At 69.3% G+C, this 55,964-nt stretch carries 49 protein-coding genes and 1 riboswitch (1 of these 50 cut by a window edge); of the genes, 29 read left to right on the forward strand and 20 right to left on the reverse strand.

What is annotated here, in order from left to right:
* Nucleotides 1-274: 274 nt before the first annotated feature.
* The 5 genes from H610_RS0104840 to leuS all read right to left on the reverse strand — a co-directional run bounded on the left by H610_RS0104840 (nucleotide 275) and on the right by leuS (nucleotide 6,305).
* The gene (locus H610_RS0104840; RefSeq protein WP_028238635.1) at nucleotides 275-1,570 is read right to left on the reverse strand and encodes a lytic murein transglycosylase; all 1,296 of its coding nucleotides are present in this window, start codon (nucleotides 1,568-1,570) and stop codon (nucleotides 275-277) included.
* 64 nt (nucleotides 1,571-1,634) lie between these two features.
* Complete coding sequence (arfA, locus tag H610_RS23265; protein ID WP_043237661.1) at nucleotides 1,635-1,793, reverse strand: alternative ribosome rescue factor ArfA; 159 nt, start codon at nucleotides 1,791-1,793, stop codon at nucleotides 1,635-1,637.
* Between the two features lie 216 nt (nucleotides 1,794-2,009).
* Nucleotides 2,010-3,038, reverse strand: coding sequence for a DNA polymerase III subunit delta (holA, locus tag H610_RS0104850; protein ID WP_028238636.1), 1,029 nt, complete (start codon nucleotides 3,036-3,038; stop codon nucleotides 2,010-2,012).
* Nucleotides 3,039-3,059: 21 nt separating this feature from the next.
* Entirely contained in the window at nucleotides 3,060-3,662 is a 603-nt protein-coding gene (locus H610_RS0104855) for an LPS-assembly lipoprotein LptE (RefSeq protein ID WP_028238637.1), read from the reverse strand.
* A gap of 36 nt (nucleotides 3,663-3,698) precedes the next feature.
* The gene (gene leuS / locus H610_RS0104860; RefSeq protein ID WP_028238638.1) at nucleotides 3,699-6,305 is read right to left on the reverse strand and encodes a leucine--tRNA ligase; all 2,607 of its coding nucleotides are present in this window, start codon (nucleotides 6,303-6,305) and stop codon (nucleotides 3,699-3,701) included.
* Between the two features lie 254 nt (nucleotides 6,306-6,559).
* Here leuS and H610_RS0104865 point away from each other — a divergent pair, with 254 nt between their 5' ends.
* The gene (locus H610_RS0104865; protein ID WP_028238639.1) at nucleotides 6,560-7,000 is read left to right on the forward strand and encodes a hypothetical protein; all 441 of its coding nucleotides are present in this window, start codon (nucleotides 6,560-6,562) and stop codon (nucleotides 6,998-7,000) included.
* Nucleotides 7,001-7,074: 74 nt separating this feature from the next.
* Complete coding sequence (locus tag H610_RS0104870) at nucleotides 7,075-7,836, forward strand: YdcF family protein (RefSeq protein WP_028238640.1); 762 nt, start codon at nucleotides 7,075-7,077, stop codon at nucleotides 7,834-7,836.
* Between the two features lie 6 nt (nucleotides 7,837-7,842).
* Here the strand turns inward: H610_RS0104870 and H610_RS0104875 are convergent, their stop codons facing one another.
* From H610_RS0104875 to H610_RS0104890, 4 genes are all read right to left on the reverse strand, one after another.
* On the reverse strand, nucleotides 7,843-11,124 hold the full coding sequence (locus H610_RS0104875) for a carboxyl transferase domain-containing protein (protein ID WP_028238641.1): 3,282 nt from the start codon (nucleotides 11,122-11,124) through the stop codon (nucleotides 7,843-7,845).
* A 128-nt stretch (nucleotides 11,125-11,252) separates the two neighbouring features.
* Nucleotides 11,253-12,140 carry a polyprenyl synthetase family protein gene (locus H610_RS0104880; protein WP_028238642.1) on the reverse strand — a complete coding sequence of 296 codons (888 nt, stop codon included), beginning with the start codon at nucleotides 12,138-12,140 and terminating at the stop codon, nucleotides 11,253-11,255.
* On the reverse strand, nucleotides 12,137-12,376 hold the full coding sequence (locus tag H610_RS0104885; RefSeq protein WP_028238643.1) for an exodeoxyribonuclease VII small subunit: 240 nt from the start codon (nucleotides 12,374-12,376) through the stop codon (nucleotides 12,137-12,139). The genes H610_RS0104880 and H610_RS0104885 overlap by 4 nt, the downstream gene beginning before the upstream one ends.
* A gap of 113 nt (nucleotides 12,377-12,489) precedes the next feature.
* Nucleotides 12,490-15,585, reverse strand: a complete 3,096-nt coding sequence (locus H610_RS0104890; RefSeq protein WP_084166375.1) for a transglycosylase domain-containing protein — start codon at nucleotides 15,583-15,585, stop codon at nucleotides 12,490-12,492.
* Nucleotides 15,586-16,236: 651 nt separating this feature from the next.
* Between H610_RS0104890 and H610_RS0104895 the strand changes: the two genes are divergently transcribed.
* From H610_RS0104895 to H610_RS0104910, 4 genes are read left to right on the forward strand one after another with little or no spacing between them, the layout of a single operon-like run.
* Complete coding sequence (locus H610_RS0104895) at nucleotides 16,237-17,775, forward strand: MBOAT family O-acyltransferase (RefSeq protein WP_028238645.1); 1,539 nt, start codon at nucleotides 16,237-16,239, stop codon at nucleotides 17,773-17,775.
* A 21-nt stretch (nucleotides 17,776-17,796) separates the two neighbouring features.
* The gene (locus H610_RS0104900) at nucleotides 17,797-19,722 is read left to right on the forward strand and encodes an HAD-IIIC family phosphatase (RefSeq protein WP_043237666.1); all 1,926 of its coding nucleotides are present in this window, start codon (nucleotides 17,797-17,799) and stop codon (nucleotides 19,720-19,722) included.
* A complete protein-coding gene (locus tag H610_RS0104905; RefSeq protein ID WP_028238647.1) occupies nucleotides 19,719-19,967 on the forward strand; it encodes an acyl carrier protein in 249 nt (82 codons plus the stop codon). Before H610_RS0104900 ends, H610_RS0104905 begins: the two co-directional genes overlap by 4 nt.
* A gap of 4 nt (nucleotides 19,968-19,971) precedes the next feature.
* Nucleotides 19,972-20,997 carry a hypothetical protein gene (locus tag H610_RS0104910; protein ID WP_028238648.1) on the forward strand — a complete coding sequence of 342 codons (1,026 nt, stop codon included), beginning with the start codon at nucleotides 19,972-19,974 and terminating at the stop codon, nucleotides 20,995-20,997.
* 51 nt (nucleotides 20,998-21,048) lie between these two features.
* Here H610_RS0104910 and H610_RS0104915 read toward each other — a convergent pair whose 3' ends face one another.
* Both H610_RS0104915 and rfbD read right to left on the reverse strand, forming a co-directional pair.
* Entirely contained in the window at nucleotides 21,049-22,218 is a 1,170-nt protein-coding gene (locus H610_RS0104915; RefSeq protein ID WP_028238649.1) for an NAD(P)-dependent oxidoreductase, read from the reverse strand.
* Between the two features lie 152 nt (nucleotides 22,219-22,370).
* On the reverse strand, nucleotides 22,371-23,309 hold the full coding sequence (gene rfbD, locus H610_RS23270) for a dTDP-4-dehydrorhamnose reductase (protein ID WP_051231509.1): 939 nt from the start codon (nucleotides 23,307-23,309) through the stop codon (nucleotides 22,371-22,373).
* 651 nt (nucleotides 23,310-23,960) lie between these two features.
* Between rfbD and nirB the strand changes: the two genes are divergently transcribed.
* The 4 genes from nirB to H610_RS0104940 all read left to right on the forward strand — a co-directional run bounded on the left by nirB (nucleotide 23,961) and on the right by H610_RS0104940 (nucleotide 29,570).
* On the forward strand, nucleotides 23,961-26,519 hold the full coding sequence (nirB, locus tag H610_RS0104925; RefSeq protein WP_028238650.1) for a nitrite reductase large subunit NirB: 2,559 nt from the start codon (nucleotides 23,961-23,963) through the stop codon (nucleotides 26,517-26,519).
* Nucleotides 26,519-26,902, forward strand: a complete 384-nt coding sequence (gene nirD, locus H610_RS0104930; RefSeq protein ID WP_028238651.1) for a nitrite reductase small subunit NirD — start codon at nucleotides 26,519-26,521, stop codon at nucleotides 26,900-26,902. The genes nirB and nirD overlap by 1 nt, the downstream gene beginning before the upstream one ends.
* Before the next feature lie 69 nt (nucleotides 26,903-26,971).
* Nucleotides 26,972-27,784 (forward strand): formate/nitrite transporter family protein, encoded by an 813-nt coding sequence (locus tag H610_RS0104935; protein WP_028238652.1) that lies wholly within the window; start codon nucleotides 26,972-26,974, stop codon nucleotides 27,782-27,784.
* A 55-nt stretch (nucleotides 27,785-27,839) separates the two neighbouring features.
* A complete protein-coding gene (locus tag H610_RS0104940; RefSeq protein ID WP_028238653.1) occupies nucleotides 27,840-29,570 on the forward strand; it encodes a bifunctional protein-serine/threonine kinase/phosphatase in 1,731 nt (576 codons plus the stop codon).
* 404 nt (nucleotides 29,571-29,974) lie between these two features.
* Here the strand turns inward: H610_RS0104940 and H610_RS0104945 are convergent, their stop codons facing one another.
* From H610_RS0104945 to ppa, 7 genes are all read right to left on the reverse strand, one after another.
* Nucleotides 29,975-30,463: a copper chaperone PCu(A)C gene (locus H610_RS0104945; RefSeq protein ID WP_028238654.1), complete on the reverse strand. Its 489-nt coding sequence runs from the start codon at nucleotides 30,461-30,463 to the stop codon at nucleotides 29,975-29,977.
* A gap of 114 nt (nucleotides 30,464-30,577) precedes the next feature.
* Complete coding sequence (locus H610_RS24515) at nucleotides 30,578-30,964, reverse strand: hypothetical protein (protein WP_051231511.1); 387 nt, start codon at nucleotides 30,962-30,964, stop codon at nucleotides 30,578-30,580.
* A gap of 90 nt (nucleotides 30,965-31,054) precedes the next feature.
* Entirely contained in the window at nucleotides 31,055-32,518 is a 1,464-nt protein-coding gene (locus tag H610_RS0104955; protein ID WP_028238655.1) for a YncE family protein, read from the reverse strand.
* A 13-nt stretch (nucleotides 32,519-32,531) separates the two neighbouring features.
* The gene (locus tag H610_RS23280; RefSeq protein ID WP_043237670.1) at nucleotides 32,532-32,954 is read right to left on the reverse strand and encodes a DUF305 domain-containing protein; all 423 of its coding nucleotides are present in this window, start codon (nucleotides 32,952-32,954) and stop codon (nucleotides 32,532-32,534) included.
* Between the two features lie 68 nt (nucleotides 32,955-33,022).
* A complete protein-coding gene (locus H610_RS0104965; RefSeq protein WP_028238656.1) occupies nucleotides 33,023-33,775 on the reverse strand; it encodes an anti-sigma factor family protein in 753 nt (250 codons plus the stop codon).
* Entirely contained in the window at nucleotides 33,772-34,284 is a 513-nt protein-coding gene (locus H610_RS0104970) for a sigma-70 family RNA polymerase sigma factor (protein ID WP_028238657.1), read from the reverse strand. Before H610_RS0104970 ends, H610_RS0104965 begins: the two co-directional genes overlap by 4 nt.
* Nucleotides 34,285-34,461: 177 nt before the next feature.
* Complete coding sequence (ppa, locus tag H610_RS0104975; protein ID WP_028238658.1) at nucleotides 34,462-34,989, reverse strand: inorganic diphosphatase; 528 nt, start codon at nucleotides 34,987-34,989, stop codon at nucleotides 34,462-34,464.
* 303 nt (nucleotides 34,990-35,292) lie between these two features.
* On the opposite strand from ppa, the gene H610_RS0104980 reads away from it, so the two are divergent.
* From H610_RS0104980 to H610_RS0104990, 3 genes are read left to right on the forward strand one after another with little or no spacing between them, the layout of a single operon-like run.
* On the forward strand, nucleotides 35,293-35,823 hold the full coding sequence (locus tag H610_RS0104980) for a (2Fe-2S)-binding protein (RefSeq protein WP_051231512.1): 531 nt from the start codon (nucleotides 35,293-35,295) through the stop codon (nucleotides 35,821-35,823).
* A complete protein-coding gene (locus H610_RS0104985) occupies nucleotides 35,820-36,806 on the forward strand; it encodes an FAD binding domain-containing protein (protein ID WP_028238660.1) in 987 nt (328 codons plus the stop codon). Before H610_RS0104980 ends, H610_RS0104985 begins: the two co-directional genes overlap by 4 nt.
* Nucleotides 36,803-39,004: a xanthine dehydrogenase family protein molybdopterin-binding subunit gene (locus H610_RS0104990; RefSeq protein ID WP_028238661.1), complete on the forward strand. Its 2,202-nt coding sequence runs from the start codon at nucleotides 36,803-36,805 to the stop codon at nucleotides 39,002-39,004. The genes H610_RS0104985 and H610_RS0104990 overlap by 4 nt, the downstream gene beginning before the upstream one ends.
* Before the next feature lie 397 nt (nucleotides 39,005-39,401).
* Here H610_RS0104990 and H610_RS0105000 read toward each other — a convergent pair whose 3' ends face one another.
* A complete protein-coding gene (locus tag H610_RS0105000) occupies nucleotides 39,402-40,637 on the reverse strand; it encodes an MFS transporter (protein WP_028238662.1) in 1,236 nt (411 codons plus the stop codon).
* Between the two features lie 123 nt (nucleotides 40,638-40,760).
* Here H610_RS0105000 and H610_RS0105010 point away from each other — a divergent pair, with 123 nt between their 5' ends.
* Nucleotides 40,761-41,243 (forward strand): acyl-CoA thioesterase, encoded by a 483-nt coding sequence (locus H610_RS0105010; RefSeq protein WP_028238663.1) that lies wholly within the window; start codon nucleotides 40,761-40,763, stop codon nucleotides 41,241-41,243.
* 107 nt (nucleotides 41,244-41,350) lie between these two features.
* On the opposite strand, the gene H610_RS0105015 is transcribed toward H610_RS0105010, so the two are convergent.
* Nucleotides 41,351-42,478 (reverse strand): methyltransferase, encoded by a 1,128-nt coding sequence (locus H610_RS0105015; RefSeq protein WP_028238664.1) that lies wholly within the window; start codon nucleotides 42,476-42,478, stop codon nucleotides 41,351-41,353.
* Nucleotides 42,479-42,552: 74 nt separating this feature from the next.
* Here H610_RS0105015 and H610_RS0105020 point away from each other — a divergent pair, with 74 nt between their 5' ends.
* From H610_RS0105020 to H610_RS0105090, 15 genes are all read left to right on the forward strand, one after another.
* Nucleotides 42,553-43,329: a ferredoxin--NADP reductase gene (locus tag H610_RS0105020; protein WP_028238665.1), complete on the forward strand. Its 777-nt coding sequence runs from the start codon at nucleotides 42,553-42,555 to the stop codon at nucleotides 43,327-43,329.
* Nucleotides 43,330-43,370: 41 nt separating this feature from the next.
* Nucleotides 43,371-43,514, forward strand: a riboswitch (FMN riboswitch).
* A gap of 118 nt (nucleotides 43,515-43,632) precedes the next feature.
* On the forward strand, nucleotides 43,633-44,298 hold the full coding sequence (locus H610_RS0105025) for a riboflavin synthase (protein ID WP_028238666.1): 666 nt from the start codon (nucleotides 43,633-43,635) through the stop codon (nucleotides 44,296-44,298).
* An 11-nt stretch (nucleotides 44,299-44,309) separates the two neighbouring features.
* A complete protein-coding gene (ribBA, locus tag H610_RS0105030) occupies nucleotides 44,310-45,401 on the forward strand; it encodes a bifunctional 3,4-dihydroxy-2-butanone-4-phosphate synthase/GTP cyclohydrolase II (RefSeq protein ID WP_028238667.1) in 1,092 nt (363 codons plus the stop codon).
* Nucleotides 45,402-45,847: 446 nt separating this feature from the next.
* Nucleotides 45,848-46,324, forward strand: a complete 477-nt coding sequence (ribH, locus tag H610_RS0105035) for a 6,7-dimethyl-8-ribityllumazine synthase (RefSeq protein WP_028238668.1) — start codon at nucleotides 45,848-45,850, stop codon at nucleotides 46,322-46,324.
* Complete coding sequence (gene nusB / locus H610_RS0105040; RefSeq protein WP_028238669.1) at nucleotides 46,321-46,806, forward strand: transcription antitermination factor NusB; 486 nt, start codon at nucleotides 46,321-46,323, stop codon at nucleotides 46,804-46,806. The genes ribH and nusB overlap by 4 nt, the downstream gene beginning before the upstream one ends.
* A gap of 13 nt (nucleotides 46,807-46,819) precedes the next feature.
* Entirely contained in the window at nucleotides 46,820-47,773 is a 954-nt protein-coding gene (gene thiL / locus H610_RS0105045; RefSeq protein WP_028238670.1) for a thiamine-phosphate kinase, read from the forward strand.
* 56 nt (nucleotides 47,774-47,829) lie between these two features.
* The gene (locus H610_RS0105050) at nucleotides 47,830-48,330 is read left to right on the forward strand and encodes a phosphatidylglycerophosphatase A family protein (RefSeq protein ID WP_028238671.1); all 501 of its coding nucleotides are present in this window, start codon (nucleotides 47,830-47,832) and stop codon (nucleotides 48,328-48,330) included.
* A gap of 78 nt (nucleotides 48,331-48,408) precedes the next feature.
* On the forward strand, nucleotides 48,409-49,050 hold the full coding sequence (locus tag H610_RS0105055) for a retropepsin-like aspartic protease family protein (protein WP_028238672.1): 642 nt from the start codon (nucleotides 48,409-48,411) through the stop codon (nucleotides 49,048-49,050).
* Between the two features lie 72 nt (nucleotides 49,051-49,122).
* Nucleotides 49,123-50,094 (forward strand): tRNA (adenosine(37)-N6)-dimethylallyltransferase MiaA, encoded by a 972-nt coding sequence (miaA, locus tag H610_RS0105060; RefSeq protein WP_028238673.1) that lies wholly within the window; start codon nucleotides 49,123-49,125, stop codon nucleotides 50,092-50,094.
* A gap of 92 nt (nucleotides 50,095-50,186) precedes the next feature.
* Complete coding sequence (gene hfq, locus H610_RS0105065; protein WP_028238674.1) at nucleotides 50,187-50,441, forward strand: RNA chaperone Hfq; 255 nt, start codon at nucleotides 50,187-50,189, stop codon at nucleotides 50,439-50,441.
* A 10-nt stretch (nucleotides 50,442-50,451) separates the two neighbouring features.
* Nucleotides 50,452-51,753, forward strand: a complete 1,302-nt coding sequence (gene hflX, locus H610_RS0105070; protein WP_028238675.1) for a ribosome rescue GTPase HflX — start codon at nucleotides 50,452-50,454, stop codon at nucleotides 51,751-51,753.
* 96 nt (nucleotides 51,754-51,849) lie between these two features.
* Nucleotides 51,850-53,034: an FtsH protease activity modulator HflK gene (hflK, locus tag H610_RS0105075; RefSeq protein ID WP_028238676.1), complete on the forward strand. Its 1,185-nt coding sequence runs from the start codon at nucleotides 51,850-51,852 to the stop codon at nucleotides 53,032-53,034.
* Nucleotides 53,034-53,900 carry a protease modulator HflC gene (gene hflC, locus H610_RS0105080; protein ID WP_028238677.1) on the forward strand — a complete coding sequence of 289 codons (867 nt, stop codon included), beginning with the start codon at nucleotides 53,034-53,036 and terminating at the stop codon, nucleotides 53,898-53,900. Before hflK ends, hflC begins: the two co-directional genes overlap by 1 nt.
* Before the next feature lie 288 nt (nucleotides 53,901-54,188).
* Entirely contained in the window at nucleotides 54,189-55,373 is a 1,185-nt protein-coding gene (locus H610_RS0105085) for an ATP phosphoribosyltransferase regulatory subunit (protein ID WP_028238678.1), read from the forward strand.
* A 92-nt stretch (nucleotides 55,374-55,465) separates the two neighbouring features.
* On the forward strand, nucleotides 55,466-55,964 hold the 5' end (the start) of the coding sequence (locus tag H610_RS0105090; RefSeq protein WP_028238679.1) for an adenylosuccinate synthase. It continues 794 nt past the right edge of the window; 499 of the gene's 1,293 nt are visible here — the first part of the coding sequence; the start codon lies at nucleotides 55,466-55,468; its stop codon lies beyond the right edge, outside the window.

Consider the following 55,964-nt stretch of genomic DNA (forward strand, 5'->3'; position numbering starts at 1 on the left):
GGCTTCAGGCTTCAGGCTTCAGGCTTCAGGCTTCAGGCTTCAGGCTTCAGGCTTCAGGCTTCAGGCTTCAGGCTTGTAGGGTGGGCTTCAGCCCACCAGACAACGGCAAAGGTGGGCTGAAGCCCACCCTACGATGCACCTCGCACCGAAAGACTTGACGACCGCTTCGGTGCCCCGGATTCTCTCCAGCCTCCAGCCTCCAGCCTCCAGCCTCCAGCCTCCAGCCTCCAGCTACGGCAAAGGTGGGCTGAAGCGGAGCGCCGCCCGGCCCACCCTACGGCTCCGCCCGCAGCCGGCCGAGCAGTTCCTGCGTCGGATGGCCGTCCGCCGGCCAGCCGAGCCCCTGCTGGTAGCCGCGAATCGCCTTGCGCGTGTTGGCGCCGATGATGCCGTCCGGCGCGCCCGGGTCGAAGCCCTGGCGGACCAGGCGCTCCTGCAGTTCCAGGCGTTCGGAGCGGCTCAGCGGCTGTTCGCCACGCGGCCAGCTGGCCTGCACCTGGCCGCCGCCGTCGAAGCGCTCGGAGAGCAGGCCGATGGCCAGGGCGTAGGCCGAGGAGTTGTTGTAGCGCAGGATGGTGCGGAAGTTGTCCAGCACCAGGAACGCCGGGCCGCGATAGCCGGCCGGCAGCAACAGGCTGGCGACGGCCTGCTCGTCGCCGGCGGGAATGCCCGCCAGGCCCAGCCGGCGCCATTCGCCGATCGGCTTGCGCACCTCGGCGTCGGCCAGCGAATAGTCGAAGTCTTCCGGCAGCATCACCTCGAAGCCCCAGGGACGGCCAAGCTTCCAGCCGGACTGCTGGAGGTAGTGCGCGGCGGAGGCCAGGGCGTCGGCCGGGGTGTCCCAGATGTCGCGGCGGCCGTCGCCGTCGAAGTCCACGCCGTGGCTGTTGTAGGTGGTCGGGATGAACTGGGTCTGGCCCATCGCGCCGGCCCAGGAACCGCGCATACGCTCGGGCTGCACGTCGCCGTGCTGGAGGATGTCCAGGGCGGCGAGCAGTTGGGCGCGGGCGAACTCGGGGCGCCGCCCCTCGTGGGCGAGGGTGGCCAGCGAGCGGATCACCGACTTGTCGCCGATGATCTGGCCGAAGCTGCTTTCCAGGCCCCAGATGGCGACCAGCGCCCCGCGATCCACGCCGTAGCGGGCTTCCAGCTGGTCGAACAGCTCGGTGTTCTGGCGCAGCAGCCGCTGGCCGTTGCGCACCCGGTCGGCGGAGAGCGCGCTTTCCAGGTATTGCCACACCGGACGGGTGAACTCGGGCTGGCTGCGGTCGGCCGTCACCACCGAGGGGTCGGGGGTCACGCCGGCGAAGGCACGGTCGAAGACATCGGGGCGGATGCCGCTCTGCAGCGCCTGCACGCGGAAGTCCGCGAGCCATTCGTCGAAACTCATCGGCGGTTCGCTTTCCGCTTCCTCGACCTGCGTCAGCTCCTGCGAAGCCAGCGCCAGCGACGGCACCTTGGCCGGCAGCGCGTTGGCCAGCGGCTCGGCCGCACAGGCGACGACCAGGCTGAAGGCCAGGCCGGCGATCAGCGAGCGCAGCAGGAGGACGGGAAGGAAGGTGGACAGCATGTAGCGAAGCTCGACTGGTTCACATCGGCTCACGACCATATCACGCTTTGGCGGGATTGGCTTTTCAGGCCGCCAGATGGACCGAAGCCTCCAGGTCGGTGAACCGGGAGGCTTCGCGGCGGTAGCTGCCTTTGCCCTTGCGGGGCGTTTCCTGGCGGCTGCGGAACAGCGGTTGCGCGACCAGGGATTTGGCCTTGTTAGGCCGCTTTCGACTCTTGCTCATGCGTTTCCCTCTGGCTTGCCCAAGGAGCGGGCGAGGGCATCATAGGCATTGTGCAAAAAATGTCCAGATGTGGAAGCACAAGCTTGAAACAGCTCTTCGGGACGATGCTCTTGGGCTTCAAGCCTTCAAGCCTTCAAGCCTTGGCAGTCCTGCGGCCTGCGATCGCCCCGAGGGCGGGCCTCCCACAAAAGCAGCCTGTGCACCGAGCCCTGCCTGCTAGACCCCAATCCGCTGCCCGCAGAGCTGCAGGCACAGGCTGGCCAGGCTGCGCCAGGGGTCGCCGGCGGCCTGGCCCTTGATCTGTGCGTCGATCTGCTGGGCGTCGAGCAGCAACTGGTTCCAGCGCGCCGCGCCGTGGCGCTGCAGCGCCTTGGAGAGCAGCGGCCGGCGCTTGTCCCAGACCGGCGGGCGGGCCTGGCTGAAGGCGCGCTCCAGCGGTATGCCCTGGGCGTACTGGTACGCCAGGTTGGCCAGCAGGCGCAGTTCGCGGGCCAGCGCCCAGAGGATCACCGGCGTCTCCACGCCTTCGCCGCGCAGGCCCTCGAGCATGCGCAGGGCATGCGCGGCCTCGCCGTTCAGCGTGGCGTCGATCAGGCCGAAGACGTCGAAGCGGGCGCTGTCGGCGACCGCGGCCTGGACGGTCTCGGCAGTGATCTGGCCGGCCTCGGCCAGCAGCTTGAGCTTCTCGATTTCCTGCGCGGCGGCCAGCAGGTTGCCTTCCACCCGCGCGGCGATCAGCTCGATCGCCTCCTGGTCGGCGGCCAGTCCGGCCTGGCTCAGGCGCTGGCGAATCCACTGCGGCAGCTGCGCCGCCTCGATCGGCCAGATCTGCACGAACTGCACCTGCGGCCCGTCGATCAGCGCCTTGGCCCACTTGGTCTTCTGGGTGCTGCCGTCGAGCTTGGGCAGGCTGACCAGCAGCACCGTGTCCTCGGCGGGGCGGGCCAGGTATTCGAGCAGGGCGGCCGCGCCCTTGTCGCCGGGCTTGCCGTTGGGGATGCGCAGGTCCAGCACGCGCCGTTCGGCGAACAGCGAGAGGCTGGCGCCGGCCTCGATCAGCAGGTTCCAGTCGAAGGCGTTGTCGGCATTGAATACCTGCCGTTCGCCATAGCCCTGTACGCGAGCCGCCTCACGGATCACGTCGGCGGCTTCCTGGCAGAGCAGCGGCTCGTCGCCCGAGACCACGTAGACCGGCGCCAGAGCTCCCTGCAGGTGCTTGCCGAGCTGGGCGGGCGAGAGCTTCATGGGTGCGCGCAGCGGCCCCGGTCAATTGCCGAACGGGATCTGCAGGGGCGACGACTGCGGCGTCGCGTCCTGGGCGCGGCGGGCGGCCTCCATGGCCTCGGCTTCGGCGCGGGCGCGCGCCTCGGCATCGGCCTGGAGCTTGTCCAGCTGCGCGGGTGTGACGTACTGCAGGCGCAGCATCAGCTGCTGCACCACCTCGCGGCGCATTTCCTCGCGCAGCTGCTCGGCCTCCTGGCTGGAGCCGATCACGTTGTTCTGGTCCTGTACGTAGACCTTGCGCACTTCCACCCGGTCGGTGATCAGCGGCTCGCCCTGTGGGCCCTGGATCTGGTAGTCGACCGTGGTGATCAGCTCCTGCTCCGCGCTGCGCGCGGCGGCAGTGTAGCTGGCGGTCCGGCGCTGTTCGTTCTCGCCGGCCAGGTAGAGGCTGTAGCGGCCACCCGGCTGGACGCCGTTGCTCTCCAGCGCCTCGCGCACCGCGCGAGTGGTCTCGCCGTAGCTGTTGCGCGCATCGACCGACAGCCGCTCGAGGGCGAAGTCGGACGTGCCGGTGCCGCGCAGCTGGAAGCCGCATCCCCCGATCAGCGCCGCCAGGGCCAGTACCGCCAGATTCCGTTTGCTCATCTTGTTGTCCTCACGCCAGCGCCGCGCCGGCCCGAATCAGTTAGCGACGATGTTGACCAGCTTGCCGGGCACCACGATGACCTTGCGAATGGTGAGGCCCTCGGTGAAGCGCAGCACGTTTTCGTTGGCGCGGGCGGCGGCTTCCACCGCCTCGCGGCTGGCTTCGGCCGACACTTCGATCTGGCCGCGCAGCTTGCCGTTGACCTGCACCACCAGCGTCAGGCTGTCCTGCACCAGGGCGGATTCGTCGACCGCAGGCCAGGGCGCATCGATGATCGCGCCGGTCTTGCCCAGCTGCTCCCAGAGGCTGTGGCAGATGTGCGGGGTGATCGGCGCCAGCAGCAGGGCGACGGTTTCCAGGCCTTCCTGCAGCAGGGCGCGGTCCTGTTCGCTGGCGGCCGGCGCCTTCTCCAGCACGTTCATCAGCGTCATCACCTGGGCGATGGCGGTGTTGAACTTGTGGTGCTGGCCGACATCGACGCTGGCCTGCCTGATGGCCAGGTGGATGGCGCGGCGCACGGCCTTCTGCTCGTCGTTCAGCGCGGCGACGTCCAGCGCGCCCGGCAGGCCGGCGCTGACGTGGGTGTGGGCCAGGCGCCAGACGCGGCGCAGGAAGCGGCTCGCGCCCTCGACGCCGGAGTCGGACCACTCCAGACTCATGTCCGGCGGCGAGGCGAACATCATGAACAGCCGGCAGGTGTCGGCGCCGTAGGCGTCGATCATCGCCTGCGGGTCGACGCCGTTGTTCTTCGACTTGGACATCTTCTCGGTGCCGCCGATTTCCACCGGCAGGCCATCGGTCTTCAGGCGCGCGCCGATGACCTTGGCCTTGGCGTCGCGCTCGACCTCGACGTCGGCCGGGTTGAACCAGTCCTTGCCGCCGTTCTCGGCGGTGCGGTAGTAGGTCTCGGCGACCACCATGCCCTGGGTCAGCAGGTTCTTGAACGGCTCGTTCGAGGAGAGCAGGCCCTCGTCGCGCATCAGCTTGTGGAAAAAGCGTGCGTAGAGCAGGTGCAGGATGGCGTGCTCGATGCCGCCGATGTACTGATCCACCGGCAGCCAGTGGTTGGCGGCGGCCGGGTCGACCATGCCCTGTGCGTAGTTCGGGCTGGCGTAGCGGGCGAAGTACCAGGACGACTCGACGAAGGTGTCCATGGTGTCGGTCTCGCGCTTGGCCGGCGCGCCGCACTTCGGGCAGCTGCATTCGTAGAATTCGGGCATCCGCGCCAGCGGGCTGCCGGCGCCGTCCGGCACCACGTCCTCGGGCAGGACCACCGGCAGCTGGTCTTCCGGCACCGGCACGTCGCCGCAGGCGTCGCAGTGGATGATCGGGATCGGGCAGCCCCAGTAGCGCTGGCGGCTGATGCCCCAGTCGCGCAGGCGGAACTGGGTGCGCGCCTGGCCGAGGCCCTTCTTCTGCAGCGCGACTTCCATGGCGTCGAAGGCGCCCTGGAAGTCCAGGCCGTCGAACTCGCCGGAGTTGATCAGGGTGCCGTGCTCGCCGTAAGCGTCCTGCCAGGGCGCGGGCGTCTGGTCGCCGGCACTGGTGCGCACCACCGGCTTGATCGGCAGGGCGTACTTGCTGGCGAATTCGAAGTCGCGCTCGTCATGCGCCGGCACGGCCATCACCGCGCCTTCGCCGTAGTTCATCAGCACGTAGTTGGCGACCCATACCGGCAGCAGCTCGCCGGTCAGCGGGTGCTGCACCTTCAGCGAGGTGGGAAGGCCCTTCTTTTCCTGGGTGGCGATGTCGGCTTCGGCGACGCCGCCGCGCTTGCACTCGTCGATGAAGGCCTGCAGCTCCGGATTGCCCTGCGCAGCCTGGGTGGCCAGCGGATGTTCGGCCGCCACGGCGACGTAGGTGGCGCCCATCAGGGTGTCGGGGCGGGTGGTGTAGACCTTCAGCGCGCCTCCGCTGCCGATGCTCTGGACGTCATAGGGGAAGCTCACTTCCATGCCGCGCGACTTGCCGATCCAGTTGCGCTGCATGGTCTTGACCTGTTCCGGCCAGCCATCCAGTTCGTCGAGGCTGTCGAGCAGCTCGTCGGCGTAGGCGGTGATCTTGAAGTAGTACATCGGGATTTCGCGCTTCTCGATCAGCGCGCCCGAGCGCCAGCCGCGGCCGTCGATCACCTGCTCGTTGGCCAGCACCGTCTGGTCGACCGGGTCCCAGTTCACCGTGCCGTTCTTGCGGTAGATCACGCCCTTCTCGAACAGCCGGGTGAACAGCCACTGCTCCCAGCGGTAGTAGTCCGGCTTGCAGGTGGTGACTTCGCGCGACCAGTCGATCGCCAGCCCCAGCGATTTGAGCTGGGTCTTCATGTAGTCGATGTTCTCGTAGGTCCACTTGGCCGGCGCGACCTTGTTCTTCATCGCGGCGTTCTCGGCCGGCATGCCGAAGGCGTCCCAGCCCATCGGCTGCAGCACGTTCTTGCCCTGCATGCGCTGGTAGCGCGCGATCACGTCGCCGATGGTGTAGTTGCGCACGTGCCCCATGTGCAGCTTGCCGCTGGGGTAGGGGAACATCGACAGGCAGTAGAAGGTGTCCTTGCCCGGTTGTTCCTTCACTTCAAAGGACTTGTTCGAATCCCAGTGGGACTGCGCGGCGGCTTCGATTTCGCGGGGCTGATACTGTTCGTGCATGGCTACTGGCGTTGGAAAGGGAGGGCTGGCTTGCCGGTTAGGCGTGCCGGGAGAGGCCGGGTGCCGATGGGGCAGGCCTCGCGCGACGCAGCGCCGAGCGCAAGCATGGAAGCCGCCTAGCATACATGACCCCCGCGGCACGGGGGAAACCCGTTTTCCGGCCGCCGGCGGCGATCCGTCCGTCGCTGGGGCCGCGGCTGGCAACACCCGGTACTACGCTTGCCGTGGGGGAGAACATTGCAGCGAGGTGTCAGATGGGACGGGTACGACAGGCCGGCGACGAGGGCCTCTACGGGCGGGTGTTGCAGCGCCTGAGCCACGCCCTGGCGGAGGCGGAGCACCGGGCGGGGGCCGCCGACGCCGAACGGGAGCTGGAAGTGCAGGGGCTGTCCGCGGCCGAACTGGCCTTCATCCAAGCCTACCTCAGCGGCGACGCGCGCTGGCTGTCCGGCTGGCACGCGGCGGCCGAGGAACAGGCGTTGATCGAGCGTCAGACCAGCCGTCCGTCCCTTCGCGCGCTGCGAGCGCGTACCGGCTGGCGCGGCCGCAATACCGCCAACCTGCAGCGCAACCTGGCCTGCGCGCTGTGCGGCGCCGAGGTGCGCTGGCCCGACGGGCCGGGCCCGGTGACCTGCGGCAGCTGCGGCTCGCACCTGCTGCGCGGCCGCCAGCAACTGGGCTCGCGCCGGCACTGAAGGCACGCCAGAGAGCCGACAAACGCCCGGGCAGGCGCTAGAGTGCCTGGACGTTCGTCCAGAAAGCCTCGTCGATGCCGATCCGCTACATCCTCAAACAACTGATCCTGCCGCCGGGCGGCCTGTTGCTGCTGCTCCTGCTGGGCTGGTGGCTGCGGCGCCGGGCGCCGCGTTTCGCCGCGCTGTGCTTCGTGCTCGGTTTCGGCGGCCTGTGGCTGATGAGCCTGCCGGCCGTCGTCGAATGGGGCGCGCGGCTGGTGGAGACCGAACCGGCGCTGCCGGAGAGCCAGTGGCCATCGCTCGGCCAGCGCGCCGGGGCGATCGTCGTCCTCGGCGCCGGACGCGAACAGGACGATCCGGCCTGGGGCGGCGACCAGCCCAGCGCTCTGGCGCTGGAGCGTCTGCGTTACGCGGCGCGCATCGCGCGGGCCTCGCAACTGCCGGTGCTGCTCAGCGGCGGGCTGCATTTCGGCCAGCCGCCAAGCGAGGCGAGCCTCGGCGGCGACGTGATGGCGCGCGATTTCGGCGTCCCGGTGCGCTGGCTCGAGGAAGAAAGCCGCACCACCTGGGAGAACGCCGTCTACAGCGCCCGGCTGCTGCGCGAGGCGGGCATCGAGCGGGTCGTGCTGGTGACCTCGGCGGCGCACATGCCGCGCTCGCGCTGGTGCTTCGAGCAGCAGGGGCTGGAGGTGATAGCCGCCCCTTCCGGGTTCATGAGCGGCGACACCACGCGTCCGCTCGGCGGCTGGCTGCCGGAAGCCAAGGCCTACTGGCAGAACGGCCTGCTGCTCAACGAGGTGGCGGGGCTGCTGCTCTATCCGCTGGTCTATCGCTGAGCGTCGTCACCAGGTGTCGATCATCGGCCGCTTGCGACCGGCGCGTCCGACCGGCCTCGGCGTGCTGGCCAGGCCGCGCAGAAGCCAGCGGCGGGTGTCGGCCGGGTCGATGACATCGTCGATCTCGAGGAAGCTGGCCATGTTCAGCCCCTTGCCATGCCGGTAGGCACGGTCGACCAGCGTCCTGAACAGCTCTTCGCGCTGCTGCGGGTCCTCGATCGCCGCCAGCTCCTTGGCAAAGCCCAGCCGCACGGCGCCTTCCAGGCCCATGGCGCCGAACTCGCCGCTCGGCCAGGCGACGGTGAAGAACGCCGAGTGGAAGCCGCCGGCGGCCATCGCCTGTGCGCCCAGGCCGTAGCCCTTGCGCAGCACCACGGTGAAGAAGGGCACCGACAGGCTGGCGGCGGTGACGAACATCCGTGACACGTGGCGCACGCTGGCCTGCCGCTCGGCGTCCGGGCCGACCATGAAGCCGGGCGTGTCGCACAGCGAGATCATCGGCAGGTCGAAGGCGTCGCACAGCTGCATGAAGCGCGCGGCCTTGTCCCCGGCCGCCGCGTCGATGGCGCCGCCCAGGTGTTGCGGGTCGTTGGCGATCAGCCCGAACGGCTTGCCCTCGAGGCGCACCAGGGCGGTGATCAGACCCGGCGCGAAGGCGCGGCGCAGCTCCAGCACCGAGCCCTGGTCGAACAGGGTGTCGACGACCTGGCGGATGTCGTAGACGCGCAGGCGGTTCTCCGGAATCAGGTGGCGCAGCAGACGCTGGTCGGCGCAGGTCCAGTCGTCGAGTTCGCCCTGGAAGTAGCCGAGGTAGCGCCTGGCCGTCTCGATCGCCTGCGCCTCGTCGTCCACCAGCAGGTCGATGACGCCGTTGGGCGCCTGCACGCTCGCCGGGCCGACCTCTTCCGGCGCGAAGCGGCCGAGCCCGCCGCCCTCGATCATCGCCGGGCCGGCCATGCCCAGGCTGGTGTTGGCGGTGGCGATGATCACGTCGCAGCAACCCAGCAGCGCGGCGTTGCCGGCGAAACAGCGGCCGGCGACCACGCCCACCAGCGGCACCAGGCCGGACAACCTCGCCATGCCGATAAAGGTCCGGTTGTCGAGCCCGGCGACGCCGAGAAAGTCTGTGTCGTTCGGCCGCCCGCCGCCGCCTTCGGCCAGCAGCACCAGCGGCACCCGCCACTGCTCGGCCAACTGCAGCATGCGCTCGGTCTTCTTGTGGTTCATCACCCCCTGGGTGCCGGCGAACACCGTGTAGTCGTAGCCCATCACCATGCAGCGCCCGGCCTGGTCGCCGAAGCGCGCGGCGTTGACCGTGCCGAGGCCGGCGACCAGGCCGTCGGCCGGGCTCAGTTGCAGCAGCTCCTCGTGGCTACGGCGCTGGCGCTGGGCGGCCAGGGCCAGCGCGCCGTATTCGATGAAGCTGCCGGGATCGAGCAGCTGCGCGAGGTTCTCGCGCACCGTGCGCATGCCCAGCCTGTGCCGTTTGGCGACGGCCTCGGGGCGGCGTTCGTCGAGGCCGATGGCGTGGCGTTCGAGCACCTCGGCCAGGTCGGCACGAATGTGTTCGAGGTCGATGGCCTGCTCGGCATCGCCGTCCGTGGCCTCGACCTCGGCCGGCTCGAGGAACAGCAGCGGCGCGCCCTCGGCCAATGCGTCGCCGGGCCGGGCGCACAGCTCGCGCACCAGGCCGCTGTGCTCGGCGCGCACCTCGAACTCCATCTTCATCGCCTCGAGCACCGCGATCACCTGACCGCAGGCCACGGGTTGCCCCGGCTGCACCGCGAACTCGACCAGCACCCCGGCGTTCGGCGCGCCCAGCGCGACGCAGCCGGGTGGCGCCTCGACCGCCCGGGCGCCGGGCCCGGCCTCGGCGGCGGTTTCCCCGGCATGCAGCTGTGGATGCGCCTGCGGCCGCTCGGCCAGCAGCTCGCCGAGATGCTCCTCGAGATAACCGGTGGTGACCCGGTTGGCGACCACCTCTGGCCGGCGCAGCAGGTTCTGCAGCAGCGGGATGCTGTTCGGCACGCCCGCCAGGCGGAATTCGCAGAGCGCCCGATAGGCCCGGCGCAGCACCGCCGGGTAGTCGCCCTCGGCCTGCACCACGAGCTTGGCGAGCAGCGAATCGTAGCTCGGGCTGACGCGGTAGCCGGCGTAGCCGTAGCCGTCGACGCGGATGCCCGGGCCGCTGGGCGGCTCATAGGCGCTCAGGATGCCGGTCGCCGGCTGGGCGCGGCCGTCGGCGCCGAGCCGCTCGAGATTGATGCGCAGCTGTACGGCGTGGCCCCGTGGTGCCGGGATCTGCGCCTGGGTCAGGCCCAGTTCGGCGAGGCGGGCGCCGGCGGCGATGCGCAACTGCGCCTGCACCAGGTCGATGCCGGTCACGGCTTCGGTGACCGTGTGCTCGACCTGGATGCGCGGGTTCGCCTCCATGAACACGAAGTCGCCGCGGGCCTCGTCGACGAGGAATTCGAAGGTGCCCAGCCCACGGTAGTTCACCGCCCCGGCCAGGCGCAGCGCGGCGTCCAGCAGCCGCTGGCGCAGCCCGGGGGCGAGGTTGGGGCTCGGCGCAATCTCCACCAGCTTCTGGTGGCGCCGCTGCAGCGTGCAGTCGCGCTCCCACAGGTGGCTGACGCCGCCCTGGCCATCGCCGACGACCTGCACCTCGATGTGCCGGGCGCGCTCGATCAGTCGCTCGACGTAGAGCGCGCCATCGCCGAAGACGCTGCGCGCTTCGGACTCGCAACGCGCGTAGGCGGCGGCGACCTCGGCGGCCGCGGTCACCGCGCGCATGCCGCGCCCGCCACCGCCGGCCAGCGCCTTGATCATCATCGGCCCGTGCTCGGCGAAGAACGCCTGGGCCTGCTCCAGCGTGGTCGGCCGGTCGGTGCCGGCGGCCAGCGGGATGTCCAGGCGCGCGGCGAGCCGGCGGGCGCGGGTCTTGTCGCCGAACTGCTCCAGCACCTCGGGTTCGGGGCCGACGAACACCAGCCCGGCGGCGTAGCAGCGGCGGGCGAATTCGGCGTTCTCGGCGAGAAAGCCGTAGCCCGGATGCACGGCCTGGCAGCCCTCGGCGAGGGCGATGCCGATCAGCCGGTCCATGTCCAGGTAGGCCGCCACGCCGCGCCCTTCGAGCGCCACTGCCCGGTCCGCGCGACGCACGTGCAGCGAGGCCGCGTCGTCCTCGGCGTAGACCGCCACGCTGCACAGCTCCAGCTCGGCGGCGGCACGGGCGATGCGGATGGCGATCTCGCCGCGGTTGGCGATCAGCAGGGCGTCGAAGGGCATGGGCGTACCTTTGTCGTTGTCGTTATGGCGACGGCAAGGGTAGGTCCCCGCCGGGGCGGGGGAAATCTTGTTGCCTGTGGCGAATGGCTGGCTACAGCCTGCGCTGATGACGCCGCCCTGCGCGGGGCTCAGCTGCGGCGTTCGACGATGAAGCGGGCCAGCGCGCGCAGCGGTTCGGCCGGCTGGCCGAAGCCGCGCACGGCATGCAGCGCCAGGTCGCGCAGTTCCAGGGCGTAGGCCTTGGCCGCGTCGAGGCCGAGCAGGGCGGGGTAGGTGGGCTTGTCGCGGGCGATGTCGGCGCCCTGGGTCTTGCCGAGCGTGGTGGTGTCGCTTTCCACGTCGAGGATGTCGTCCTGCACCTGGAAGGCCAGGCCGATGGCCGCGGCATACTGCTGCAGCGCAGTCAGGGCGAGGCTGTCGGCCTGGCCGCTGGCCAGGGCGCCGAGCTGCACGCTGGCCTCGATCAGCGCGCCGGTCTTGTGCCGGTGCATGTTCTCCAGGGCGGCGCGGTCGAGCGAGCGGCCCACCGAGCCGAGGTCGATCGCCTGGCCGCCGACCATGCCGGCCGGGCCGGCGGCGCGCGCCAGCACGGCGAGCATGCGCAGGCGCATGGTCGGGTCGGCCGGGTTGTGCCGTTCGCCGCTCAGCGCCTCGAAGGCCAGGCTCTGCAGGCCGTCGCCGGCGAGAATCGCGCAGGCTTCGTCGAAGGCCTTGTGGGTGGTCGGCTGGCCGCGGCGCAGGGCGTCGTCGTCCATCGCCGGCAGGTCGTCGTGCACCAGCGAGTAGGCGTGGATCAGTTCCACCGCGCAGGCGGCGCCGTCGGCGTGGTCGAGGTCGCCTTCCAGCGCCTCGCAGGCGGCGTAGACCAGCAGCGGGCGCACCCGCTTGCCGCCGATCATCACGCTGTAGCGCATGGCCTCGTAAAGCCGCGCCAGCGACGGCTCGTCGGTCTGCAGGAGTTGCCCGAGGCAGGCGTCGACGCGTTGCTGGCAGGCCTGCTGGTAGGCGCGGATCATTCGTCGGCGTCCGTCTGGAACGGTGCTTCCTCGAGCTCGCCGTTGCGCTCCAGGAGGATCTGCACCTTCTGCTCGGCCTGGGCCAGCGCGGCCTGGCAGTCGCGGGTCAGGCGGATGCCCTGCTCGAAGCAGGTCAGCGAGTCCTCCAGCGACAGCTCGCCGCTTTCCAGGCGTTCGACCAGCTGCTGCAGGTCGGCGAGGGACTGTTCGAAATCGACGGCTTTCTTGCGGGCCATGGCGGGACCTGTCTGGAGGGCTCTGAAACGGGGGCGACATTAGCAAAGAGCCCGGGTCACAGCCAGCGGCGGCGGCCGCCGGCTGTGTGAAAACATTGCGCCCGCCCGTCGACCTAGTGGAGTGTGGCCACCTGGGGGGCCGGCCGGCACAGGCTGTCCGCCCCCTGCAGGTACGGCTGCAGCACCGGCGCCATGCCCTTGAGCACCTGCACCGGCAGCGCCGAGGTGAAGCGGAAGCTGCTGGCGCCGCGTCCGGGCACGAAGGCGGTGAGGGTGCCGAAGTGGTTCGGCCCCAGGTAGAAGACGAAGGTGGCGGTGCGGTTGAGCGCCGTCGAGCCGATCAGCCGGCCGCCGGCGCCGATGCTCTGGATGCGGTTGTCGCCGGTGCCGGTCTTTCCGCCGACCGTCAGCGGCTGGCCGTCGGCCTGCTGGAACACGCCCTGCAGGCGCCGCGCGGTGCCGCCGTCGACCACGCTGGCGAGCGCGCCGCGCAGTGCTTGAGCGACCTCCACCGGCAGTACCCGCTCGCCTTCGGCCTCGCGCAGGCCCAGGCGCGTCTCGTAGGGGGTGTCGCTGGCGAAGTGCAGGCTGTCGATGCGCACGCTGGGCAGGCGCACGCCGTCGTTGAGGATGATGCCCATCAGTTCGGCCAGCGCCGCCGGCCGGTCCCCCGAGCTGCCCAGCGCGGTGGCCAGCGACGGCACCAGGTGGTCGAACGGATAGCCCAGGCGCTGCCAGCGGCGGTGGATGTCGGTGAAGGCCTCGACCTCCAGCATGATGCGGATGCGGCTGTCGCGCGCGCTCTTGTGGCGGCTGCGCAGCAGCCAGCCGTAGACCTCCTGGCGTTCGTCGCGGCTGGCGGCGTCGATCTCGGCGAAGCCGGCGTCCGGGCGCTGGATCAGGTAGCCCAGCAGCCACAGGTCGAGCGGGTGCACGCGGGCGACGTAGCCCTGGTCCGGCAGGCTGAAGCGCCCGGGGCCGTAGCGGGTGTAGAGGCCGTCGAGCTGCTTCTCGGTGAGCGTCTCGCCCTCCAGGCGCGAACGCAGGAAGCGCTCGAAGCTGGCGCGGTCGGCGTCCGGCATCAGGTAGCGGTGCACCGCCGCCAGGCGTGTCGGCGTCGGCCGCATGCCGTCGAGGAAGGCTTGGATGCGCTCCTCGCTGGTCTTGCCGCGGTACTTCTTCCAGAAGCGCTGGAGGAACACCGCGCCCTCGCGGTCGGCGAAGCGGGCCAGGTACTCAAGGCGCTCGGGGTTCTCGTCGTCCTTCAGCAGTTCGGCGCTGTTGGTCGTCTGGTGCATGCTGTAGCTCACCAGGTCGCGCATCAGCCGCACGAAGGGCAGGTTGATCGACTCCTGCAGCGATTCGCGCATGCTCGGCAGCCGGCCGTCGTCCTCGCGGCGGAAGTTGCCGAAGCGGTGCAGGCCCGAGCCGGTGAAGAAGCGTTCGGCCGGGCTCGCCGAATAGCGCCGGTCCAGCGCCGCCTCGAGCATCGCCGGCAGGCTGCGGTCCTCGTTGGCGGCGAGCCAGGCCAGCGCCCAGCGGGTGAGGTTGTCCTCGGCCTCGAGGGCGTCCAGCTGGCGCGCGCCGAGGCCGGCGTAGCGCTGGTGCAGCTCGGCGACGATCTCCAGGTAGGTGGTCAGCACGCGCAGCTTGGCGGTGGAGCCGAGCTCCAGCTTGCTGCCCTCGTTGATGTCGAAGGGCTGGTTGGTGCTGTCGGTCTGCACGCGCACGCGGAAGCCGTCTGCGCCGCGCTCGAACAGGGTGAAGCTGTAGCGCACCTCGGCGGTCTTCTCCGGCGACAGCATGCGCTCGCCGAATAGCCCGGCCTGGCCGGCGAACGCCGGGTCGGCGAGCTGCCGCAGGTAGTGGCTGACCTGCGCCTGCAGATCGCCCTGCAGGGTGGTGGTGGCGGCCAGGTCGATGCGGTCGAGGTCGTACAGCGGCAGGCCGAGCAGGCTGGCCAGCCGGCTGCGGGCGACGGTGATGCCCTTGGTGGCGTCCACCGGACGCACCGCCGGGTCACTGCGCAGGTCGCGGAAGCTCACCCGTTGCGCGAGGGTGGCGTCGCGCAGCGCGGCATCGATGATGCCGGCGCGCGCCAGCAGGCGGACGTGGCTGTCGGTCAGCTCGGCCAGGTCGGCGCGGCCCTGGCCGAGGTAGTGGGAGGGCCGCCGCTGGGCGATCATCAGCGAGAGCACCTGGCGCAGCGCCAGGCCGCGCGCGGCGAGGTCGGCCTGGCCGTCGTCGCGCGGGTCGAGCAGGCGGTTGACCTCGTCGAAGTCGGCGCCGTACCACAGCCGCAGGCCGTCGGCGATGCCGTGCACCTCGCCGTGCCCGTAGGCGGCCGAGAGCGGCACGCTGTTGAGGTAGTCGCGCACGATGCGCTGGCGGCTGCCCAGGGTCTGCGGGCCGTCATGGTAGGCGCGCACGCTGGCGGAGACCATTTGCCGCAGCTTTTCCTCGGCGCTGTCGGTGCGCCCGTCCGGCGAGTGGCGGTACTTCTCCACCTGGGTCGCCAGGGTGCTGCCGCCGGCGGCCTGGCCGGGCAGGCCGAGCTGCTTCTCGGCCTGGCTGACGGCGGCCATGACGAAGCGCGGCCAGTCCACCGCCGGGTTGATGCGCGGATGCTCCTCATCGAGCAGGCCGCGGTTCTCGATGAACAGCAGGCTCTGCACCACCAGCGGCGGGATGTCTTCGAAGCGCCGGTAGAACTGGTGCGGGTAGCTGTTGGCGTAGAGCGGCTGGCCGCGGCAATCGTCCACCGTCAGCCCGGCCTGGGACTTTTCCGGATAGGGGATGAAGAAGCCGCGCCCGGCGTAATCTTCCAGCGCCGGCGAGAAGCGCACCTGCTCCTCGATGCGGAACTGGCGTGCGGTCAGGCGGGACAGGAAATCCGGCAGGCTGGAGTAGCCGAGGCGCTGGTCGAAGGGGCCCTGGCCGGGGAAATGGATGTGCTCGCTCGGCCCGGGCTCGAGGCGGTAGTCCAGGCGTTCGGCGAAGCGGCTGAGCCAGCGCGCCTGCAGCTCGGAGGTGCGCACTTCGTGCCAGACGGCATAGCTGCCGCCGGCCAGGACGGACACGCCGACCAGCAACAGCAGCCGCTGGCCCAGGCGGCGGGCACGGCGATTTTCCCAGCTCTCCGGCTCGGGTGATGAAGCGGCTCTGGAGCGCGCCTTGCGCGTCTCCTCGGATTGCCATACTGCGCCCATTTTCTCCGGCCTGGCGTTCCTGCGATATCGCGCTGTCAAGCTTAGCGTCCCGCTTGTTGGGCGATGGGCTCGGGCGGACGAACGGAGGGAATTTTTACGGGCTTTGAGCCAGCGCCCTTTCCCTGCGAGAGGGGGAGGGTTTGTGTACGCGTCCCTCATCCGGCCCTGCGGGCCACCCTCTCCCGGAGGGAGAAGGGAAAGCTGGAGGCTGGGCACCTACCCCTGTAGGAGCAGGCGTTGCCTGTGACCGCCATCTCAGCGATCTTGACCGCGAGCGGGCCTGCGCGAAAACCAGAGCCGCGTGGCACAGGGGCGCGCTGCTCACCACTTTTGCGGATACATCCGAGCCCACCTCTCCCTTCATCGGATTTCTCCCGGGAAGTGAGAACACGCGCAACTTTTTCTTACAAACTCCAGTCGCATGCCAGGCGAGGCCAAGAACAAGCAGCCGAAGGCAAGGGCTTTCGGCGGACAAGGGCCCGCCCACTTTGCACCGCTGCACTGCAGCAGCCCAAAGGGATGTACGCCTGCAGCAGTCCCGCAGGACGGATCAGCGATAGCCACTCACGCGGGTTATCAAGGTGCGGGATGCCCGGCTTTCGGCCGGCATACACCCCTTGCCACGGAGTGGCGGTTTTAGGGATCAGGACGATGCTGTTCAACTCTGTGGTGTTCATCGCCGGATTCCTTCCGGTGGTACTGCTTGGTTTCTTTCTTCTCGCCGGCACTGGCCGGCAGCGCCTGGCAGCCCTCTGGCTGACGCTCGCCTCGCTGGTGTTCTACGGCTGGTGGAACCCGCTCTACGTGCCGCTGCTGGTCGGCAGCATCCTGTTCAACTACGCCCTCGGCGGCTACCTGCGCGAGCACCCGTCGCGGCTGGTGCTGGGGCTGGGCGTGGCGGCCAACGTCGCGCTGCTCGGCTACTACAAGTACACGGGATTCCTGCTCGGCACGCTGGACGCAGCCTTCGATCTGGGCTGGACGTTCGGCGACATCCTCCTGCCGCTGGCGATCTCTTTCTTCACCTTCCAGCAGATCGCCTACCTGGTGGACGCCCACGACGGCGCGGTGAACGAGCACGACTTCGTCAACTACGCGCTGTTCATCACCTTCTTCCCGCAGCTGATCGCCGGACCCATCACCCACCACGGCGAGATGCTCAGGCAGTTCAACGACCCGGCCACCTTCCGCCTGCGGCTGGACAACCTGTCGCTCGGCGTCACGGTGTTCCTGCTCGGGCTGTTCAAGAAGGTGATCATCGCCGACCCGCTGGGCGAGAAGGCCTCGCCGATCTTCGCCGTGGCCGCCGGCGGCAGCGTGCCGGCGCTCTACGACGCCTGGACCGGTGCGCTGGCCTACACGCTGCAGATCTACTTCGACTTCTCCGGCTACAGCGACATGGCCATCGGCCTCGGCCTGATGTTCGGCGTGGCGCTGCCGGTGAACTTCGACAGCCCGTTCAAGGCGCGCAACGTGATCGAGTACTGGTCGCGCTGGCACATGACGCTGACCCGCTTCCTCACCGCCTACATCTACAACCCGGTCGTGCTGCGCGTGACCCGCGCGCGCCTGGCCGCCGGCAAGCCGCAGCCGCGCCGGGGCAGGATGACCGCCGGCACCTTCGTCGCCCTGGTGGCCTACCCGACGCTGCTGACCATGTTCATTTCCGGCGTGTGGCACGGCGCCGGCTGGCAGTTCGTGGTGTTCGGCCTGCTGCACGGCTTCTACCTGGTGGTGGCCCACGGCTGGCGCGCCTGGAAGGTACGCCAGGGGCGCAAGCTCGACAGCGACAGGCCGCTGCACCAGGCGCTGGCGGTGCTGCTGACCTTCCTCTGCGTGGTGGTGGCGATGGTGTTCTTCCGCGCGCCGGACGTCCCCACGGCGCTGGCCATGCTCGGCGGCATGGCCGGGTTCAGCGAGCTCTCCACCGACTTCGACAAGTCCGACTTCCTCACCCTCGCGCTGCTGCTCGCCTTCGTCTGGCTGATGCCGAACATCCAGCAGTGGATGGCGCACTTCCGCACCGCGCTGGATGCCCGCCCGCGCGAGCACTGGCTGCTGCAGTGGCTTCCGGCCGCCGGCTGGAGCCCCAGCCCGGTGATCGGCATGGCCCTCGGCGTGCTGGGCTTCTTCGCGCTGGCCGTGGCCTTCTCGGTGGCGCCGACGGAATTCCTCTACTTCCAGTTCTGAACCGCAACTCGGGAGCACCTGATGGAACAGCTTCTCTGGCTTCCCCCTCATTCGGAACTCGGCGCCGCGATCGGCGCGGCCAAGCGCGAACCGGACCCCGTGGCACGGCTGCAGGAGGCCATTCGCCTGACCGGCTTCCGCCGCGACTTCACCCAGACCGCACGCCTCGACCGGTTGGCCGCCGAGGCCCTGGCCGACCCCACCAGCGGCGCGCTGGCGCCGCTCGGGCTGACACCGCTGCGGGTGGCGCTGCTGGCCTCGCACACGGTCGACCACCTGCTGCCGGCGATCCGCGTCGCCGGGCTGCAGCGGCGCCTGGCGCTGTCGTTGCACGTCTCGCCCTACGGCCTGTACCGCCAGGCCCTGCTGGGCGAGGATGCCGCGCTCGCCGCCTTCGCCCCGCAGGCCGTGGTGCTGGCGCTGGATGCGCGCGACGCGCCGCTGCAGCTGCCGCTGGATGCCGCCGAGGCCGAGGTGGACGCGGCGGTGCGGGCGCGCGTGGACGAGCTGCGTCTGCTCTGGCGGCGCGCCCGCGAGCGCTACGCCGCACAGGTGATCCAGCAGACCCTGGTGCCGGTCGACCCGCTGCTGTTCGGCGCCTTCGAGGCGCTGGTGCCGGCCTCGCCCTATGCGCTGACCGAACGCCTGAACGACGCCATCCGCCGCGCTGCGCGGGAGGAGGGCGTGCTCCTGATGGACCTGGCCTGGCAGGCGGCGCAGGGCGCCTATGGCAACGGCCTGGCCGATCCGGTGCGCTGGCACCAGGCCAAGCAACTGGTCGGCCCGGAGCTGGCGCCGCTGTACGGCGACCACCTGGCACGCATCCTCGCCGCCGGCGCCGGGCTGTCGCGCAAGTGCCTGGTGCTCGACCTGGACAACACGCTGTGGGGCGGGGTGATCGGCGACGACGGGCTGGAGGGCATCAAGCTCGGCCAGGGCAGCCCGACCGGCGAGGCCTTCCTCGCCTTCCAGCGCTACGCGGCGCTGCTCGCCCGGCGCGGGATCATCCTCGCGGTATGCAGCAAGAACGACCTGGCGGTGGCCGAATCGGTGTTCGAACGGCACCCGGACATGGCGCTCAGGCGCAGCGACATCGCCGCCTTCGTCGCCAACTGGGAAGACAAGGCCGGCAACCTGCGGCGCATCGCGCAGTTGCTCGACATCGGCCTGGACAGCCTGGTGTTCGTCGACGATAACCCGGCCGAACGTGACATCGTCCGCCGCGAGCTGCCGATGGTGGCGGTGCCCGAGCTGCCCGACGACGTCGCCGAATACCCGGCGCGGGTCGCCGCCGCCGGCTACTTCGAGGCGGTCGCCTTCACCGCCGACGACACCGCCCGGGCGCGCAGCTATGCGCAGAATGCCGAACGCAAGGCGGCGCTGTCGCAGGCCACCGATATGGAAGGCTACCTGCGCGGGTTGCAGATGGTGCTCACCGCGAGCGCCATCGGCCCCACCGAACTGCCGCGCGCCACCCAACTGCTGAACAAGACCAACCAGTTCAACCTCACCACCCGCCGCTACGCCGAGGCCGAGGTCGCGCGCATCGCCGACGACCCGCGCAGCGTCGCGCTGGCCCTGCGCCTGGCCGACAAGTTCGGCGACAACGGCCTGATCAGCGTGGTGCTGGCGCGTCCCGACCCGGCGCTGGCCGACGACGAGCTGCTGATCGACAGCTGGCTGATGAGCTGCCGCGTGCTCGGCCGCCAGGTCGAGTCGGCTGTGCTCGAGGTGCTCGCCGGCGCCGCCGCCGAGGCCGGCTACCGCGCGCTGATCGGCGAATACCGGCCGACCGCGCGCAACGGCATGGTCGCCGAACATTATCCGCGCCTGGGCTTCGAGCCGTGGCCGGCGCCCGCCGGGGCGTCGGACGAGGCGAGCTTCTGGCGCTACGAACTGGACGGGTGGCGCCCTGCCGCTCATTTCATGGAGGTAAAGAGAACATGACCGAAGCGGAAGTACTGAATGCGCTGACCCCGGTGTTTCGCGACGTCTTCGATGACGACGACATCGTGCTGACGCCCGAGACCACGGCCGACGACATCGACGGCTGGGACAGCCAGGCCCACGTGATCCTCATCGTGGCCGCCGAACAGCGCTTCGGGGTCAAGTTCCGCACCGCGGAGCTGGAGTCGCTGCGCAACGTCGGCCATTTCGCCCAGCTGATCAGCGCCAAGCTGAAAGGACGTTGACGCCATGCTGCACACCGCGGAGCTGAAAGAGGGATCGGCTGCCCGCCCCAAGGGCGAAGGGGCGGCCTCGGCGGGCATCGGGCCGCGCTACCTGCTGGCGCTCGGCGCCGGTCTGTTCGGCGCCCTGGGCGCATTCTGCCTGTTCCTGGGCGGCCTGAACGCCACCGACAACCTGCCGCCGCCGGCGTTTTCCAACAGCCTGTGCGTGGACGAGAAGCTCAACTTTCTGCGTCGCCACCCGGTGACCGACCCGGATCTGCTGGTGATCGGCTCGTCGGTGGCCTGGCGGCATTTCGACGGTGCCGCCATCGTCCACGCCTCGCCGGCGACCCGGCCGCTAAACGGCGCCTTCTGCGGACTGCACGCCAACCAGGCGGTGTACGTCGGCAACTGGCTGCTGGACCGCGAGCCGAGCATCCGGCGGGTGGTGATGATCGTCGATCCACAGGACTTCGCCGGCTGCTGGCGGGTGCGCGATGCGGTCTTCGATCGCCGGGACGCCGACGCCTACGTGTACGGCCAGGCGTCGCCCTGGTGGTACTACGTGCGCTACTTCGCGCCGGTGTCGCTGGTGCGCAACGCCCTGAGCGTGAAGGCCCAGCGCGCCGCGCAGATCGAGATGGACCCGCTGGTGTTCAGCCGCTACGGCGATGGACCGCTGCAGACGGCGAGCAGCCGCGGGCTGTATTACGGCCACCCCGAGGCGCTGGATCGCAGCTGTTTCGCGGCCCTGCAATCGCTGGCCACGCGCCTGCACGGCGAGGGCCGCGAGCTGACGGTGGTCTCCACCCCGCTGCATCCGGAGTGGAAGGCCCGGCACGATCCGGACGGGCTGTTCCTCGCCGACTTCGACAGCCGCCTGCTCGGCTCGCTGAAAGGCACGCCGGCGCAGTACTGGAATGCCGACCGCGAGTGGAACGCCTCGACCGACGCCTTCGTCGACGCCATCCACCTGCGCTGGTCGGCGGCGCGGGATTTCTCGGTGGCGCTGGCGCAGCAGCTCTACGGGGCGCGGGCCGGGATGGACTGAAGGGCGGGCGCCGGGGCCCGGTGCGGGCTCTCGGCGCCGGGGTGGAAGGGCTCAGCTGGTATGCGCGCAGCGCTCCGGCGCGTCCCAGTCGCCGTTCGGCGCCGGCGGCTCGCCAAGCGCGCGGCGCTGCTGCAGGACGATGTCCAGCGCGCGGCTGGGCAGCAGGTCGACGTCGTCGAAGGTGATCAACTGGCCGGGTTCCACGGCGCGCTTGAGCGCGGTCTTGCGCAGCAGGCCGATCGGCACGTGATCCGGGTGGTCGGCCAGGCGCAGGGCCTCGCCGCGGAACTGGAAGCCGCCGATGCCGCGCTCGACCAGCTCGCCCGGCTTCATCGCGCGCTTGGCGATGGCGCCCACGCCGAGGGTCGGCGTGGTGGAGTTGTTCAGCAGCACGCCGCCGCCGGCGAACACCCGGCGGATGGTCTTGCCCACCTCCAGCGAGCAGAGGTGGAAGGGCCGGGTCAGCACGTAGTAGGGGCCGGGGCCGAGCTTGAAGTACTCCAGCGCCGGCGCCTGGTCCTCGTCGTGGCGGCAGACCAGGAACACGCCGCCGGCCGGGTAGCCGTCGGGCACCACGTAGTCCACCAGCGGCTGGCCGAGGCCCTCGGCGATCAGGCCCAGGGCGTTGGCACTGTGGGTCAGGTCGCTGGAGCTCATGCCTTCGAGCCCCTGGCGGCTGATGGTGGCGCCGAAGCCGTTGCCGACCACCACCTGTTCGATCTGTACCTTGGTGCCGTCGGTGAAGGAGGTGGTCTGCTCGACGCTGATGCCCTGGCGCCTGGCCCAGTAGGCCATCTCCTCCGGAGTCGGGTTGTGGTTGAGGAAGCCCTTCATGTTGCCGTAGACCAGCGGGCGGAAGCCCATCTGCATGGCGTCCTCGTGCAGCGCGGCGAGCGAGCCGGGCTGGTCGCCCTCGGCCTCGGTCAGCAGCCCCTTGCCGGCCAGGTAGGAGCCGGTGGTGACCTGCAGTTCGGCGTTCACCGTGACCACCGGCAGGCCGGCCTCGAAGGCGCGCTCGATCACCTCGGTGCCGAAGAACACGTCCCCGGTGCACTCGACGATCAGGTCGGAGTGATCGATCAGCTCGTCGATCGAGTTGGTCAGCGCTTCCGGCAGCGGGAAACCGTCCAGGTCGGCGATGCGCCGGCGGGTGAGGACGCGGGTGAGTTCCAGGTCCGGGCAGTGGCGCATCAACAGCCTGACGAGGGCGTGGGAAATCATCCCTGTGCCTGAGATGCCGACTCTTCTTGTGTTTGTGCTGGACATGACGGTTTCCGTACGCGGGGCCTCTGCATGAGACCGTGCGGGACGGCAAAGGGTTTCCGCCGATCTGGCATCTGGCCAGTCCGGTGTCGAACGGGCGGGAAGGGCACTCATCGGTAGACCCGGTAGGGCACCCGGCTGGGTGCGGGGTGGAAGGGCCTGGCCGGCAGCTCGCCGAGCAGCTGGATCACGTGCGGCAGCTCGTTGCGCCAGGAGCGGGGAACGATGCCGAAGGTGCGCTCGATGCGCTCGCAGTCGAGTACCGACCAGGCCGGGCGCGGGGCCCGGCGCGGCAGCCGCTCGCTGGAGATCGGCCAGACGCGCGGACTGCGGGACAGCAGACCGTGCCGAACGGCCTGCTCGAAGATGGCCACGGCGAAGGCGTGCCAGGAGCAGGGTTCGCGGCTGCAGTAGTGATAGGTGCCCCACTCGAGCGAGCCCAGCAGCTGGTAGCGGTGCGCCAGCTGGACCAGCACCCGGGCGATGCTCTGCGCGCGGGTCGGGCAGCCGATCTGGTCGTCCACCACGAACAGTTCGTTGGCCTTGCCGCCGAGCTTGAGCATGGTCTTGACGAAGTTGTTGCCGTACAGGCCATAGACCCAGCTGGTGCGCAGGATCAGGTGCTGCTCGTGGGTGGTCTGGATCGCCTGCTCGCCGGCCAGGCGGGTGGCCCCGTAGACACCGGTCGGCTCGGTCGGATCGGTCTCGCGCAGCGGCCGTCCCGGGGCGCCAGAGAACACGTAGTCGCTGGAGACGTGGAACAGCGGAATGCCGAAGGAAGCCGCGGCGCGCGCCAGGTTGCCCGGGCCGCGGGCGTTGACCGCGCGAGCCTGGGCCACCTCGGCTTCGGCATGGTCGAGGTTGGTGTAGGCAGCGGCATTGATCAGCAGGTCCGGGCGGTGGCGCGCCAGCGCCGTGTCGACCTGGTCGCTGCGGGTGATGTCCAGGGCGTCGTGGCCCATGGCGATCGCCTGGTAGCCGAGGCTCGCCGCCTGCACCACCAGGGCCTGGCCGACCTGGCCGCCGGCACCGCAGACGAGCAGCTTCATGGCCGGGCCTCGTGCGGCTGGCGAACGTCGGGCAGGCGGTGGGAAAGCGGGATCGGGCGCATGGTTCGGTCTCTACGGGGCGAGGAACGTTGCCTATCGCCGGAGGGCTGTCTCACAGACCGCGACCAGGGGGCGCGGTTCAGCCGCCGGATGCGCCATCGTTGACCGGCGGGCCCCGGCTCGCAGGCCCCCGGTGGCGAGCCAGAGCGTCCGTCTGCCCCAAAAAGGTGAGCAAAAAATCCTTTCCGCCTGCATCTGGTGCAATCCAGCCCCCGCAGCGTTCGACGACCTTCGCTCGGCGCCGGCTGCAATACGCCGCTTCGCTTGGCAGCCTCGAAGCGGCGCCCCAGGCCGATGCGGACGCAATCGTCGTCTCCCCGTCGCGCGGCCATCGCGGCGTTGGAAAAGAACCTGGCACGCATGCTGCTACGTCCATCCCGTCCCGGTCTCGCCCGGGATGTCCCGAACGATCTCATCGATCGCAGGCTGCGGCCCGGGACCGGCGGATCGGACAGCGTGGTCCGGTTGATCGCCCCACCACAATCCAGACATCAGGCAAAGGCGCCTGGAGCCACTCGCTGGCTCCGGGCGCTTTTTTTTTGCGTTTTAGCCAGCCTCGCTGGCGGCGGCATCGAATCGAGAGGAACGGCTATGAACTCCATCGTCACGTCGATCAAGAGCGAACGGCTGGTCATCGTCGGCAACGGCATGGTCGGCCATCACTGCGTCGAGCAACTGATCGAGCGCGGCGTGACCGGCCGCTGCGAAGTTCACCTGTTCGGCGAAGAGCGCCAGCGCGCCTACGACCGCGTGCACCTGTCCGAGTACTTCGGCGGTCGCGACGCCGACTCGCTGGCTCTGTGCGAGGCCGATTACTACGCCCGCCACGGCGTGCAGGCCCACCTCGGGGTGCAGGTGCTTCAGATCGACCGCGCCCGCCGCGAGGTGGTGACCTGCGAAGGTCGCCAGCCCTACGACAGGCTCATCCTGGCCACCGGTTCCTATCCCTTCGTGCCGCCGATCGCCGGCGCCGAGGGCAATTCGCGGCTGGTCTACCGCACCCTCGACGACCTCGACGCCATCCGCGCCGCCGCACAGGGCGCGCGCCGTGGCGTGGTGGTCGGCGGTGGGCTGCTCGGTCTGGAGGCGGCCAATGCGCTCAAATCCCTGGGCCTGGAAGCCCACGTGGTCGAATTCGCGCCGCGGCTGATGCCGGTGCAGCTCGACGCCGAGGGCGGAGCGGCGCTCAAGGCGCGCATCGAGGCGCTGGGCGTCGGCGTGCACCTGTCGCGCGCCACCCAGGAGATCGTCATCGGTGAGGAATACGCCTACCGCATGAACTTCCAGGACGGCGAGTTCCTGGAAACCGACCTGATCGTCTTCTCCGCCGGCATCCGCCCGCAGGACGCCCTGGCCCGCGCCGCCGGGCTGGAGCTGGGCGCGCGCGGCGGGGTGGCGGTGGACAACGACTGCCGTACCTCGGACCCGGCCATCTACGCCGTCGGCGAATGCGCCGCCTGGAACGGCAGCGTGTTCGGCCTGGTCGCCCCCGGCTACAGCATGGCCCGCACCGTCGCCGCGCAGCTGGCCGGCGAGGCGCACGCGCCCTTCACCGGTGCCGACATGTCCACCAAGCTCAAGCTGTTGGGCGTGGACGTCGGCTCCATCGGCGACGCCCAGGGCGCCACCCCGGGCAGCAAGAGCTACCGTTTCATCGACGAGGCCAGCGCCAGCTACCGCCGCCTGGTGGTCTCGCCGGACGGCAAGACGGTGATCGGCGCCGTGCTGGTCGGCGACAACAGCTACTACGACACCCTGCTGCAGTACGCGCAGAACGGCATCAGGCTGCCGGCCGAACCCTCGGGCCTGATCCTGCCAGTCGGCGAGGGCGCCCCGGCGCTCGGCGCCGATGCGCTGCCGGACACCGCGACCATTTGCTCCTGCCACAACGTCAGCAAGGGCGCGGTGTGCTGCCAGGTCGACGCCGGTGTCATCGACCTCGGCGAACTCAAGGCCGCGACCAAGGCCGCCACCGGCTGCGGCGGCTGCGCGGCGCTCCTGAAGCAGGTCTTCGAGCACGAGCTCAGCGCCCGTGGCGTCGAGGTGGACAAGAGCCTGTGCGAGCACTTCGCCCATACCCGTCAGGCGCTCTACGGCATCGTGCGCGTCGAGGGCATCAGGAGTTTCGAGGAACTGCTTGCCAGGCACGGGCGCGGGCACGTGGGCTGCGATATCTGCAAGCCGGCGGTGGGCTCGATCCTCGCCTCCTGCTGGAACCAGCCGATCACCGATCCGGCGCTGATTCCGTTGCAGGACACCAACGATACATTCATGGCGAACATGCAGAAGAACGGCACCTACTCCATCGTGCCGCGCATTGCCGGTGGCGAGATCACCCCCGACAAGCTCATCGTGCTCGGCGAGGTGGCGAAGAAATACGACCTCTACACCAAGATCACCGGCGGCCAGCGCATCGACCTGTTCGGCGCCCAGCTGCACCAGCTGCCGGACATCTGGGGCGAGCTGATCGCCGCCGGCTTCGAGACCGGCCACGCCTACGGCAAGAGCCTGCGCACGGTGAAATCCTGCGTCGGCAGCACCTGGTGCCGCTACGGCGTGCAGGACAGCGTCGGCATGGCGCTGTTCCTGGAGAACCGCTACAAGGGCCTGCGCGCCCCGCACAAGATCAAGTTCGCCGTCAGCGGTTGTACCCGCGAATGCGCGGAGGCGCAAAGCAAGGACGTCGGCGTGATCGCCACCGACAAGGGCTGGAACCTCTACGTCGCCGGCAACGGCGGCATGCGCCCGCGCCACGCGGAGCTGCTGGCCACCGACCTCGATGACGAGACCCTGGTGCGCTACATCGACCGCTTCCTGATGTTCTACGTGCGCACCGCCGACCGCCTGCAGCGCACCTCGGTCTGGCGCGAGTCGCTCGAAGGCGGGCTGGACTACCTGAAGGAAGTGATCGTCGCGGACAGCCTGAACCTCGCCGCCGAGCTCGAGGCGCAGATGCAGCACGTGGTCGACACCTACGAATGCGAGTGGGCCAATGCGCTCAAGGACGAGGAGAAGCTCAAGCGCTTCCGCACCTTCGTCAACGACGCGCGCCCCGACCCGGACATCCATTTCGTCAAGGAGCGCGGACAGCGTCGCCCGGCCCGCGCTTCCGAACTCCATCTCATCCCCGTTGCCGAGGAGGTCGTCTGATGAGCCAGCCCACCGCCGTACGTGTCGAGTCCCCATCCGCCCGCGCCGCCCACTGGCGCCCGCTGTGCAGCCGCCGCGACCTGGTCGCCAACTCCGGCGTGGTCGCCTGGCTCGACGGCGAGCAGGTGGCGCTGTTCCACCTGCCCGACAGCGAGACCGGCGAGCAGGTGTTCGCCATCGCCAACAAGGACCCGAAATCCGGTGCCAACGTGATTGGCCGCGGCCTCCTCGGCCAGCTCAAGGGCGACCTGGTGATCGCTTCGCCGCTGTACAAGCAGCACTTCCGCCTGGCCGACGGCGGTTGCCTCGAATATCCCGAGCAGCGCCTTAAGGTCTGGCCGGTGCGGCTCAACGGCGATGCCGTGGAAGTCGGCATCGAGTGACGAACGAGGCCCGGACGGTCCGGGCCGGCGAATTCCCTTTTTAAACAGTCAATACCCCGGAGACATTCCATGTCCTACATCGTCCCCTCGGAGTTCGCCACCAAGATGGTGGACGCCGGCGAATCGAAGATCTTCATGTCCACCCGCGACACCCTGATCCGCGCCTACATGGCCGGCGCCATCCTCGCCCTGGCGGCGGTATTCGCCGTGACCATCACCGTGCAGACCGGCGAGCCGCTGGTCGGCGCCATGCTCTTCCCGGTGGGCTTCGTCATGCTCTACCTGATGGGCTTCGACCTGCTCACCGGCGTCTTCGTGCTGGCGCCGCTGGCGCTGCTGGACCGCCGCCCGGGCGTGACCGTCAAGGGCGTGCTGCGCAACTGGGGCCTGGTGTTCGTCGGCAACTTCGTCGGCGCGCTGACCGTGGCGGTGATGATGGCCTTCGTCTTCACCATGGGCTTTTCCACCGAGCCCGGCGCGGTCGGCGAGAAGCTCTCCAGCATCGGCGAGGCGCGCACCCTGGGTTATGCCGAGTACGGCCTGGCCGGCTGGCTGACCATCTTCATCCGCGGCATGCTGTGCAACTGGATGGTGTCCATGGGCGTGGTCGGGGCGATGATCTCCACCAACGTCAGCGGCAAGGTCATCGCCATGTGGATGCCGATCATGCTGTTCTTCTACATGGCCTTCGAGCACTCGGTGGTGAACATGTTTCTGTTCCCGACCGCCATGCTCATGGGCGGCGACTTTTCGATCATGGACTACATGATCTGGAACGAAATCCCCACGGCACTGGGCAACCTGGTCGGCGGCCTGGCCTTCACCGGCCTGACCCTCTACGCCACCCACGTGCGCACCGGCGCCAAGCGCGTCGCCGCCTGATCCCTTGCAGGCGCCCCGGCCTTCGCGCAGGGCCGGGGCGCCGTCGTGTCCGCACATGAGCAACCGACTCGTCGTCTCCCTCGGCCAGCATTCGGCGGGCGGCCGCAAGGCCGTCAACCAGGACTTCCACGGCGCCCTGGTGCCGAACCCGCCGCTGCTCGGCAGCAAGGGCATCGTCGCCGCGCTGGCCGACGGCATCAGCAGCAGCGCGGTCAGCCAGGTGGCCAGCGAGTCGGCGGTCAAGGGCTTTCTCGAGGACTACTACGCCACCTCGGAAACCTGGTCGGTGAAGAAATCCGCCGAACGCGTGCTGCGCGCCCTCAACTCCTGGCTGCATGCCCAGACACGGCAGAGCCAGTACCGCTACGACCGCGACCGCGGCTACGTCTGCACCTTCAGCGCCCTGGTGCTCAAGTCCGCCACCGCCTACCTGTTCCATGTCGGCGACGCCCGCATCTGGCGCCTGCGCGGTGACGCGCTGGAGCCGCTGACCGAGGACCACCGTGTCTGGGTGTCCTCCGAGACCAGCTACCTCGGCCGCGCGCTGGGCATCGACTCACGCCTGGAAATCGATTACCGCGCCCTGCCGGTCGAGCCCGGCGACCTCTTCCTGCTGACCACCGACGGCGTGCACGAGCACCTGGCAGCGGCCGACATGCTGGCGCTGCTGCGGGGACACGGCGGCGACCTCGATGCGGCCGCGCGGGCGCTGGTGGAGCGGGCGCTGGCCAACGGCAGCGACGACAACCTCACCGCGCAGGTCCTGCGCATCGAGGCGGTACCCGACGGCGAGGCCCGCGAGCAGTTGCGCCGGGCCGACGAACTGCCGCTGCCGCCGCTGCTGCAGGCACGCGACCGCTTCGACGGCTACAGCATCGTCCGTGAGCTGCACGCCAGCAGCCGCAGCCACCTGTACCTGGCGCTGGACGAGGCGACGGGCACGCCGGTGGCGCTCAAGACGCCCTCGATCGACCAGCAGCATGACCGCGCCTACCGCGAGCGCTTCCTGCTCGAGGAATGGATCGCCCGGCGCATCCACAGCCCGCACGTGCTCCAGGCGGGGCTGCCGGAGCGGCGGCGCAACTACCTGTACAGCGTGACCGAGCTGATCGAAGGCCAGACCCTGGCGCAATGGATGATCGATCACCCGCGGCCGGACCTGGAGACCGTGCGCGGCATCGTCGAGCAGATCGCCCGCGGCCTGCGCGCCTTCCACCGGTTGGAGATGCTGCACCAGGACCTGCGCCCGCAGAACCTGATGATCGACGCCACCGGCACCCTGAAGATCATAGACTTCGGTTCGACGCGGGTGGCCGGGCTGCTGGAGACCGGCCCGGCGGCCGGTGCCGACGACATCCTCGGCACCGCCGCCTACACCGCGCCCGAGTATTTCCTCGGCGAGGGCGGCACGCCGCGTTCGGACCAGTTCTCGCTGGCGGTGATCGCCTACCAGCTGCTCGGCGACGGGCAACTGCCCTACGGCACCGCGGTCGCCGGCGCGCGCACCCGCGCGGCACAGAAGCGCCTGCGCTACCGGCCGCTGCACGACGGCGAAAGGGCGATCCCCGCCTGGATCGACGAGGTGCTGAAGAAGGCGCTGCACCCGGACCCGTACCGGCGCTACGAGGCACTCTCGGAATTCGTCCACGACCTGCGCCACCCCAGCCGGACCTACCTGGCGCGGACCCGCCCGCCGCTGATGGAGCGAAACCCGGTGCTGTTCTGGAAGTGCGTCTCGCTGCTGCTGGCGATCGTCGTCGGCGTGCTGCTGGCGCGCGGCGGCTGACGACGGGCACCTCAGCGCCGTGGGCGTGGGTGGGCGTAGGGTGGGCTTTAGCCCACCGACTGCTGAAAGCCGTGGCCTCTCTGGTGGGCTGAAGCCCACCCTACGCGAACGCCGCCCGACCCATCTACGAGATTCGGCATCTGCCCTTTCCCTTCTCCCCGCGGGAGAAGGTGGCCCGCAGGGCCGGATGAGGGAAGGCATTCCACCAATGCTCTTCGGGCAGGCGATGCCTGCCATCGCCGCCAGGGGGGCGCAATCCACAGGGATATGGTGAATGCCGCAAGCCCGTCAGGAGCGGGCGCGGCCTCCCACAAAAGCGTCCGAGCCGCACGCTGTCGGAGGCCGACCTCGAGGCGAGTTTGCCTAAGCGAACGGCATTACACCCTAAGGCGCCGCCGGTCGCCTCAGTGGGCGTGATGGCCGGCGCCGTGCGCCGCCGGGGCTGGCGCCTGTGCGGTCACCGGCACCTCCAGCTCGATCTCGCCGGCGTGCTCGAAGCGCAGCGTCAGCGGGAAGCGTTCGCCATCCTTCAGCGGCTGCTTCAAGCCGAACAGCATGACGTGGTAGCCCATGGGCGCAAAGGCCACCTCGCCGCCGGCCGGCACCACCACGCTCCCGACCTGGCGCATCTTCATCAGCCCGTCGACCTGCGCATGCTCATGCACCTCGGCCTTGTCGGCCACCGGCGTCTCGGCGCCGACCAGCCGGTCGTCCTCGGCGCCCTCGTTGTGCAGGGTGAAATAGGCCGCGCCGTTCGGCAGCCCGGGCGGCGTGGCCCGCGCCCAGGCGTTCTCGACGCGCAGGCTGGCGTGAGGGTGGTCATCGTGCGCCAGCGCCGCCAGCGGGGCGGTGAGCAGGGCGGCGGTGAGGGTCATGAGGGCGGGCAGTTTCATGTCGGTTTCCTTGTCGATGCGCGCGACGGCCGTCGCGCGAGAGCGGATCGCTGATCAGGCCCGCGGACGGCGGGCATCCTGTTCGAAGGGGCGGAGTCGGCGCTGGTCGCGCGTTCACGCATTCGGCAGCGGCGAGGCGCGTGGGGCGAGCGCCGGGCGCAGCAGGCGCGGCGAGGCGCCGGGCCATTGGGCGAGCGCCGCGGGCGAGGGCGCTTCGCCGGCCAGCAGCCCCAGGCCACCGGCATCGAAGGGGGCGAGCGTCGGCCCGAAGGACGAGCACAGCGGACAGGCATGCAACGAGCTGACCTCCGCCATCGGCGATGCGAGTTCCACGGCGGGACCGGTCGACAGGCTGTGCGAGCAGAACCCGCCGTCAGTCAGCCCGCTCAGCGCCAGCCCTGCGGCCTGCCCGTGATGCAGGCCGCAGGCGAGCAGCCCCAGCAGCAGGCCGAGAGAGAGCAGCCAGGCGGTCGTGAGGCGATGTGTGGTCGAGGAGGTCATGGCCAGGGACTCTAGCACCCGACCACAGTGCCCGGAAGACGTGGTATGCGCGCGGCCAACCACCGCCCGGCGTGCCAGGCGGTGCAACGCCTACATTGCCTGGCGCTGGATGACGCGGCCCGGTGCGCTGGCGCTGCCGGCGACGATCACCAGGTAGCGGCGCTGGCTCTCGGCCGGCTGCTGGACAACCTGCCGGAACGGCCCTACCGCGTTGACGATGGCGGCGCCCGCAGGGTTGCTGTTGAAGGCGGCCAGTGGCTGCAGCGCACCTTCGCCATCGGGGCGCTCGGCGAGCGCCAGCAGGTAAGGGTGTTTCGGCTCCAGACCGGTGACCGAGGCCTGCAGCACCTGCGACAACCCCTGTTCGAAGAGCGTGACCGTCGTCGGGGCGCGCTCGCCGGTGCCCCGTTGCGTCGATACCAGGCTCAGTTGCAGCGTCTCGGCTGCGACGCCGAGTGGTTGCAGATTGGCCCTGCCGTCGCCCTGCGGGACGGCCTGGGGAACGTAGACCACCGCCTGCGGGGCCTGGCCGATCGGCACGGTGCTCAGCAGCCGGTGCTCGAGCGCGTCGATCACCGCGAGGGCGTCGGCGTTTTCCAGTCCGACGTACATGCGCGTGCCGTCGGCGGAGGGCCAGAGGCCGTGCGGCAGGCGCCCCACGTCGAGAGTGGCGAGCTGCTCGAAGGTCCCGGCGTCGAACACCTTGACCTGATTCAGTCCGCCGAGGGTAACGTAGGCGAAGGTGCCGCGGGCGTTGTGGGCGAGATTCACGTGATTGGTGATCGGGCCGGTATCCAGGGTTGTGAGCAGGTGGAAGGGCGGTCGCGCGTCGAACACCTGGACCTTGCCCACGTCCTTCAGGGTCAGCCAGAGCTGCCTGCCGTCGGGTGAGGCCGCCAGGTTGGGGCAGAACGGGCTGGCCTGCGGCAGCGTCGCCACGACGCGGTGCTCGGCCACCTCGATCACGCTCGTCTGCGGGCTGAACGACGAGCACACGTAGCCATAGCGGCCATCGGGGGAGAAGATCTGCATGCCCGGGCCGGCCGGGACCCGGATGCGGGTCTTCTCCTCGAAGGTCCCTGCGTCCAGTACCGCGATGTAGTCCTCGCCACGCACCGTCACCCAGATTTCGCGGCCGTCGGGTGTATAGAAGGCTTCGTGCGGCGCGCGGCCGAGGTAGGTCACATGCCTGACTGCATTGGTCGCCGTGTCGATGAAGCTGACCGAATTCGAACCGATGGAGACCACCGCCAGCGTACGGTGATCCGGCGAAAAGCCGAGGCCGTGCACCAGCACCTGCCCCCGGTACAGCGGGCTGAGGTTGCCCGGCTGCGTCTCGCCGAGCCGGATCACGCCGAGCAGCTCGTTGCTCGCCGGATCGGTGACCGACACCGTGTTGGAAAACTGTTCGGCGGCATAGACGCGGTCGCGATGGCTGATCGGGATATCGGGTGCTTCCAGCAGGCCGGGCACCTGTCCGGCCAGCAGTGGTGCCGACAGGCCGGCGAGGGCGGTGGCAAGTGCCGTGCGCAGGAAAAGACGAGTGACGATCATCGGGGGCTCCAGGTCAGCGGTGGGTGTGGGCAGGCTGGGAATCGGTTGGTGCCGCCGAGGTGGGTGCGGCGGGCAGCGGGTCGCCGATGGCCAGGCGCATCGCCGCGATCTCCTGTTGCTGGGTGATGATGATTTCCTGCGCCAGGCGTTTGAGGGGTTCGCTGCGACCGTAGCGGAGCATGGCCTTCGCCATGTCGATGGCGCCCTGGTGATGCGGCACCATCATTTCGACGAAGTCGCGGTCGACGTCGCCGCTCGGCTCCATGTGCATGGCGACCATCATGCGCGCCATGGCGGCGTTGTTTTCTGCGGTGAAACCGGGCGCTTCGGTCGGCGCGGCGGGCTGGTCGTCCTGGGCTGAGGCCATGCTCGCCCAGGCCAGCGCGCCGAGGGCGAGCGCGATGCGAGCGGTTGGGAGGATTGGTAGGTCGTCCATCGGTATTCCTGACAGGTGGTGGGGGTGCCTGTCAGGACGAGCCGCGCGCGCGGATATTCCGTGCGCTGTCAGATCAGCGGGGCCAGCGCCTGTTGTACGGCAGCCGAGCGCGGGCTGCTGCCGACGCTCACCACCGCATAGTGGTAGCTGCGATCGGCCCAGTATTGAGCCACCAGGCCGTCGTCGCGCCGGCTGCCGCGCCCGATGGCCGTACGTCCCGGCGGGCGGATGTAGAACAGTACCGTCTCGCCACGCTCATCCTTGTAGAGCACGACGGCGGCCGCGCCCTGTTCGGTGGCCATCAGGCGCGCGCCGACCGGGTGAAAGCCGTAAGGCCCCAGATCTGGCATCGGTGCGGCGGCGTCGAAATGGCGATCGAGCCAGTGCTGCAGCGCGCCGGGTTCATTGGCGGCGAAGTCCACCGGCGGTGCGTTTTCTCCGCTGAACAGGTGGTAGGCCTGCACCGCGTCGGCCATCGGCAGGCCCGGTGCCGGCGCGGCAAGCTCCCGGCCGTACCAGCCACCGGTGATACCGAGCCCCAGCGCCAGCATCAGCGAGGCGGCGGTCGCCAAGCGCCGCTGCCGGCGTTGCCTGAGTCCGCGGCGCAGCGCGGCCGGATCGAGGCGTGGTGCGGGCTCTGGTGACGGCAGAGCGGCCAAGGCCGCGCGCAGTTGCTGCGTTTCGGCCCGCAGCCTGGTGATCTCGCTGGCCAGCGAGGCATCGGTGGCTGCGAGCGCTTCGATCTCGGCCAGGCGCGTGGGGCTCAGTTCGCCGTCCAGGTAGGCGCTCAGTTCGTCCTGGCTGGGAGGGGTCGGCCTCATTTGAGTAATCGCACGGGTGGTAAATTGATCTGCCCTTCGCCGAGTGCACGCAACGCATGACGGGCACGCGAGAGGCGGGACATCACGGTGCCGATCGGAACGCCCAGGGCATCGGCGGCCTCGCGATAGCTTAGCCCCTCGACGCCCACCAACAGGAGCAGCGCCCGCTGCTCGGGCGCGAGTCTGGCGAAGGCTTCCAGCATGGAGCGCGCCTCGGCCACCTCCTCGGTGGCGGTCGTCTGCTCCTCGGCGTGGACGAACAGCGCCAGGATGCGTGCATAGCGCCGCTGACGTCGCTGGCCGTCGATGAATTGCCGGTACAGGATGGTGAACAGCCAGGCGCGCAGATCGCCGTCAGCCTGACGGGTGCCGCGCCAGGTCAACGCGCGCTCGACAGCCGACTGCACCAGGTCGTCCGCGCTGGCGCCGTGGCGTGTCAACCAGAGCGCGAACCGGCGTAGCCGAGGCAGCAGCGCGCGTAGCTGTTCGTCTGTGATGTCCTGACGCATCGGTTTGCACCGCCCGGATGGCTTGCTGACGAGAGCAGACGTTCGAGCGGCCGGTTTATTCCGCAACGATGAAAACTTGGTTAGAAAAGGCGACACATCCGCCTGCCGATCAGCCACTGGCTGCGTCATAGGCAATAAAAAGCCGGCTTGTGGCCGGCTTCCGGGGGTGGTGTCGACCTACTTCTGGTAAGCCGCAACCGCCTTGGTGATCTCGGCGCGGGCTTCTTCGGCGCCGCCCCAGCCTTCGACCTTCACCCACTTGCCCTTCTCGAGGTCCTTGTAGTTCTCGAAGAAGTGCTTGATCTGCTCGAGCAGCAGGGGCGGCAGGTCGGTGTATTCCTGGACGTCCTTGTACAGCACGCTCAGCTTGTCGTGCGGCACGGCGACCAGCTTGGCGTCGCCGCCGGCTTCGTCGGTCATGTGCAGCACGCCGACCGGGCGGGCGCGGATCACGGCGCCCGGCGCGACCGGGTAGGGGGTCACCACCAGCACGTCGAGCGGGTCGCCGTCGTCGGCCAGGGTGTTGGGGATGTAGCCGTAGTTGGCCGGATAGAACATCGGAGTGGCCATGAAGCGGTCGACGAACAGGCAGTCGCTGTCCTTGTCGATTTCGTACTTGATCGGGGCGTGGTTGGCCGGGATCTCGATCGCGACGTAGATGTCGTTGGGCAGGTCTTTGCCAGCCGGGATCTTGCTGTAGCTCATGGTCGATGGCTCCGTTATCGGCCGATGCGTGGCCAGGGGCGAAAAAAGCGGCCGCGATTATAGGCCGAACCCGGCGACCGTTGCCACGCTGCCGGGCTAGCCCATTGGTAGCGGTCGGGGCCGGTATTCGACGGCGCCGCGGGGGCGCGGTTCCTCGCCCGTCGCGGATTCGGACATCCGGCGCACGCAGCCCCGGCCAGCGGGGCGCCCGCTGAACATTTGCCGCCCGTGCGCAGTCGTACCCCCTAGAACGCGGACTGCCCGACTGCATGGAAGCGCCATCAGCCCAACCGTGAGGCTCCCATGAGCGCCAGACACCCTTGCACCGGGGGTGGCGGCATCGCCGCCCGCCCCGTCACGCTTGAACTCAACGGCCAGCACCGTTCCCTCGACGTCGAGCCCTGGACCACCCTGCTCGATCTGCTGCGCGAGCGACTCGGCCTGACCGGCACCAAGAAAGGCTGCGACCACGGCCAGTGCGGCGCCTGCACCGTGCTGGTGGACGGCAAGCGCATCAACGCCTGCCTGGCCCTGGCGGTGATGTGCGATGGCAAGCGCGTGACCACCATCGAGGGGCTGGCACGCGGCGACCAGCTGCACCCGATGCAGGCGGCCTTCGTCAGCCACGACGCCTTCCAGTGCGGATACTGCACGCCCGGGCAGATCTGCTCGGCGGTCGGCCTGGTGGCCGAAGGGCGGGCGCAGGGCCGCGACGACATCCGCGAGCAGATGAGCGGCAACATCTGCCGCTGCGGCGCCTACCCGAACATCCTCGCCGCCATCGAAGAGGCCGCGCCGCAGACCCGCGCGTGGCTGGAGGAGGGTGAGCGATGAACCCGTTCGACTATGCCTGCCCGAGCTCGGTGGACGAGGCGGTCGCCCTGGCCGGCCCGGACAGCCGCTTCATCGCCGGCGGCACCAACATCCTCGACCTGATGAAGGAGAACGTGCTGCGGCCCGGGCGGCTGATCGACATCACCCGGCTGCCGCTGGGCGAGATCGCCAGCACCCTCGAGGGCGGGCTGCGCATCGGCGCGCTGGTGAGCAACTCCGACCTGGCCTGGCACCCGGAGGTGCAGCACCGTTATCCGCTGCTGGCGCAGGCCATCCTCTCGGGCGCCTCGGCGCAGCTGCGCAACATGGCGACCACCGGCGGCAACCTGCTGCAGCGCACCCGCTGCTGGTACTTCTACGACACCGGCACGCCCTGCAACAAGCGCGAGCCCGGCTCCGGCTGCGGCGCGCGCGATGGTGTCAACCGCATGCACGCGATCCTCGGGGCGAGCGACGCCTGCGTCGCCGTGCACCCCTCGGACATGTGCGTGGCGCTGGCCGCGCTGGAGGCCCGGGTGCAGGTCAAGGGGCCGCACGGCGAGCGCAGCATCCTCTTCGAGGACTTCCACCGCCTGCCCGGCGACCAGCCCGAGCGCGACAACGTGCTTGCGGACGACGAGCTGATCACCGCGGTCGAGCTGCCCGCCGAAGGCTTCGCCAATCACAGCGCCTATCTCAAGGTCCGCGAGCGCGCCTCCTATGCCTTCGCGCTGGTCTCGGTGGCCGCCGCGCTCGACCTCGACGGCAACACCATCCGCCGGGCGCGCCTGGCCCTCGGCGGCGTTGCGCACAAGCCCTGGCGGCGCGAGAAGGCCGAGGCGCTGCTGGTCGGCCGGCGCGCCGAGGACGGCGCCTTCGCCCAGGCCGCCGAAGCGCTGCTCGAAGGCAGCCAGCCGCTGACCTACAACGCCTTCAAGCCGGAGCTCGCGCGCCGCGCGATCATCCGGGCCCTGACGGACGCCGCCGGAGGAACCGCCCGATGACCCCTTCGACTTCCCCGATGGGCCAGCCTCTGGATCGCGTCGACGGTCCGCTCAAGGTGACCGGCCAGGCCCGCTACGCCGCCGAGTTCGAGATTCCCGGCCTGCTTTACGGCAGCGTGGTCAACGGCACCATCGCCCGTGGCCGGGTGATCGCCATCGACAGCACGGCGGCCGAGGCCGTGCCCGGCGTGCGGCTGGTGCTGACCCACGAGAACCGCCCGCCGATCGCCAGCTACGACGAGCCCTACGAGGACGAGGATGCCGCCGAGGGCTCGCCCTTCCGGCCGCTATACAACGACCGCGTGCTCTACAGCGGCCAGCCGCTGGCGCTGGTGGTGGCCGAGAGCCTGGAGGCGGCGCGCCATGCCGCTTCGCTGGTGCGCATCGAGTACGAGGCCGAGCCGCACCAGACCGACCTCGCCCTGGTACGCGACCATGCCCATCCAGCGCCGGGGGAGGTGCCGTCGCGTGGCCATTTCGAGGACGCCTATCGCGGCGCGGCGCTGCAGGTCGAGCACCAGTACGGTACGCCGATCGAGCACCACAACCCGATGGAGCCGCATGCCTCCACCGTGCACTACCAGCCGGGCGGCGAGCTGCTGATCCACGACAAGACCCAGGGCGTGCAAAACTGCATGCAGTACGTGGAGAAGGTGTTCGGCCTGCAGGGCAAGGTGCGGGTGTGCGCGCCCTTCGTCGGCGGCGCCTTCGGCTCCGGGCTGCGACCGCAGTACCAGCTGCCGCTGGCGGTGATGGCCGCGCTCAGGCTCAAGCGCTCGGTGCGGGTCGAGCTCAAGCGCCAGCAGATGTTCACCTTCGGCTATCGGCCGCGCACCCTGCAGCGGCTGGCCATCGGCGCCTCGCCCAACGGGCAGCTGGAGGCGCTGTTCCACGGCTCGCTGGGGCAGACCTCGCGCTTCGAGGACTTCACCGAGCACGAAGTGGAATGGTCCGGCGCGCTGTACGCCTGCGATAACGTCAAACTCGAATACGAACTCGGTTCGCTGGACGTCTATACGCCGCTGGACATGCGCGCGCCCGGCGCGGCCGTGGGCGTCTACGCGCTGGAGATGGCGATGGACGAGGTGGCCTATGCGGCTGCCATCGACCCGCTGCAGCTGCGCCTGCGCAACTACACGGACATCAACGGCAACCAGGGCAAGCCCTATTCGAGCAAGGAGCTGCGCGCCTGCTACGAGCAGGGGGCCGAGCGCTTTGGCTGGTCGCGCCGGCCGCTGGAGCCGCGCAGCCTGCGCGAGGGCCGCGAGCTGATCGGCTGGGGCATGGCCACCGGCGTCTGGGAAGCGATGCAGATGCCGGCCAGCGCCAAGGCCTGCCTGGAAAGCGACGGCCGGCTGGTGGTCAGCAGCGCCACCGCCGACATCGGCACCGGCACCTACACCGCCATGACCCAGATCGCCGCCGACGCCCTGGGCCTGCCGGTCGACAAGGTGGAATTCCGCCTCGGCGACTCCGCGCTGCCGAAGGCGCCGCTGGAAGGCGGTTCGGCCACGGTGTCCTCGGTCGGCAGCGCGGTCAGCCGGGCCTGTGCCAGCCTGCGCCAGCACATCCTCGACGCCGCGCAGCAGACCCCGGCCTCGCCGTTCACCGGCGCCAGCCTGGACGACGTGAGCTTCGAGAACGGTGAACTGATCTCCCGACGCGACCCGCAGGCGCGCGTCAGCCTGGCGCAGGTCATCCAGACCAGCGGCACGCTTGAGGCCGAGGCCCGGGCCGAGCCGGGCGAGGAGCGCAAGAAGTGGGCGACCGGGACCCATTCGGCGGTGTTCGCCGAGGTGCGCGTGGACGAGGCGCTCGGCACCGTGCGGGTGACTCGCGTGGTCAGCGCGGTGGCGGCCGGGCGGGTGGTCAACCCGAAGACCGCCGCCAACCAGATCACCGGTGGGGTGGTCTGGGGCATCGGCATGGCGCTGCAAGAGGAGACCTGGACCGACCACCGGCTGGGCCGCTTCATGAACCACAACCTGGCCGAGTACCACGTGCCGGTGAACGCCGACGTCCACGACATCGAGGTGTTCTTCGTCGAAGAAGAGGACAGCGTGGTCAACGACCTGGGCTCCAAGGGCGTCGGCGAGATCGGCATCGTCGGCGTCGCGGCGGCCATCGCCAATGCCATCTACCACGCCACCGGCAAGCGCGTGCGCGACCTGCCGATCACGCCGGACAAGCTGATCTGAACATAGGGGTGGATGACGGCGAGGCCTCATCCACTTCGCTCGGCCCGCTGTCGCCGCGAGGGCGCGCCTCCCACAGGATCCAGTGGTGCCGTTTGCTTTCGTGGGAGGCCCGCCCTCGGGGCGATGCTCCTGTGGGCGGTACTGACCGTGAACGCTGCGACACCGCCGCCGGCCGTTATCGCGATCGAGACCGCTGCCACAGCGCGTAGGGTGGGTGGATGACGGCGCAGCCTCATCCGCCTCGCTCGGCCCGCTGTCGCCGCGAGGGCGCGCCTCCCACAGGTTCCGGTGGCACCGTTTGCCTTTGTGGGAGGCCCGCCCTCGGGGCGATGCTCTTTACGGGCGCCGCCGTGGCCAGGGTGGAAAACGCTTCGCGGTTTTCCACCCTACGTCTGCTTCAGGCCTGCTCCGGCTTGAGCTCGCTCATCCGGTCGCGCCGGGCCAGGGTCGGGAACAGCTTGATCCACAATCCGGCGATCGCCAGGGTGCCGGCGCCGCCGAGCACCACCGCCGGGACGGTACCGAACCAGGCGGCGGTCACGCCCGATTCGAACTCGCCGAGCTGGTTCGAGGCACCGATGAACAGGCCGTTCACCGCGCTGACCCGGCCGCGCATCTCATCCGGCGTCTCCAACTGCACGAAGGCGCCGCGGATGACCATGCTGATCATGTCCGCCGCGCCGAGCACCGCCAGCACCGCGAGCGAGAACCAGAACGAGGTGGACAGTCCGAAGGCGATGGTCGCCACGCCGAACACGCCGACGGCGGTGAACATCACCCGCCCGATGCGGCGCTCGATCGGAAAGCGCGCCAGCCAGAAGGCCATCGCCAGCGCGCCCGCGGCCGGGGCCGAGCGCAGCAGGCCGAGGCCCCAGGGGCCGGTGAGCAGGATGTCCCGGGCGAACACCGGCAGCAGCGCGGTGGCGCCGCCCAGCAGCACGGCGAACAGGTCCAGCGATATCGCCCCGAAGATGTCCCGGCGGCTGCGGATGAAACGGATGCCGGCGAGCAGCGAGTGCAGGCTGGCCTTCTCCTGCTTCAGCGGTTGCTGGCGTGCCGGCAGGCCGAGCACCAGGCACACCGCCAGGGCATAGAGCGCCACGCTCGGCCCGTAGGCCCAGACCTCGCCGAACGCGAACAGGAAGCCGCCGAGTGCCGGCGCGACGATGGTCGCGGTCTGCGTCGCCGAGGCGGAGGCGGCCACGGCGGCGGGGAACAGCCCGGCCGGGACGATGTTCGGCAGCAGCGCCTGGGTGGTCGGCATCTCGAAGGCGCGCGCGGTGCCGAAGACGAAGGCGATGACGAAGATCATCTCGCGGCTGACGCTGTCGGTGAGGCTGCCGATCACCAGCGCCAGCGCGGTCAGGCCCTGCACCGTCTGGCACAGCGCCGCCACCCTGCACCGGTCGAAGCGGTCGGCGACGTGCCCGGTGTGCAGCATGAAGAGGATGCGCGGGAGGAACTCGACCAGCCCCACCAGGCCCAGGTCCAGCACGCTGCCGGTCAGCGTGTAGAGGTGCCAGCCGATGGCCACGGTGATCATCTGGAAGGCGCTGGCGGTGAACACCCGGGCGAACCAGAAGCGCAGGAAGGGGCGATGACGACGTAGCTGCAGGCGGCTCTCGATGGACATGGGTGACGACTCCAGCGGGGGCGCCGAGGCTAGCACGCGCCCTGTCTTCGCGGCAGCCTGGTATGCGGCAATCGACCGCGCGCTGGGCTACAGTTGAGCCAATCCCCGCGACGGAGCCGCAGCATGCTACCCGGCAGTACCGAATTGATCATGACCGTGCTGATGACGCCGGACATGGCGAACTTTTCCGGCAACGTGCATGGCGGCACGCTGCTCAAGTACATGGACGAGGTCGCCTACGCCTGTGCCAGCCGCTACGCCGGCCACTACGTGGTCACCCTCTCGGTGGACCAGGTCAACTTCCGCGAGCCGGTGCACGTCGGCGAGCTGGTGACCTTCCTCGCCTCGGTCAACTACACCGGCAACACCTCCATGGAAGTGGGCATCAAGGTGGTCACCGAGCACATCCGCGGCAAGACGGTGCGCCACACCAACAGCTGCTTCTTCACCATGGTGGCGATGGGCGAGGACGGCAAGCCGACTCCGGTGCCGCCGCTGGAACCGCAGACGCCCGACCAGCGCCGGCGTTTCGTGCAGGCGCAGCAGCGTCGGCAGATCCGCCAGGAGCTGGAGGCGCGCTATCGGGAAATGAAGGACAGCTACTGATCCGGCATGGGCGCCGGGAGACGCGTGGATGAGGCTTCGCCGTCATCCACCCTACGCTGGACCGGACGTAGGGTGGAAAACCGCGCAGCGTTTTCCACCGTGCCCCTTCACCCCTTGGTCGCTCGCAATACGACGAACTTCGGCGTCGCACCCGCCTGCTCGACCCGGCCGAACAGCCGCTTGAGCTTGTGGTGATAGCCCAGGTGGCGATTGCCGACGATCCACAGTTCGCCGCCCTTGACCAGGGCCGCGCGCGCCTGCTGGAACATGCGCCAGGCGAGGAAGTCGCCGACCACCTGCTGCTGGTGGAATGGCGGGTTGCACAGCACCAGGTCGAGCGACTGTGGCGGCTGCTCGGCCAGGCCGTCGCCGGCGCGGATGTCCGCCACGCGCTCGCCGAGGATCGCCCGCCAGTTCTCGCGCGCCGACTGCACCGCCATGTAGCTCTCGTCCACCAGGGTCAGCTCGGCCTGCGGGTTGCCCAGCGCGTAGACGATGCCGAGCACGCCGTTGCCGCAGCCGAGATCGGCCACCCGCAGCGAACCGAGGGCGCGCGGCAGGTACGGCAGGAAGGCGCGGGTGCCGATGTCCAGCCCGTCGCGGCAGAACAGGTTGGCGTGGTTGAGCAGTTCGATCGGCGGCTGCTCGAGCCGGTAGCGGGTGGGGTAGGGCGAACGCGGCGCCGCCTTCGGCTCCGGAGTGGCGAACAGCAGCCGGGCCTTCTTCACCGCCAGCGAGGCCTGCACCGGGCCGACATGGCGCTCGAGCAGCTCGCCGGCGACGCGCGGCAGGTGCTTGACCATGCTCGCGGCGATCACCCGGGCGCCGGGGGCGAGCCGGCCGTGCAGGCGGATCAGCTGCTCCTCCAACAGCGCGAGCGTCTTCGGCACGCGGATCAGCACCCGGTCGAACGTGCCTTCGAAGGGTTCGCTGGCCGGCACGAAGGTCACCGTCTCCCCGGCGAGGCCGTTGCGCGCCAGGTTCTTCGCCAGCGCCAGGTGGCCGAGATGGGAGTCGCCGCTGCTGACCACCTGCGCCTGGCCCGCCAGCGAGCAGGCCAGCGCGCCGAAGCCGTCGTTGAGGATCAGCACCCGCGCGCCGGCGTCCAGCCCCTGCTCGTGCAGGTGCGCAAGCAGGTATTCGTCCGCCGCGTCGAACGCCTGCAGCGGCTCGTTGGCCTGCTCGGGCTGGCGGATCAGGTCGAGGCGGGCGAGGGGCGTTTCGAGAATAGGCATGGAAACTGGCGGTGTTTGTCGGCGTCGGAATGGAGTATCCCTGAACGGGCCCGATACTCCGAAGGGAGCGAAGTATGACCGCCAGCGAAGAGAAGTTCACCCGTCAGCACCTGCTCGAGGTCGAGACGCTGACGCCCAGCCTGTTCACCCTGCGCACCACCCGCGACCCGGGCTTCCGCTTCCGCGCCGGCCAGTTCGCGCGCCTCGGGGTGCGCAAGGCCAGCGGCAGCATCGTCTGGCGCGCCTACTCGATGGTGTCGGCGCCGCATGACGAGTTCCTCGACTTCTTCTCCATCGTGGTGCCCGGCGGCGAGTTCACCAGCGAGCTCAGCCGCCTGCGCCCGGGCGACGAGCTGCTGGTGGACAGGCAGGCGTTCGGCTACCTGACCCTCGACCGCTTCCCCGACGGCCGCGACCTCTGGCTGCTGGCCACCGGCACCGGGGTCGCGCCCTTCGTTTCGATCCTGCAGGACTTCGAGGCCTGGGAGCGTTTCGAGCGCATCGTGCTGGTCTACAGCGCCCGCGAGGCGCGCGAACTCGCCTACCAGACGCTCATCGGTACGCTGCCCGAGCGCGACTACCTGCAGGACCTGCGCGCCCGGCTGACTTACCTGCCGGTGGTCACCCGCGAGCAGGTGCCGGGCATGCTGTACGGCCGCATCACCACGCTGCTGCCCAGCGGCGAGCTGGAGCGCGCCGCCGATCTGAAGCTCACGCCCGAGCATTCGCGGGTGATGCTGTGCGGCAACCCGGCGATGATCGAGGAGACCCGGCACCTGCTCAAGGCGATGGACATGAACCTCAGCCTGACCCGCCGGCCCGGCCAGGTGGCGGTGGAGAACTACTGGTGAGGCTGAAACTGTGGTAAAAACGCCGCCGGGCCGCAAGGCCCATACGTTCTCAGGGCGGGGTGAAACTCCCCACCGGCGGTGATGACGCCATGCGTCCAGCCCGCGAGCGCTTGCCCCAGGCAAGGTCAGCAGATCCGGTGCGATTCCGGAGCCGACGGTCACAGTCCGGATGAGAGAGAGCGGGATATCCCGACCGACGCCGTTCGCGCGCCGGTCCGATCCCTTTTCGATCGCACGCCCTGTTTTTCACAAACAGGAGTTCGTCCATATGCAAGTTTCCATCTGCGCTGCCGGGGAGGCGTCATGTTCACCGGCATAATCGAATCCATCGGCACCATCCGCGCGCTCACGCCCAAGGGCGGCGACGTGCGCGTGCTGGTCGAGACCGGCAAACTCGACCTGTCCGACGTCAGGCTCGGCGACAGCATCGCAGTCAACGGCGTCTGCCTCACCGCGGTCGAGCTGCCGGGCGACGGCTTCTGGGCCGATGTCAGCCGCGAGACCCTGGCCCGCACGGCCTTTGTCGACTTCAAGCCCGGCAGCCGGGTCAACCTGGAGAAGGCCCTCACGCCCACCAGCCGCCTCGGCGGGCATCTGGTCAGCGGCCACGTCGACGGCGTCGGCGAGATCGTCGCCCGCGAGGAAAACGCTCGCGCCGTGCAGTTCCGGGTGCGTGCGCCGGCCGAGCTGGCCAGGTACATCGCCATGAAGGGCTCGATCACCGTCGACGGCACCAGCCTGACGGTCAATGCGGTGGACGGCGCCGAGTTCGAGCTGACCATCGTCCCGCACACGCTCGCCGAGACCATCATGGCCGACTACCGGCCGGGGCGGCAGGTGAACCTCGAGGTCGACCTGCTGGCGCGCTACCTCGAGCGCCTGCTGCTCGGCGACAAGGCGGCCGAATCCAGCGGCCGCACAGGCGGCATCACCGAAGGCTTCCTGGCCGAACACGGTTATCTGAAATAGGACCTGCCCTGATGGCACTGAACAACATCGAAGAACTCATCGAAGATATCCGCCAGGGCAAGATGGTCATCCTCATGGATGACGAGGACCGGGAGAACGAAGGCGATCTGATCATGGCTTCCGAGTGCGTGAAGCCCGAGCACATCAACTTCATGGCGCGCTTCGCCCGCGGCCTGATCTGCATGCCGATGACCCGCGAACGCTGCGAGACGCTCAAGCTGCCGCTGATGGCGCCGCGCAACGGTTCGGGCTTCGGCACCAAGTTCACCGTCTCCATCGAGGCCGCCGAGGGCGTGACCACCGGCATCTCGGCGGCCGACCGGGCGCGCACCGTGCAGGTGGCGGCGGCCAAGTTCGCCAAGGCCGAGGACATCGTCAGCCCCGGGCACATCTTCCCGCTGATGGCGCAGGCCGGCGGCGTGCTGGCGCGTGCCGGGCATACCGAGGCGGCCTGCGACCTGGCGCGCATGGCCGGTTTCGAGCCGACCGGGGTGATCTGCGAGATCATGAACGACGACGGCACCATGGCGCGGCGTCCGGAACTGGAGGTGTTCGCCCAGGAGCATGGCATCAAGATCGGCACCATCGCCGACCTGATCCACTACCGGCTGATCCACGAGCACACCATCGAGCGCATCGCCGAGCAGCCGCTGGACACCGAGCTGGGGCAGTTCAGCCTGGTGACCTACCGCGACTCGGTCGAGGGCGACGTGCACATGGCGCTGGTGCTCGGCGAAATCTGCAAGGAAGAGCCGACGCTGGTGCGGGTGCACAACATGGACCCGCTGCGCGACCTGCTGATGGTGCGCCAGCCCGGCCGCTGGAGCCTGCGCGCGGCCATGGCCAAGGTGGCCGAGGCCGGCAGCGGCGTGGTGCTGCTGCTCGGCCACCCGCTGGACAGCGAGGACCTGCTGGCCCACGTGCGCGAAGGCACCGCCGGTCGGCCGGCCAAGACGCCGGGCACCTACAGCACGGTCGGCGCCGGCTCGCAGATCCTGCGGGACCTGGGCGTGCGACGGATGCGCCTGATGAGCTCGCCGGTGAAGTTCAACGCGATATCCGGCTTCGACCTCGAGGTTGTAGAATACCTGCCCGCTGAATAAAAGCGGCTGCAAGCCGCAACTGATCCCCCTCTCCCTCCGGGAGAGGGTGCCCGAAGGGCGGGTGAGGGATACTGGCCGCCATGCGGTGCCAAGTCCCTCACCCCTGGCCTCTCTCCCGGGGGAGAGGGGAAGAAGTCCGGGAGAGGGTGCCCGAAGGGCGGGTGAGGGATACTGGCCGCCATGCGGTGCCAAGTCCCTCACCCCTGGCCCCTCTCCCAGGGGAGAGGGTAAGAAGTCCGGGAGAGGGTGCCCGAAGGGCGGGTAAGGGATACTGGCCGCCATGCGGTGCCAAGTCCCTCACCCCTGGCCCCTCTCCCGGGGGAGAGGGTAAGAAGCCCCGGAGAGGGGAAGCAGCAACGATTACCGCCCACTTCCCGGAGTGGGCACGAACAACGCTTATTTTCAGGGCCCGCGCCCTGGCTCTTTAACGCATACGAGACCTGCTCATGTCCCTGAAGACCATTGAAGGTACCTTCATCGCCCCCAAAGGAAAGTTCGCCCTGGTCGTAGGCCGCTTCAACGCCTTCGTGGTCGAAAGCCTGGTCAGCGGCGCGGTCGACGCGCTGGTACGCCACGGCGTCAGTGAAGACGACATCACCATCATCCGCGCGCCGGGTGCCTTCGAAATTCCGCTGGTGTCGCAGAAGGTCGCCCAGCGCGGCGAATTCGACGCCATCATCGCCCTCGGTGCGGTCATTCGCGGTGGCACCCCGCACTTCGAATACGTTGCCGGCGAATGCACCAAGGGCCTGGCCCAGGTGTCCATGGAATTCGGCGTGCCGGTCGCCTTCGGCGTGCTGACCGTCGACTCCATCGAGCAGGCCATCGAGCGCTCCGGCACCAAGGCCGGCAACAAGGGCGCCGAAGCCGCACTGTCCGCCCTGGAAATGGTAAGCCTGCTGGCGCAGCTGGAGGCCAAGTGAGCCTGAATCGCGACGACAGTCCCGATGCCCAGCCGGCCAAGCCGGCCAAGGGCAAGATCGCCACGCGCCGGGTCGCCCGCGGGCTGGCCATGCAGGCGCTGTATCAGTGGCACATGGCCGGCCAGTCGCTGAACGAGATCGAAGCGCAGTTCCGCGTGGACAACGATTTCAGCGGCGTCGACGGCCCGTACTTCCATGAGCTGCTGACCGGCGTGGCGCACAACAAGGGCGACATCGACGAGGCGATCACGCCTCTTCTGGATCGCCCGCTGGCGGAACTCGATCCGGTGGAACTGGCCATCCTGCGGCTGTCGACCTACGAACTGATGCACCGCATCGACGTGCCCTACCGCGTGGTGATCAACGAGGGCATCGAGCTGGCCAAGGTCTACGGCGCCACCGACGGGCACAAGTTCGTCAACGGCGTGCTCGACAAGCTGGCGCCCAGGCTGCGCAGCGCCGAAGCGCGCGAGCGACGCTGAAGCGCCGGCCGGCATGGGTGAGTTCGAACTGATCCGCCGCTACTTCGCCACCGTGTCCTGTGCAGGGACCGGTGGCGAAGTCGCATTGGGCATCGGCGACGACTGCGCGCTGCTGGCCGTGCCGCCCGGCGAACAGCTCGCCGTCTCCACCGACACGCTGGTTGCCGGCGTGCACTTTCCCGATCCCTGCGACCCCATGCTGCTCGGCCAGCGTGCGCTGGCGGTTTCGGCCAGTGACCTGGCGGCCATGGGCGCGACGCCTATCGGTTTCACCCTGGCGTTGACCTTGCCGCGTGCCGAGCCCGACTGGATCGAGGCGCTGGCCCGTGGGCTGGATGCCATGGCGGGCCGCTGCGGCATGCGCCTGATCGGCGGCGACACCACCCGTGGCCCGCTGACCCTGACGCTCACCGTGTTCGGCCGGGTGCCGGCGGGCCAGGCGCTGACCCGCCGCGGCGCGCGTCCCGGCGACCTGCTCTGCGTCGGTGGTGGTTCCCTGGGTGATGCGGCCGGCGCGCTGCCGCTGGTGCTCGGCGAGCGCGAGGCGCCGGCGGAGCTGGCCGAGCCGCTGCTGGCACAGTACTGGCGGCCTTGCCCGCAACTGGCACTCGGCCAGGCGCTGCGCGGGCGGGCCAGCGCGGCGCTGGACATCTCCGACGGTCTGCTGGCCGACTGCGGGCATCTCGCCGCCGCGTCCGGCGTGGCCCTGCGCATCGAGCAGGCGCGCGTGCCATGCTCGCCGGCGCTGCGTGCCTTCGCTGGCGAGGCCGGCGCGCTCGTCTGTGCGCTGTCCGGCGGCGACGACTATCGCCTGGCCTTCACCCTGCCGCCGGCGGAGCTGGAGGCCTTGCAGGCGCGCTGGCCGATCGCGGTGATCGGCCAGGTCGAGCCGGGCGCGGGCGTGTATCTGGTCGACGCCGCGGGCGTGCGGGTCGAGATGCCCGAGCGGGGCTTCACCCACTTCTGACAACAACGATGTGCGGGCCGCCCGGACGGCGACCGCGAGTGCACGAGGACAGTGCCTTGAACGATCCGCTACAGGCGCCGGCCACGCCGGTGCCGCCCTCCATCTGGAGCGACCCCTGGCATAACCTGGCGTTCGGCTTCGGCACCGGCGGGTTGCCGCGCGCGCCCGGTACCTGGGGGTCGCTGGTGGCCCTGCCGTTCCTGTTCCTCTGGGCGCTGCTGCCGGCCTGGGGCTATCCGGCCATGCTGGCGGCCACCGCGCTGTTCGGCGTCTGGCTGTGCGGCCGGGTCGCCCGCGAACTCGGGGTACACGACCACGAGGGCATCGTCTGGGACGAGATGGTCGGCATCTGGATCACCTTCTGGCTGGTGCCGCTCGAGCCGCTGTGGCTGCTGCTGGGCTTCGTCGTCTTCCGGGTGATGGACATCGCCAAGCCCTGGCCGATCAGCTGGGTCGACCGGCGCGTGCACGGTGGCTTCGGCATCATGCTCGACGACCTTCTGGCCGGGGTCGCGGCCTGGGGTGTGATGCAGGTCTTCGTCTGGGCCTGGACCTGAGCCGGCAGGTCCCCTTTGCCAGTGCGCTCTGCTAGGCTCCGCGCATCTTCACTGCCCGGGATGGCCCTGCCGATGCGCATGCTTCGCACCCTGTCACTGCTCTGTGGCCTGGCCTGCGCCGCCGTCGCGCAGGCGCAGCCGACGGTCCAGGTGGTGGGGCTGTTTCCCAACGCCGCGGTGCTCAACGTCGATGGACAGCGCAAGCTGGTGCGCGTCGGCGAGCGCGGGCCGGGCGGCGTCGAGGTGGTGAGCGTGGCCCGCGACGGCGCGGTGCTGCGCGTCGACGGCCATGAGCGGGCCTACCCGCTCGGTCGCGAATACAGCGGCGGTTTCGCCGCGCCGGTGCGCCAGCAGTTCAGCGTGGCCCGCGGCGCGGGCGGTCACTACTGGGTGGCCGGCTCCATCGACGGGCACTCCACCCAGTTCCTCGTCGACACCGGTGCGACCTCGGTGGCGATGAACGAGGGGCATGCTCGTCGCCTCGGCATCGATTTCCGGGTGGAGGGCGCGCCGCTGATGGTGAGCACCGCCGGCGGCACGGCCAAGGCCTGGCGGGTCAAGCTCGACAGCGTCAAGGTCGGCGGGCTGGAGGTGCTCGGCGTCGAAGCCGTGGTGCTGGAGGGCGGGGCTCCCACCGAGACGCTGCTGGGCATGAGCTTTCTCAACCGGATCAGCTGGCGCGAGGAGCAGGGCATGCTCCGGCTCGAGTCGAAGTACTGACTGCATCGCCCGCCGGGCTTGCGGTGGCCGGCGCGTCTGCGGAAACTAGCCGGTTTTCCGGTCGAGGCGACCATGTCCTCCCTGCCACCTGCGATCTTTCTCATGGGCCCTACCGCGTCCGGCAAGACGGACCTGGCGATGGCGCTCGCCGATGCGCTGCCCTGCGAGCTGATCAGCGTCGACTCGGCCCTGGTCTACCGCGGCATGGACATCGGTACCGCCAAGCCCTCGCGGGAGCTGCTGGCGCGCTACCCGCACCGATTGGTCGACATCCTCGATCCGCTGCAGGCCTATTCGGCGGCGCAGTTCCGCGACGATGCTCTGGCGGCGATGGCCGAGATCAGCGCTGCCGGCCGCATTCCGCTGCTTGTCGGCGGCACCATGCTGTACTTCAAGGCGCTGCTCGATGGCCTCGCCGACATGCCCGCGGCCGATCCGCAGGTGCGCGCGCGGCTGGAAGCGCAGGCGCGCGAGGAGGGCTGGGCGGCCCTGCACCGCAGGCTCGCCGAGGTCGATCCGCCGTCGGCGGCGCGCATCCACCCCAACGATCCGCAGCGCCTGGTGCGGGCCCTGGAAGTCTTTGAAGTCAGCGGCCTGAGCATGACCGCCCACCGCGACCGACAAAGGTCGCAAATGCGCGATTCCGAAGGCGCCGTGAAAGGGAACTTGCCTTATACTGTCGCGCATCTGGCCATCGCCCCTGCCGAGCGCGCCGTGCTTCACCGGCGGATCGAGCATCGTTTCCACACCATGGTTGAACAGGGCTTCGTCGAAGAGGTCGAAACCCTGCGTGACCGTGGCAATCTGCATCTCGGGCTGCCATCCATGCGTGCGGTGGGCTATCGACAGGTCTGGGAATACCTCGATGGCGCCTTTTCGCGAGACGAGATGCTGCAGCGGGGCGTCGTCGCCACGCGGCAGCTTGCCAAGCGCCAGTTCACCTGGTTGCGCGGATGGGAGGGGCTTCGCTGGCTGGACAGTCTGGCCTGTGACAATCTGCCACACGCATTGAAATACCTGAGGTCGCTCTCCATATTGAGCTGACACTGCATTATGGCCGGCCATTGTTTGGCGGCCGATTCGGTCGAATTCGACCCCACAATCAAACGAGAAAAATCCTCTAAGGAGTGCGGCACATGTCAAAAGGGCATTCGCTACAAGACCCTTACCTCAACACCCTGCGTAAGGAACGCGTCCCGGTTTCCATCTATCTGGTCAATGGCATCAAGCTGCAGGGCCAGATCGAGTCCTTCGACCAGTTCGTCATCCTGCTGAAAAACACGGTCAGCCAGATGGTCTACAAGCACGCCATTTCCACTGTCGTGCCGAGCCGTCCGGTACGCCTGCCCACTTCCGGCGACAGCGAGCAGGCCGAAGCAGGCAACGCCTGAGGGGGCGGGCTTGTTCTTCGATCGTCCCGGCGGAGGGGAGCGGGCCATCCTGGTGCATCTGGAGGGCCAGGACCCCGCAGCGCGTGAAGATCCCGAAGAGTTCCAGGAGTTGGCCAGGTCGGCGGGTGCCGACGTGGTCGACTTCGTCCGGGTGCCGCGCCACCAGCCCACGGCCAAGTACCTCATCGGCAGCGGCAAGGTCGAGGAATTACACGACCTCGTGCGTCAGTGCGAGGTCGAACTCGTCATCTTCAATCACACCCTGACGCCCAGTCAGGAGCGCAACCTCGAGCGGGTGCTGGAGTGCCGTGTGCTCGACCGCACGGGGTTGATTCTCGACATCTTCGCCCAGCGCGCACGTACCCATGAAGGCAAGCTGCAGGTCGAACTCGCCCAGCTCGAGCACATGAGTACCCGGCTGGTGCGGGGCTGGACGCACCTGGAGCGGCAGAAGGGCGGTATCGGCCTGCGCGGTCCGGGTGAAACCCAGCTGGAAACCGACCGCCGCCTGCTGCGCGTGCGCATCCGGCAGATCAAGCAGCGCCTGGAGAAGGTGCGTGGCCAGCGCGAGCAGGCTCGCCGCGGGCGCCGTCGCGCCGATATCCCGTCGGTGTCGCTGGTCGGCTACACCAACGCTGGCAAGTCGACCCTGTTCAACGCGCTCACCGAAGCCGACGTGTATGCCGCCAATCAGCTGTTCGCCACGCTCGATCCGACCCTGCGCCGTCTCGAGCTGGAGGACATCGGTCCGGTGGTGCTCGCCGACACGGTGGGATTCATCCGCCACCTGCCGCACAAGCTGGTCGAATCGTTCCGCGCGACGCTCGAAGAATCCAGCAACGCCGACCTGCTGCTGCACGTCATCGATGCGCACGAGCCGGAGCGCGACCAGCAGATCGAGCAGGTGCTCGCGGTTCTCGGGGAGATAGGCGCGAACGAATTGCCGATGCTCGAGGTGTACAACAAGGTCGATCTGCTCGAAGGTATCGAGCCGCAATTGCAGCGCGATGCGGAAGGACGGCCGCAGCGGGTATGGGTTTCGGCGCGTGAGGGGCTCGGGCTCGATCTGCTGCGCCAGGCGATCGCCGAGCTGCTCGGCGACGACCTCTTCGTCGGCACCCTGCGGTTGCCGCAACGTCTGGCGCGGCTGAGGGCGCGCTTCTTTGAGCTAGGGGCGGTGCAGGGCGAGCGGCATGACGAAGAGGGGGGCAGCCTGCTCGACATCCGCCTGGCGCGGGTGGACCTGCACAAGGCGATCAGTCGCGAGGGTGTCGAGCCGGCCGAGTTTCTCGACCAACATACTTTGCAATAAAGCCCGAGCGGCTTAGATGCCGCTGGCTGAAGGCTTTCGGTAGCATTGGCGGCGCGCCGCGGCGCGTCTTTTGCTTTATACAGAATGGAGAGCGCTATGGCTTGGAACGAGCCGGGTGGCAACTCGAATAACCAGGACCCCTGGGGTAGCGGGGGTGGTGGCGGTCGCCGTGGTGGCGACAACCAGGGGCCACCGGACCTGGATGAGGCCTTCCGCAAGCTGCAGGACAGCCTCAATGGCATGTTCGGCGGCAAGAAGCGCGGCGGCATGGGCCGCGGTACCGGTGATGGCGGTCGTCGTGGCGGCCTGGCCGTCGTCTGGGTGGCACTCGTGGTGCTGGTCGGCGTCTGGCTCTGGAACGCCATCTACGTGGTGGACGAGCAGGAGCAGGCGGTCGTGCTGCGCTTCGGCAAGTACCACGAAACCGTGGGTCCGGGCCTGAACATCTATTTCCCGCCGATCGATCGCAAGTTCCAGGAAAACGTCACCCGCGAGCGCTCCTACAGCAAGCAGGGGCAGATGCTGACCGAGGATGAGAACATCATCGAAGTGCCGCTGACCGTGCAATACCGCGTCAGCGACCTCGAGGCCTTCGTGCTGCGCGTCGATCAGCCCGAGGTGAGCCTGCAGCACGCCACTGACAGCGCCGTGCGCCATGTGGTGGGGTCCACCTCGATGGACCAGGTGCTGACCGAGGGGCGCGAGGCCATGGCCGCCGAGGTCAAGGAGCGCCTGCAGCGTTTCCTCGACACCTACGGCACCGGCATCACCGTGACCCAGGTGAACCTGCAGAGCGCGGCGGCGCCGCGTGAAGTGCAGGAAGCCTTCGACGACGTCATCCGTGCGCGCGAGGACGAGCAGCGGGCGAAGAACCAGGCCGAGTCCTACGCCAACGCGGTGATCCCGGAAGCGCGCGGCCAGGCCCAGCGCATGCTGGAGGAGGCGGCCGGTTACCGTGACGCGGTGATCTCGCGCGCCCAGGGTGAGGCCGATCGCTTCAGCAAGCTGGTGGCCGAGTACCGCAAGGCGCCGGAAGTCACCCGCGAACGTCTGTATCTGGAAACCATGCAGGAACTGATGAGCAACACCAGCAAGGTCCTCGTCACCGGCGAGAGCGGGCAGAACAACCTGCTCTATCTGCCGCTGGACAAGATGATCAATGGCCGGTCCGGCAGCCAGCCCTCCGAGCGTTCGGGAGCATCGTCCGGCCCGGCGACGCAGAGCACGCCGATCACCATACCGGACGAGCTGCGTGATCCGCGTTCGAGGGAGATCCGCTGATGAGCAACAAATCCCTGACCGCGTTGATCGTCGGCGTCGTGCTGGCGCTGGTGTTGTGGAACAGCTTCTACATCGTGTCGCAGACCGAGCGTGCCGTGCTGCTGCGCTTCGGTCGCATCGTCGAGCCCGACGTCAAGCCGGGCCTGCACATGAAGATTCCGTACGTCAACAGCGTGCGCAAGTTCGATGCCCGCCTGCTGACGCTGGATTCCTCCACCTCGCGTTTCCTGACTCTGGAGAAGAAGGCGCTGATGGTCGATGCCTACGCCAAGTGGCGGGTCAACGACGCCGAGCGCTTCTACACCGCGACCTCGGGCATGAAGCAGATCGCCGACGAGCGCCTGTCCCGGCGTCTGGAGGCGGCGCTGCGCGATCAGTTCGGCAAGCGCACGCTGCACGAGTCGGTGTCCGGTCAGCGCGACGAGCTGATGGGGCAGGTCACCCAGGGGCTCAACCGTGCCGCCCAGCAGGAGCTCGGCATCGAGGTGGTCGACGTGCGGGTGAAGGCCATTGACCTGCCGCGCGAGGTCAACCGCAGCGTGTTCGAGCGGATGAGTTCGGAGCGTGAGCGCGAGGCACGCGAACACCGCGCCAAGGGTCAGGAGCTGGCCGAGGGCATCCGCGCCGACGCCGACCGTCAGCGTCGCGTGCTGCTCGCCGAGGCGTTCCGCGAGGCCGAGGAGTTGCGCGGTGACGGTGACGCCCGCGCAGCCTCGATCTATGCCGGTGCCTACGGCCAGGATCCGGAGTTCTACGGGTTCTACCGGAGTCTGCAGGCCTACCGCGGGAGCTTCAACAGCAAGGAAGACGTGCTGGTGCTCGACCCGAAGAGCGACTTCTTCCGCTATCTCGAGAAGTCCCAGTAACGCCGTCTCCGATCGCCCGCCCGCTCTGTCGACAGAGGGGCGGGTGACCGGTTCGGAAAAGGTTGCTATCATCCGCCGGCCGGGAAAATCCCGGCTTTTTTGCGTCTGAGCCATCGATGGCGGCAGACGACTCCGACGACGCGGCTCGCCGTGTCGCTCGCGCGAGGGTTGCCGGCCGCACCGCTGCGGGCCGCGCCCCGAATCGAATTTGCACAGGACCGTCCGGCAACCAGGCTGTCGGTGCGGTCCGTCCGCTGAACGCGTGCCGGATCGAGAGGTGATGGCGAAATGGCAACGGTAGACCGCTGGCTGCTTCCCGACGGTATCGAAGAAGTTCTGCCGCCGGAAGCGGCGCGTATCGAGACGGCGCGTCGTCGCGTGCTGGACCTGTTCCAGCGCTGGGGCTACGAGCTGGTCATCACCCCGCATGTGGAATTCCTCGAGTCGCTGCTCACCGGCGCCGGGCAGGAGCTCGATCTGAAGACCTTCAAGGTCATCGACCCGCTGTCCGGCCGCCAGATGGGCATGCGTGCCGACATCACCCCGCAGGTCGCCCGCATCGATGCGCACACGCTGCGGCGCAACGAGCCCAGCCGGCTGTGCTACGCCGGCAGCGTGCTGCACGCCAAGCCGCGTGCGCTCTCCACCTCGCGCAGCCCGATCCAGCTGGGCGCCGAGCTGTATGGCGACGGCAGCCCGGCGAGCGACATCGAGGTCATCAGCCTGATGCTGGAGATGCTCGCGCTGGTCGAGGTGCCGGAACTGCACATGGATCTCGGGCACGTCGGCATCTATCGCAGCCTGGCGCGTGCCGCCGGGCTTTCCGGCGAGGTCGAGCAGCAGCTGTTCGACGCGCTGCAGCGCAAGGCGATGGGCGAGATCGCCGAGCTCGCCATGGGGCTCGAGCCGGCGCTGGCCGGGATGCTGCAGGCGCTCGCCCGGCTTTGCGGCGGCCGCGAGGTGCTCGACGAGGCGCGCCGGGTGCTGGCCGGGGCGCCGCAGGAGGTGCATCTGGCGCTCGACGGCCTGGTGCGCATCGCCGACACGCTGGCCGCGCGCTACCCGCAGCTGCCGCTGTATTTCGACCTCGGCGAGTTGCGCGGCTATCACTATCACACCGGAGTGGTCTTTGCGGCCTTCGTGCCCGGTGTCGGTGGCTCCATCGCCCAGGGCGGGCGCTACGATGATATTGGTGCCGATTTCGGCCGGGCGCGCCCGGCGACCGGTTTTTCCGCCGATCTCAAATCGCTGGTCGAGCTCGGCGACGCCGATCTTTCGCCTTCGGCGGGAGGCATCTGGGCGCCGGCGGACGACCGGGATGGGCTCTGGCAGACCGTCGTCGCCTTGCGCCAGTCCGGCGAGCGGGTGGTCCAGGCGCTCGATGGACAGGGCCGCGATGGCGCCCGGGCGGCTGGTTGCGACCGGCAGCTGATCCGCGGCGAGGGTGGCTGGACGGTAGCCCCGCTGAGCTGACTTTTCTTGCGGCGCGACGCCCCCAGGCCGGTCGCCGCGGCATTCGCATTCATTGCCGGATCGCCGGCACGCTTCGCAGAGGACAAAGGGTTATGGGTAAGAACGTCGTGGTCCTGGGCACCCAGTGGGGTGATGAGGGCAAGGGCAAGATCGTCGATCTGCTGACCGACCAGGCGGCCGCGGTGGTGCGCTACCAAGGCGGTCACAACGCCGGCCACACGCTGGTGATCGACGGGGAAAAGACGGTTCTGCATCTGATTCCGTCCGGCATCCTGCGCCAGAACGTACAGTGCCTGATCGGCAATGGCGTGGTGGTGGCGCCCGATGCCTTGATGCGCGAGATCACCAAGCTGGAAGAGAAGGGCGTTCCGGTCCGCGAGCGGCTGCGCATCAGCCCGGCCTGTACCCTGATCCTGCCGTATCACGTGGCGCTGGATCAGGCGCGCGAGGCCTCGCGCTCGGAAGGCAAGATCGGCACCACCGGCCGCGGCATCGGCCCGGCCTACGAAGACAAGGTCGCGCGTCGCGGCCTGCGCATCGGCGACCTGTTCAATCCCGAGCGTTTCGCCAGCAAGCTGCGCGAATTGCTCG

It is taken from the genome of Stutzerimonas azotifigens DSM 17556 (genome assembly GCF_000425625.1).
Taxonomy (GTDB): Bacteria; Pseudomonadota; Gammaproteobacteria; order Pseudomonadales; family Pseudomonadaceae; genus Stutzerimonas; species Stutzerimonas azotifigens.

What these genes read in the sequence shown, in the direction of transcription:
- H610_RS0104880 (WP_028238642.1), bottom strand. Translation starts at nt 12,140, where the DNA reads ATGATCCGCGCCTACCAGCAGGCCTGCCAGCAACGCGTCGACGCCTGC.
- H610_RS0104965 (WP_028238656.1), bottom strand. Translation starts at nt 33,775, where the DNA reads ATGAGGCCGACCCCTCCCAGCCAGGACGAACTGAGCGCCTACCTGGAC.
- H610_RS0105010 (WP_028238663.1), top strand. Translation starts at nt 40,761, where the DNA reads ATGCTACCCGGCAGTACCGAATTGATCATGACCGTGCTGATGACGCCG.
- H610_RS0104915 (WP_028238649.1), bottom strand. Translation starts at nt 22,218, where the DNA reads ATGATTTCCCACGCCCTCGTCAGGCTGTTGATGCGCCACTGCCCGGAC.
- H610_RS0104935 (WP_028238652.1), top strand. Translation starts at nt 26,972, where the DNA reads ATGTCCTACATCGTCCCCTCGGAGTTCGCCACCAAGATGGTGGACGCC.
- H610_RS0104905 (WP_028238647.1), top strand. Translation starts at nt 19,719, where the DNA reads ATGACCGAAGCGGAAGTACTGAATGCGCTGACCCCGGTGTTTCGCGAC.
- H610_RS0104970 (WP_028238657.1), bottom strand. Translation starts at nt 34,284, where the DNA reads ATGCGTCAGGACATCACAGACGAACAGCTACGCGCGCTGCTGCCTCGG.
- H610_RS0104890 (WP_084166375.1), bottom strand. Translation starts at nt 15,585, where the DNA reads ATGGGCGCAGTATGGCAATCCGAGGAGACGCGCAAGGCGCGCTCCAGA.
- arfA (WP_043237661.1), bottom strand. Translation starts at nt 1,793, where the DNA reads ATGAGCAAGAGTCGAAAGCGGCCTAACAAGGCCAAATCCCTGGTCGCG.
- ribH (WP_028238668.1), top strand. Translation starts at nt 45,848, where the DNA reads ATGTCCCTGAAGACCATTGAAGGTACCTTCATCGCCCCCAAAGGAAAG.
- H610_RS0104900 (WP_043237666.1), top strand. Translation starts at nt 17,797, where the DNA reads ATGGAACAGCTTCTCTGGCTTCCCCCTCATTCGGAACTCGGCGCCGCG.
- H610_RS0104840 (WP_028238635.1), bottom strand. Translation starts at nt 1,570, where the DNA reads ATGCTGTCCACCTTCCTTCCCGTCCTCCTGCTGCGCTCGCTGATCGCC.
- nirB (WP_028238650.1), top strand. Translation starts at nt 23,961, where the DNA reads ATGAACTCCATCGTCACGTCGATCAAGAGCGAACGGCTGGTCATCGTC.
- H610_RS0105020 (WP_028238665.1), top strand. Translation starts at nt 42,553, where the DNA reads ATGACCGCCAGCGAAGAGAAGTTCACCCGTCAGCACCTGCTCGAGGTC.
- H610_RS0104885 (WP_028238643.1), bottom strand. Translation starts at nt 12,376, where the DNA reads ATGGCCCGCAAGAAAGCCGTCGATTTCGAACAGTCCCTCGCCGACCTG.
- hfq (WP_028238674.1), top strand. Translation starts at nt 50,187, where the DNA reads ATGTCAAAAGGGCATTCGCTACAAGACCCTTACCTCAACACCCTGCGT.
- H610_RS0105055 (WP_028238672.1), top strand. Translation starts at nt 48,409, where the DNA reads ATGCTTCGCACCCTGTCACTGCTCTGTGGCCTGGCCTGCGCCGCCGTC.
- leuS (WP_028238638.1), bottom strand. Translation starts at nt 6,305, where the DNA reads ATGCACGAACAGTATCAGCCCCGCGAAATCGAAGCCGCCGCGCAGTCC.
- H610_RS0104865 (WP_028238639.1), top strand. Translation starts at nt 6,560, where the DNA reads ATGGGACGGGTACGACAGGCCGGCGACGAGGGCCTCTACGGGCGGGTG.
- H610_RS0104945 (WP_028238654.1), bottom strand. Translation starts at nt 30,463, where the DNA reads ATGAAACTGCCCGCCCTCATGACCCTCACCGCCGCCCTGCTCACCGCC.
- H610_RS0104985 (WP_028238660.1), top strand. Translation starts at nt 35,820, where the DNA reads ATGAACCCGTTCGACTATGCCTGCCCGAGCTCGGTGGACGAGGCGGTC.
- H610_RS0104980 (WP_051231512.1), top strand. Translation starts at nt 35,293, where the DNA reads ATGAGCGCCAGACACCCTTGCACCGGGGGTGGCGGCATCGCCGCCCGC.
- rfbD (WP_051231509.1), bottom strand. Translation starts at nt 23,309, where the DNA reads ATGAAGCTGCTCGTCTGCGGTGCCGGCGGCCAGGTCGGCCAGGCCCTG.
- H610_RS0104940 (WP_028238653.1), top strand. Translation starts at nt 27,840, where the DNA reads ATGAGCAACCGACTCGTCGTCTCCCTCGGCCAGCATTCGGCGGGCGGC.
- hflK (WP_028238676.1), top strand. Translation starts at nt 51,850, where the DNA reads ATGGCTTGGAACGAGCCGGGTGGCAACTCGAATAACCAGGACCCCTGG.
- H610_RS0104955 (WP_028238655.1), bottom strand. Translation starts at nt 32,518, where the DNA reads ATGATCGTCACTCGTCTTTTCCTGCGCACGGCACTTGCCACCGCCCTC.
- H610_RS0104910 (WP_028238648.1), top strand. Translation starts at nt 19,972, where the DNA reads ATGCTGCACACCGCGGAGCTGAAAGAGGGATCGGCTGCCCGCCCCAAG.
- H610_RS23280 (WP_043237670.1), bottom strand. Translation starts at nt 32,954, where the DNA reads ATGGACGACCTACCAATCCTCCCAACCGCTCGCATCGCGCTCGCCCTC.
- hflC (WP_028238677.1), top strand. Translation starts at nt 53,034, where the DNA reads ATGAGCAACAAATCCCTGACCGCGTTGATCGTCGGCGTCGTGCTGGCG.
- H610_RS24515 (WP_051231511.1), bottom strand. Translation starts at nt 30,964, where the DNA reads ATGACCTCCTCGACCACACATCGCCTCACGACCGCCTGGCTGCTCTCT.
- holA (WP_028238636.1), bottom strand. Translation starts at nt 3,038, where the DNA reads ATGAAGCTCTCGCCCGCCCAGCTCGGCAAGCACCTGCAGGGAGCTCTG.
- H610_RS0105085 (WP_028238678.1), top strand. Translation starts at nt 54,189, where the DNA reads ATGGCAACGGTAGACCGCTGGCTGCTTCCCGACGGTATCGAAGAAGTT.
- nirD (WP_028238651.1), top strand. Translation starts at nt 26,519, where the DNA reads ATGAGCCAGCCCACCGCCGTACGTGTCGAGTCCCCATCCGCCCGCGCC.
- H610_RS0104870 (WP_028238640.1), top strand. Translation starts at nt 7,075, where the DNA reads ATGCCGATCCGCTACATCCTCAAACAACTGATCCTGCCGCCGGGCGGC.
- H610_RS0104990 (WP_028238661.1), top strand. Translation starts at nt 36,803, where the DNA reads ATGACCCCTTCGACTTCCCCGATGGGCCAGCCTCTGGATCGCGTCGAC.
- H610_RS0104855 (WP_028238637.1), bottom strand. Translation starts at nt 3,662, where the DNA reads ATGAGCAAACGGAATCTGGCGGTACTGGCCCTGGCGGCGCTGATCGGG.
- miaA (WP_028238673.1), top strand. Translation starts at nt 49,123, where the DNA reads ATGTCCTCCCTGCCACCTGCGATCTTTCTCATGGGCCCTACCGCGTCC.
- ribBA (WP_028238667.1), top strand. Translation starts at nt 44,310, where the DNA reads ATGGCACTGAACAACATCGAAGAACTCATCGAAGATATCCGCCAGGGC.
- H610_RS0105015 (WP_028238664.1), bottom strand. Translation starts at nt 42,478, where the DNA reads ATGCCTATTCTCGAAACGCCCCTCGCCCGCCTCGACCTGATCCGCCAG.
- thiL (WP_028238670.1), top strand. Translation starts at nt 46,820, where the DNA reads ATGGGTGAGTTCGAACTGATCCGCCGCTACTTCGCCACCGTGTCCTGT.
- H610_RS0105000 (WP_028238662.1), bottom strand. Translation starts at nt 40,637, where the DNA reads ATGTCCATCGAGAGCCGCCTGCAGCTACGTCGTCATCGCCCCTTCCTG.
- H610_RS0105025 (WP_028238666.1), top strand. Translation starts at nt 43,633, where the DNA reads ATGTTCACCGGCATAATCGAATCCATCGGCACCATCCGCGCGCTCACG.
- ppa (WP_028238658.1), bottom strand. Translation starts at nt 34,989, where the DNA reads ATGAGCTACAGCAAGATCCCGGCTGGCAAAGACCTGCCCAACGACATC.
- H610_RS0104895 (WP_028238645.1), top strand. Translation starts at nt 16,237, where the DNA reads ATGCTGTTCAACTCTGTGGTGTTCATCGCCGGATTCCTTCCGGTGGTA.
- H610_RS0104875 (WP_028238641.1), bottom strand. Translation starts at nt 11,124, where the DNA reads ATGCCCTTCGACGCCCTGCTGATCGCCAACCGCGGCGAGATCGCCATC.